Raw genomic sequence first — 52,899 nt, forward strand, 5'->3', positions numbered from 1 at the left:
AAATATTTAGTGGTACTACTACGTCGGCAATTATCGGTCCGAATGATCTTCAGGGATTTTAATGATATGCTTGTGTGGATACCAGAGTCGTCATTGCGAACGGCCGTAGGCTGCGTAGCAATCTCATGAAATAATAACAAGCTCCTGAGATTGCTTCGTCAATTACTGCGTAATTTTCTCGCAATGACGAGGAAAATGAATTTTGAGACAAATAAATGAAAAAAAAATTATATGAAGGTTCAAGTAAAATTTTATATTCTGCCGAAGAAGATTTTTTACTTATAATGGCTTTTTCCGATAAGGCTATTTTAGAAACAGGTGAGATTGTTGATATATCAGGTAAAGGAGTACTTAATAATAATATTTCTTCCTTTCTAATGGATAAACTGGAAATGATCGGCATTGAAAATCATTTTATCGAAAAAATAAATATGAGGGAGCAATTAATTCAATATGTTGAGGTTTTCCCGATACAAGTAATAATATCATCAGTAGCGTGTAGTAGATTTGTAAAAGAATTCGGAATTGATGAAGGGTATGTATTTGATAAACCTATCATTGATTTTAAGGTCCGAAGTCGTGAATTTAAATATCCGATAGTTAACGAATATCAAATATTAAATTTCGGCTGGTTAACTAGGGATGAAATTAAAGCGGTAAAAGAGCAGGCTTTGCGTATATATGATTTTCTAAGCGGCTTATTTATCGGTGTCGGGATTCGACTTGTTGAGTGTAAATTAGAATTTGGGCGTGTGTTTAACGCTGAAGAATCTATCATTATGTTAACTGATGAAATTAGTCCGGATAATTGTAGATTATGGCATATTAACAGTAATGAAAAATTGGGATTTGAATTGCTTGAAAAAGAACCAAATAAGGTTTTTGAATCATATCAGCTAATAGCTGATCGTTTAAAAGAAAAATAAATACTATTTTGGATTGTTTAAGGTTTTATTACAAAGTTCAGTTTTTCGTCATTGCGAGGAAAATTACAAAGTAATTGACGAAGCAATCTCAGGATATTTGACGAGATTGCCACGCAGCAGCTGCTCGCAATGACGATTAGGTGTCTACGCAGGAACAACATTTTTGATTTTTAATAATTTTTTACAGTAAAAAAGATGAAAATACGATTTATTATAATAAGCTTTATAGCTCTAATCCTAGTAGGGTGGGGATGGGGATATGCTGCCTATAAATTTGAACATCAAAGTAAAGAAAATATTATCTCTATTCTTGATAACTATGAAGAATATATAACTTATGATGCAATAAAAGTTAATAAATATGGATTTAGTATTACTTTAAATAAAGTAATGTTAAAACCTATAGATTTTTATTTTGATGAAATAGTTATTAGACATATACCGTTTTTGAATATTACAAAAATTGATTCTTACGGAAATAATGTAAAAATTACTACCGCTCAAGATGAAAAAAATATTTTTTACTCACCTGATCATCATACAACAATTTGGTTTAGAAAATCTTTGTTTAATAGAGAGCCTGATTATTGGAAATTAAGCTTGAGTGACAATAAATCCACTCTTTATAGTTCTCTAGATGCAGAAAAATTAGCAGAGAGTGATATTAGTAATTCTGTAATTACTAATACTAAGACATCGGATAACCTTAATTTGTTAATTTTGGATGGCAAAAATACTGTTTCTTTTATTTCTGAAAATTACAGAAGAAATTTATATGATAAAATTTTTGAATTTTTGAGAGATCAAATAGCTAATGACTCTGATACTGCTTTCTTTGAGTATGGTTTGACAAAGTTAGATATATTGAATTTACCTATTTCTTACAATTCCAAATTAAAACTAAAATATAGTGATGAGTTAGTAGCTCTTGGGAAATTATTAATTCAAAATTTTTCTCTAGATCAAAGGCAAGATGAGAATATGCATGCTGTTATTTTTATGCAGATGTTAGGAGAATTAGTAAAAGGTAAGCCGTTTTTATTTGCTTGTGATATTGAAAGAAAAGGAAAAGTAGAAAGTAATTTATATAAATTAAATATAGAAAAAGATAAAATTTTTAATTTTGCTTTAAATATTAAATCTACTATAGAACCTTCTGAAACATACCAAAAAACGGCAGCTGAAGCTTTAGGAAGCTACTTTAGTAATGGTTTAAACAAAAGAGCTGAGTTAGATAAAATTTTTAAACTAACTAGCCCTATTACTCAAAAAGATGGGGAAAGAGTAATGGGTGTTTTTGCAAAAATAAATAATTCCGAATTTAATTTAAAAGGTGAGTTTGATCCTGAAGCAAAAAAATTATCCGGTAAAACTAATCTTGTAATGGATGATTTTAATTTTGCTATTGATATTGATATGCCTACTATAGATAATCCTCTGAATCTAGAAAGCGTAATAAAATTATCGGATCCGAGTGCGGTTATAAATAATTTTGTGCATTATACTAATAATGCTATTGTACCGGTGCTTAATAAAATAGAAGATTCTAAGGAATTTGCTTTAAATCTAGGAAAACAAGCTTCAGTAATAAAGCAATACGGCTTTAGGGCAATAGAAGTTTTTAGTAAAAATTCTGAATTAAAAGACGGTGAATCTTTAGTAGTGGATGTAAAAAGTCAAGACGCCGGACTAACCTTTAACGATAAAGCTATTGATCAGATCCTTAGTGATGCAAGAGTATTAGAATTTATAAATGCCATGGCTATGATAGATCAAGAAAGCAAGTAGTCTAAGTGTCATTCCTGCTTTTGCAGGAATGAAATAAGAGCTACGAGATAAGGTCTACAAGTAAAAAATTTGAAGAAAAAATAAGTTATAAAAGAATGATTAATATTTCCTTTCCCGATGGGAGTATAAAACAATTTGCAAAAAACATTACCGCCTATGAAGTAGCAAATGCAATTTCAATGTCACTTGCTAAAGCAGCAATGGTTGCTGAAATAAACGGTGAGCTTCAAGACTTAAGTATCGTAATTGATAATGATTGCAAGCTTCGTATTTTAACTGCGAAAGATCCTGAATGTCTGGAGATAATAAGGCACGATGCGGCACATTTAACAGCAGAAGCAGTAAAGGAACTATTCCCTGAAACTCAGGTAACGATTGGTCCTGCAATTGAAAACGGTTATTATTACGATTTTGCTCGTGATAAACCTTTTACCACTGATGATTTAGCCGTTATAGAAGCTAAAATGCAAGAACTTTCACAAAAGAACGAGCAAGTAACAAGAGAGCTATGGGATAGGGATAAAGCCGTAGAGTTTTTTAAATCGATAGGAGAGTATTATAAAGCCGAAATTATTGCTTCAATTCCGGCAGGTGAGCCAATTACTTTATACAGGCAAGGTAATTTTATTGATCTATGCCGAGGTCCGCATGCTCCTTCTACAGGGGTTGTTAAGCATTTTAAGTTGATGAAAGTTGCAGGAGCGTATTGGCGAGGTGATAGTCGTAATGAGATGTTGCAGCGTATATACGGCACTGCTTGGGCCACGAAGGAGCAGTTAGATAGTTACCTCTTGATGCTTGAAGAAGCCGAAAAGCGTGATCATAGAAAGCTTGGGCGTGAGCTTGATTTATTCCACTTCCAAGAAGAAGCTCAAGGAATGGTATTTTGGCATGATAAAGGCTGGAGTATATATAATACCATTGAGCAGTATATTAGGAAAAAGATTCGTAAAAACGGTTATACCGAAGTTAAGACTCCTGTTTTGGTCGATAAAAGCCTTTGGGAGGCTTCAGGACATTGGGAAAAGTTTCGTGATGATATGTTTGCGTTAGAAACAGATGACAAGACATTAGCTTTGAAGCCGATGAACTGCCCTTGCCACGTGCAGATTTTCAAACAAGGTATCAAGAGTTATCGTGATTTACCTCTTCGTATGTCGGAGTTTGGTTTGTGCCATCGTAATGAGGCATCCGGTGCATTGCACGGTTTAATGAGAGTGCGGAGTTTAGTGCAAGACGATGCACATATATTTTGTGCTGTGGAACAAATTACCGATGAAACGGTTAGTTTTTGTAAATTACTGACTGAAGTTTATAAGGATTTCGGCTTTACTGATATAAAGGTAAAATTCTCTGATCGTCCTGAAATCAGAGCAGGGAGCAATGAAGTTTGGGATAAGGCTGAGAATGCTTTAAAAGAAGCAGTAGAACAAGCAGGGTTTACTTATACACTAAACCCGGGCGAGGGGGCATTTTACGGTCCGAAGCTTGAGTTTGTATTAACCGATGCGATAGGGCGACAATGGCAATGCGGTACGCTTCAGATGGATTTTGTTTTGCCGGAGCGGTTAGACGCTAGCTATGTTGCAGCAAGCGGAGAGAAAAAAAGACCCGTAATGCTACATAGAGCGATCCTTGGCTCACTTGAGCGTTTTATTGGTATATTGATCGAAGAATATGCAGGTAGGTTTCCGCTTTGGCTTGCACCAGTGCAGGTTGCTATTGCAACTATTACCAGCGATTTGAACGATTACGCTTTGGAAGTGCAGAAAGCTTTAATTGATAACGGGGTAAGAACGGATTGTAATATCTCACCTGATAAAATTAACTATAAGATTCGTGAGTTTTCTAATCAAAAAATACCGATGATTGCAGTAATCGGTAAACAAGAGCAAGAAAATAAACAAGTAGCGCTTAGAAGGCTCGGAACTACTGACCAAGAAGTATTATCGGTTGAGCAGTTAATAGCTGTGGTTAAAGAAGAGAATGAGAAATATTTGTAGATTTTAAATCTAAAGGATGATATAGTATAATAATACGTATCATAGGGATATGATATCCTAATTAGGAAAAAGCCTAAGGAGATTATGTGAGAACTATTATTAATATAGCTGATTCGCAAATTACAATTCTAGATAAACTATCCAAGAAAAAAATATCAAGAGATAAAATTATGGGGCTAGCTTTAACTAGTTACATTGCTAGTAATGATCACAATAATAAGGCATTTGAAAACGCTTTTGGACTCTGGAAAGATAAAAAATCTAGATAGTGTAGAATATCAGGCTAAATTATGTAATGAGTGGAACGAATGAAAGCTACCTTTGATACTAATATATTAATAGATTATCTACAATAATGTCATTCCGTTGATCGCACATGGGTGACAACTTAAGGATCGATGTCATTCCCGCGAAGGCGGGAATCCAGGGTAAAGCGAGATAAATCGAGCTTTCCAAAAAACTCTTTTAGACCAAGATTTTTTTATAAATTTTACTTTTCAAATAAAGCTTTAAGGTACTGGATTCCCGCTTTTGCGGGAATGACATAAGAGTCATGCAACAAGGGCACGCAGGTATGATATGAAATGGGCCATGTAATAAGGCCGCTTTTATCTAAGAATAACATACATTTCTTAACTTATGAAAATCAAAACTTATCCTGTTTCTTGTTTATGATCTGTTATAAAGCCGTATAAATATTGGTATTTTGTTATGATGCTTGGGCCTATTGCAAGCGGTTTTCATCCTATTATATATAATTATGCCGTAAAGCTTTTGCTTGATTTATTTACCCAAAATGAAAAGAGATTATATTTGCTCAAAGTTATAAACCAATAATATGGTTTGTAGCAGCACAAGCTATACTTGATGGTGCTTGGCGTGCTCATAACTTTGCACAACTTAAAGCAATGCCTCATATCTTTCAAGGCATGATGAATAAAATATGTAATCACTAGTTTAGTATATTGGGTATATAGGTGTATTTGTGTATGTAATTCATTTAACGTAATCTTGGTGAAATTAGTATCGGCGATATTGCTTTTATTATGTCCCTTACTTTTTTAGTTACTGAAAATTCGTGGCATGCCACTATAGAACTTAAAGACTTTTTAGAAGATATAGCAGCGTTTCGCTCCGCCTTTACAATCATGCAAATCCCACAAGATACTATAGATGAAAAATGCTGCTGAATTAAAAATCTTCAAAGGGGAGATTATATTTAGGGATATATAGTTTGCTTATAAAGAGGGGAGTAGTGTATTCCAGTCTCTTAATTTATATATTAAAGCCGGTGAGAAAGTGGGTATTGTCGGGCATTCAGGTAGCGGTAAATCCACTTTAATTGCATTATTATTGAAAAATTTTAAGCTGGAATTTGCGATATTATAATCGATAACCAAAGCCTTTACGATACTTCCTCTGACAGCCTGTGGGAGCAGATATCATTAATTCCTCAAGATATTATGCTTTTTCATCGCTCAGTAGGTAAGAATATCGGATATGCAAAAGAAAATGCTTTGCCTTGGGAAATAGAAAATGCCGCCAAAGCTGCAAATATCCATGAATTTATCGCAAGTTTACCGGCAAAATATAACACCATTGTCGGTGAGAGAGGAGTAAAGCTAAGTGGTGGACAGAGGCAATTGTCCGTGCTATTCTTAAAAACGCTCCGATTTTGGTTTTAGATGAAGCAACTTCAAGCCTTGATAGCCATACAGAGCAAAAAATCTATTAATACCATGCTTGATATTGAGAATGTCACAATAATTGCTATAGCCCACAGATTATCTACTATCAAGCATATGGATAGAATTATTGTTATGGATAAAGGTAAGATCGTAGAAGACGGCACTTTTAAGGAACTCTGGGAGCATCAAGTTAACGGATTTGTTTAAACCGGCGTTATATTAAGAATATGTAAGGTATCTCTAGGCAACAAAAAGCTAACTATGAAGTTCATAACCTAATAAAAGGCATTTATTACATTTATAATCACATGAAATGTTGTTTTGAATTGCTAATCTTTTTTACAAGATGGACAATTTGAATAATTAGAACGTGCATAGGAGTTTCCTGATACCGGTGCTGCTATAGGATAAAAAACTTTCTTTTTTAAACATTTTTGTATTCGCTTACTCATTTTTCTTCCTTTTATAGAAATATCACTATCTAATTCTGCTAATTGTTTTTCCATTAAAGGTTCTAATGTTTATAGCTTGAAAGCCATAAGCTGTAAGCCGCCGCATAATTATTTGGCCAAGAAGTAATTGTTCCTCCGAGATATAGGTCTTTATCATTTATTCTATATAAAGGTAGATATCTCCCCTCATCTGTACGTAATATAAGCTGCTCTTCATAAGCTTTTGATCATGAAATAGGATATAAATAGAGAAATTTTGCATTTTCAATATCAATAGGTGTTTCACTAACATAGTCTGCTGTTATTTTATAACTAATTATTACGCCCAATTGCTCTAATTCATCTTTATCTTGCAATGCATGATAGCTTAAATGTGAAGCATCTTTATTAGGAATTACTGCATAAAAAACCAATTTATTTTTTGTAAGACTAAAAATTCTCCATTATTTAATATATTACCGTTTTGGTATAAAGAACCGATCAAACTACAAAGTAAATGCCAATAATAAGAATTGCTTACTTTTATTAAACGATATAGTAACAAGATATATATTAGACATAGTTTAAATAAAATTTACCTATTTAGCTAAGAATGCTGCCTTTTATAATCTAACTTAATTGGAGTTTATTCCTAAAAAATTACTATTTAGGAATAAACTCCTAAATAGTTATATTAGTATATAAGTAAAGGATAAAAAACATAATTGATTTTAAACATGCTTTAAAGAAAAGTATAAAATACTACTTTTCAAAGAAAAGAGTTATACCCCTAAGGCTTTTTTTCCTTTAGATTGTTCTTGTTCAACTGTTTGAGTATGAGACTTAACTTGAGGAATTGCAAGATCGACTACATGTTCATATCTAACACCATTTTCAAATAAAACTTGACCGCATTTATTCACTTGAATAACATCTTCTTTAGAGAATTTATTTAAAATAACTTCCGTGATGTTATAAAGGAATTTCCAAGATAGTTCTATTCTTTCTTGTAATGTCAGCTTTTTATTTTCTGGTTTTTGACTATTAAGGGTCACATTTGGCGAATCATCAATATTACCTCTTTCAGCAGGTGATATATTTTTTTTACGTGCTGCTATTTTCTTATACATTAAAAATATTAATAATAATGATAATAAGCAACCTATGGCAATTAAAATATGAGTATTAGAATTAGACACTATTTTGCTCTTCCTTGTTGTTGAGTTAAGTTGTGTGTTTTAGAAAGTATAGTAACCACTGCTTTACCTATATTAACTAAGTTAGCTATATCAGGAGTTAGCTTTGCAATTGCTAAGACCGGAGGCGGTAATAAGTTAGTTTTTATTGTGAGACTTATAACATTTCCGAGTTCTTGACTTCCTGGGATTACTCCTACTATTTTTTTTATGTCGCTTGCAATTTTCGTAGCTTTTTCTGCTGCTTTACATAAGGATTCTATCTTTTCGCTACAAGAAGCTTCCGGATGTAATACTTTTAATAATTCTGTTTTAGCTTCATTTAGATTACCAGAAATAATATTCTTTACAGAGTTTAATTTGTCAATATTTGTATCTTGTGGAATTGCACTTTCAATATTACTTTTTAGTTCTGTTATTTTTTCTTCTCCTTCATCTTTGCTTTTTGGTATAGCTTTAGTAGCTTTTACAATATTCTCTAGTGAAGCTTGGTTATTAGGGTTTTTATTTGCTATTTCAATAATTTTTCGAGTCGGTTCTTTTGATATTTCTGAAATTGTAGCAACGTTTTTGGCTTTTTCATAGATGTTTTCAAGCTTCTCATAAGATTTAGCTTCTTCCCTTATTTCTTCTTTTATATCATTATGCAATTTTGTTATTTTTGGCAATAATTTTTTCAGAGTCAATAAAAGATTATTTACTTTTTCAAGTATTCCGCTTGTTTGTATAAATATTCCAAGCATCGGTATTTGAGTCGATATAACCCCGACTAATATATTGTCTAATGATTCTATAATTTTTTTAGAAGCTCCAGGATAGAGTTTATCTCATTCTTGCTGAAATTTTAAAATGTGTTCTAAAACATTTAAACATTTTTCTACAATAATCCTGTCAAATAAAAAGATATCTTTTGTTTTTTAACTGTTCTTGATATGCTTTCTCAAGCGCTTCAGATAAAGTAGTTATAGATTCTTGGATCGTCCTATTAAAAAGTTTTTCTATTTTCGCTATATCGATATTTTCAGTGTGAGATAATGCATTAAAGAATTTTGTAAAATATAAAATAAATGATCTTCTAAATCTTTTACATTCATTTTCAAAGATTTGGTAAAACCTTTTAATTTTATTAAAAGTCTTTGTTATGCTTTATTTAATCCGCTGAAACTAGAAAAATCAATTATAGACATAAAATTTTATTTTGTTATCAAAGATTAATTAATCTTAAAGCTTTATAACCGTAAAATAAAATGTAAAATAGTTATCATTGCCCTTGAGATTAATTTTTGTTATATTACGTGCTAACATTGCTACAATAGATTTATATTGTTTTATTAGGATATAGGTATATTCTTGAAAGATTAAACTAATCTCACTAACATATTATCAATTATTCAAGAAATTTATGCGTAAATTAACTACATTTATTGTTACATTATTACTAACTAGTTCGATTGCAGCAGTTGATTTGCAGGGAGCTTTAACTGAAGGATATAAGAATAATGAGGAGCTGAAAGCTGCTAGAATTAAGTTTTTAGACTCGATTGAGCAGTTTCCGCGAGCTTTTTCGGGGTTTATGCCTAGTGCCGGATTACAGATTAATAGACAACATAATAAGACTAAATATAATAAAAAATATGCTGATAGGCTTGGTCTTACTCCAAGGGAAACAGATAGTGATCAAGGTGCATTAATAATTCAACAGTCTCTATTTAATGGTGGTTCTAGCGTTGCGGCTCTTAAAGCTGCTCAAGCAGGATTTAGAGCTGCACGGGGTGCATATTATGCCGGTGAACAAAAAATATTATTAAATTTAATAACTGCGTATCTTGATTGTTTTGAGAGCAAAGCGAAATATGATATTTCCGAAAGTAGAGTTCGCACTAACATACAACAAGTGAACACCGTTGAGGAAAAATTAAGACTTGGAGAAGCAACGGAAGTAGATATAGCAACCGCAAGAGCGGGGCTTGCAGCAGCAGAAACGAATAAACTAGCTGCTTATGCCGATTTTCAAGGAAAAAAAGCAAATTTTATTAGAGTATTTGGAATAGAGCCGACTAATATAACTATGCCTGAGTTACCTAAAATGTTACCTGCTTCATTAGATGAGTTAACTGGAAGAGCTGCTAAACTCAATCCTGATATTGATTCGGCAAGGCATAATGTAACTGCGGCTAAAGCTTTAGAAATGGCAGAAAAAGGGAAATTATTACCGCAAGTAAGTGTGCAACTGCAATCCGGTAGAACATACTACAATCCACAAGGTGATATAAATGCTATAAATAATAGAAGCTATACTACTACTCTTTCGGTAAATATCCCTATTTATCCTGAGGGAGGAGCTCAATATTCAAGAATCAGATCAGCTAAAAATCAAACAAGAAATAGTGCAGTTCAGCTTGATAATGTGATAAAGCAGACCCAAGCAGGGGTTGTAAGCGTGTGGGAGGGATTTGAAGCAGCAAAATCTCGTATTGTTGCTGCTAATCAAGGAGTGGATGCTGCTCAAATATCATATGACGGCACTGTGCAAGAGGAAATAGTCGGATCTAAAACAATATTAGATGTTTTAACTGCCGAAGAAAAATTATACGAAGCAAAAATAACTCGTGTGGATGCGTATAAATCTTCAGTACTTGCGGCATATCAAATGAAATTGTTAACCGGCGAGCTAACGGCTCAAAGTTTAAAACTTAAAGTAAAATATTTTAGTCCTGAAGAAGAGTTTAAGACTATTAAAAAGAAAATGTTTATAGGTTTCTAACGTGAGTAAGGACAATAAAAAGAACCAAGATATGTCGATAGAAGACATATTAAAATCGATTAAAGGAGTAATAAACGAGCGTAAAAATCCTATTCATGAAAATGATAGCGAAGATGAAGATGTATTAGAGCTAACGGAAATAGTAAAGCAAGATGAAGAAGAAAAGTTAATATCAACTAAATCTGCTGAAGAGGTAGGTGATATTTTTAAAAGTTTTACCGATACTATTAAAGATAAAAAGCTGGATAATAATATCTCATCTAAAAATGCACTTGAAGAATTAGTCGTTGAGATGTTAAAACCAGAACTTAAAGCTTGGCTTGATAAAAATCTACCTGTACTTGTTAAAGAGTTAGTAGAGATTGAGATAAAGAAATTGGTGCAGAATAGTAAGAGGTAGGGGAGTGCATGTCATTGCTAGCTAAAAGCGGGGGAGGTGTAGGCTTATTTATGTCATTTCCGTGGAAGCGGGAATCCAGCAATTAAAAGGTATATACACAGTAAGTTTTAATATTAAAAGCTCGATTTATCTCGCTTTACCCTGGATTCCTGCTTTCGCAGGAATAACATCGAACAACCTCCTGCTATCAAATAAATTATTTAATAAGGACTTATATGTTAAATAAATTATGTAAGATATTATTTTTTATAAATCTATTATTAGTGATAGTTCAAAGTGATGCTTCACCTCCGCCCTTACCGCCATCATTACCGGCTGCCGAAGTAGATACTAAAGATAAGGATGTGCGCTCTAGTGCCGATATTTCTTTTTTTGATAAATTTAAGCAATTTTTTAGTAAACCAAAAAAGAAAGATATACCCCCTAAACAAGCAAATGAACAAACTAAAGCAGCCCATCAAGAAGAACCAAAGCTAGCTTCCCAAGAGCCTAATGACAATGAACAAGCTGAGCCGTTTATAGATGTCGGTAATACAGCATTGCCTAGTGCTACACGTGATAACGTTCATACAAATCCCAGTCATGAAAGTAGTGTAAATTTAGCTTCTCATGACATTCAGGAATCTAATGAAGCCGAGGCATCTGAACCTTTTATAGATATTGGTAGTGCAACGTTACCTAGTGTTACAAGTAATGAAATGCATGAAGCACAAGTTGCTTCTAATGAGCATAATGATACAAATTTAGCTTCTAATATTATAATTCCTAACGTACCGAGACCGATAGTATCTATGCCTCCGGCTCAAGCAGGAAGTTATGTAGTGCCTCCGCAGCGACCGGTGCAAATATATAAACCAACCAATTTGCCGCCTGTGCATAAGCCTATTCCGCTTAATTCCTCTCCTGATGCTAATAAAGAGGAAGAAAGCGTAGCACCGATAGCACCGCCCTCTATAACTAATATACCTGCTGTTTCTCCGCCTGTGGTTAGCCCGCCGGTAACCCAAGATACTACATCAAGTACTATGCCAACAGTACCTCCGGCAGTACCTAGTAATGTACCTGCACCTTCGGTAATGCCTACAAATCAACCTTCTACACAGCCTATAACACCGACTAGCCCAAATACACCCGTTACTACTCCGTCTAAAGTAATTCCTACAACCGATTCTTCAGCAGAACTCAATAACTCGCAAGAGACATTTGTAGCTGTTTCAGATGTCTCAAAAAAACAAGATTGGAATACGCCGCTTATACCCGTTGTTGTAGTGAAGCTGAATCAACTTCAGCCTTTACAAATTAATAATAATCAAACTACAAATAATCAAGAGAAATCACCTCCGGTAAGCTCTCCAAATGTCACAATTCAAAAACAAGATAATAACGTAAATAATGAAACATCGGAGTTGGTAACAAAATTTGTTAAAGATGAAACACAAATGTTACTTTTACCTGATGATGATATAGTTCTTGGTAAACTAACAGAGCAGGCGACTTTAGAGCAGATGGATATGTATGCATATATAGAGCTGTTCCAAAAGAAAGAAGCATGGATAGCAAGTGCCGAAAGAAGAAAAGTTGTAGAGAGTTTTATTAAATATGATAATGATATAAATAAAAAGAAAGATATTTATGCCAATCTATCTTATGGTAGTGCAGTAGAGAATGCTTTTAGAGCAGTGGATAGAAACAATCTTTTAGAGTTGCGTGCGTTACTTGACGTTTATCCTATATTGCAAGAAAAAGGTAGAAGCGGTGAGACATTACTAACTGCTGCTATTTATAACGATAATTACTATTTAGCAAAATTTTTGGTCATACGAGGTATTAAAATTTCTACTCTAAATGATGAGTGCCAATATCCATTAGATATTGCATTAGCTCAAGGAAGCGCTAACATAGCTTGTATGTTAATCAAAGCTAAGGGATATTGATAAGATTATTTTTATCGTCATTGCAAGCGACTGTAAGGAGCGTGGCAATCTCAAAAATAGTATAAAATCCTGAGATTGCTTCGTCAACACTTACAGTTTTGCCTCGCAATTACGTAGAATTTTCAAACAATTTCTTTAAAGCTTAATTGCTTTTCTATGTTAAATAGTTTAATTTAGGAGAGAAAATAATTAATTAAATCTCTAATATATGAGCGATTTATTCAGCTTTAACAAAGAAAAGAAAAATAAGCTAGTCGATAATAACTATAGTGCAAAAGATATTGAAGTATTAGAGGGGCTTGAGCCTGTTCGTAAAAGACCGGGGATGTATATCGGGGGTACTGATTCAAATGCTATGCATCATTTAGTATCTGAGGTGCTGGATAATGCTATGGATGAAGCAGTCGCCGGCTTTGCAAGTATCATCACGATAAAAATGCATCATGATCATAGTATTACTATATTTGATAACGGTCGCGGTATCCCTATTGATAATCATCCTAAATTTCCTGACAAATCAGCTTTAGAAGTAATTTTAACTACTCTTCATTCAGGAGGTAAATTCTCAAATAATGTTTATCATACTGCAGGCGGATTGCATGGTGTTGGAATATCGGTAGTAAATGCTTTATCTAAACATTTAGAAATAAAGGTTTATAAACAAGGTAAATTATATAGCCAAAGTTATTCTAAAGGAGAAAAATTAACTGATTTAATATGTGAAGAAGCATCTAAAAGGCTAAGAGGTACATCAATACATTTCACTCCCGATCCGGAAATTTTTAGTGAAAAATTACATTTTAATCCTAAAAGGATTTATGAGCTTGCGAGGTCAAAAGCTTATTTATATCGTGGTGTTACTATAGAATGGGCATGCGAAGTAGAAGTACAGTCAGATATACCTAAAAAGGCATTAATAAGTTTCCCGAACGGTTTAAAAGATTATTTAAGTTCAAAAATAACTTTAGATAATTTAGTTATTCCGGGAATTTTTGCAGGTAATATAGAGTCTACGCCGGACAGGATAAAACTTGAATGGGCGATTTGTTGGCAAAATAACGATAGCTCGGCATTTATTCAATCATATTGTAATACTGTTCCGACTCCTCAAGGAGGAACACATGAGCAAGGACTTAAGTCGGCTATTTTACGTGGGCTTAAAGCATATGGTGAAATGATAGGGAATAAAAAAGCTGCTAATCTAACTATTGAGGATATTTTAGAAACCGCAAGTGTCGTACTTTCTATTTTTATAGCTGAGCCGTCTTTTCAAGGACAAACTAAGGAAAAATTAGTATCAAACGGTGTAAGTAAACCGGTCGAGAATATAATAAAAGATCATTTTGACCATTTTCTTAGTAGCGATAAAGCTTTAGCTACTAATTTACTTGAGCATGTAATTAGCATTGCTGAGTTTAGAATCAGTAAGAAAAACGAAAAAAATATTTCCCGTAAAAATGCCACTCAAAAATTACGTTTACCCGGTAAACTGGCCGATTGCACACGCACTTCACCTGAAGGGACGGAATTATTTATTGTAGAAGGTGATTCGGCAGGAGGCTCTGCAAAACAAGCACGTAATAGAGAAACGCAAGCAGTATTACCGCTATGGGGTAAAGTTCTAAATGTTGCGAGTTCTACGCTTGAGAAAATCGTTAATAATCAAGCAATACAAGATTTAGAAATAGCTCTTGCCTGCGGTAGTTTAAAGAATTATAAAAAAGAAAATCTGCGTTACGAAAAAATAATTATTATGACTGATGCAGATGTTGACGGTGCTCATATAGCTTCGCTATTAATGACTTTCTTTTTTTTACGAATGCCGCAATTGGTAGAAGAGGGGCATTTATATCTAGCTAAGCCTCCGCTTTATCGTTTAACGCAGTCTAATAAAACTTATTATGCAGGCGATGAAGAGGAAAAAGCTAAGTTAACGGATAAATTATTAAAAGCTAGTAAAGCTAAAATTGAAGTAGGTAGGTTTAAAGGTCTCGGTGAAATGATGCCTGCACAATTAAAGGAAACTACTATGCATCCGGAAAAAAGATCGCTTTTAAAGGTAACTTTAGAAGATTTTCAAAATGTTGATAAAATAGTAGATGATTTAATGGGTAAAAAGCCGGAAAAAAGATTTCAATTTATTTATGAACAGGCTTTAGTTAAAATGGATAAAATTATTAGTGAGCTGGATATTTAATCGTTATTGCGAGGAGCCGTAGGCGACGCGGCAATCTCGTCAAATATCCTGAGATTGCTTCGTCAAATTACTTCGTAATTTTCCTTGCAATGACGCTTTGCTTAAAAACACACATATTTGGAGTATTATGTTATTACGTTTAATTATAACACTATTTTTTATTATAAATTCTATTTGTGCATTTGCAGAAGTAGAAAAAGAAACGGAAAATAAAATATCAAATCAGGAAGCTTATAAGCAATTTCAAGACGTATTTGAACGTATCGAAAAGGCTTATGTACAGGTACCCGATAAGCAAAAAATGATAGATGAAGCAATTAACGGTATGTTAAACTCACTTGATCCTCATTCAAGCTATTATACCGATGAGGATTTAGAAGATATTTTTACTTTTACAAAAGGTGAATTCGGCGGAATCGGTGTTGAAATAATGTATGATAGCGGAGCAATTAAGATAATATCGCCTATTGACGATTTGCCGGCTTTCAAAGCAGGGCTTAAAGGTGGGGATTATATAGTAGGCGTGAATGACGAGTTAGTCTCTACGCTTGGTCCTAATAAAGCTATAAAAGAGATGCGTGGTACGCCTGGTACTAAGGTTAAATTGTTGATAATTAAGGAAGAAGAGGCAAAACCGCAAGAGCTAGAGCTTACTCGCGAAATAGTAAAAATCAAGCCGATAAAAGCACATTTAGAAAAAAATAATATTGCATATATACGTATAACTACTTTTAATGAGTCAACAATTTCTGAGCTGAAGGCAGCAGTAAAGAAGTTAAAAACTGAGAGTAAAGATGACCTTAAAGGTATAATTCTAGATTTACGTAATAATGCCGGAGGTATACTCGATCAAGCTATTGCTGTTAGTGATTATTTTATTGATTCCGGTGTAATTGTAACAACCAAAGGTAGAACTACATCAAGTAATAGCGAAACTAAAGCAAATGAGTTTTCGTTAAAAGCTCCCAAAGTACCTATGATAGTTTTAATAAACGGTCATTCTGCCTCTGCCTCGGAAATAGTTGCCGGAGCTTTGCAAGATCATAAAAGAGCAATAATACTTGGCACTAAGTCTTTCGGTAAAGGATCAGTTCAGGCTTTAACGCAAATCAATTCTAGGGCTGCCGTAAAACTGACTATATCTAAATATTACACCCCAAGCGGTCGTTCTATTCAAGCAGAAGGAATAGAGCCTGATATTTTAATTGAGCCGGCAAAAGTTGAGTATCCAGAAGTGAAAAAAATAGATAATCGTTTTTCTGAGAGTTCTTTAAAAAATTATTTGAAGAATGATAATGAAAAAAACAAAGATAATTCATCTAAAAACAAAGATAGCCAAAAAGAAACAAAAGCCAAAAATAATAAACAAGAAGAGAATGAATTATCGGAATTATACAAAAAAGATTATCAATTTGCTCGTGCTTATGATGTAATTACAGGGTTGATTATTAATAAGAAGCTGGAAACAAAAGAGAGAGTTAAACAAGAAGATAAGTAGAGAGGATAATATCATTCTCGGTTTTGCTGTATGGATAGATTCTTCGTCATAAGCTACGGAAAAACTGTAAGTTTTGTACGTACGTGATCTCAGGAACCCTGGTTTATGAGATTGCCACACTCCTTTTAGTCACTCGCAATGACGATTTGGTATGCGAGCAAGCCTTCCGCAGGGATGACATCAGTTGAGTTAAAAATAACTACTAGGTCTTATAATGAACCATAATAAGTATATAGTAAGATTGTCATTCATTATATTGTTTCTTAATATTGTCATAAATATGATGTTTTATCGTTATTTTATGATAAAAGAAATGATAGTAAAACAAGTGGCTTTGGAACATACTAAAATTGTAGAACTTTACACTGATAATATTTGGAATACTCATCAGAACGTAGTCAGTAAATTACACAAATTCGATTATTTAAAACTATTACAAGATCAAGATTTTATTAATTTTGCAAAGATTACCGCTCAATGGTTCACCAATCTTAATATTAATATTTCTCTCTACGATCTCAAAGGTAATAAATTCATCACTAGTAATATGTTACATATGTATAGTGTAGACAATTATAAAGATGATAGTTTGGTTGAGATAGTTACCGCAAAAATCGATAAATTTTTTTTAAAATCCTTTACTTCAAAAGCTCCGCTTCGAGATGCTTTTGAAGGTATTACAAGTCATATATTATTACCAAGGGTAGTAATAGAAAATGAAAGTGATTTAACAGTGGAAGAGGCTTCTTTTGTTACTAGCTATATCCCTGTTATAAATAATAATTTAGATTTTCCCGTAGATGCAGTATTTGAGATTAACACTAATATTACCAGCCAGTGGCAAAATATAACCTCTCTTGAGCAAAAGGTTTTTATAACTTTTATCATTATTTTTATAATATTCTGCACTATAATTATTAGTAATACTAACTATGCTAGACAAATCATTGAGGAGCAGCTTGAAACAAATAGAAATTTAAAAGCTCAAATAGTAAAAGTAGAAAAAACCAGCTCTTCAAATACAAAGTTTTTTGCTAATATTAGTCATGAATTGCGTACACCGCTTAATGCTATAATAGGCTTTTCGGAAATTCTTATGTCGGAAAGAGATGCAGAAAAAAGTAAAAATTATATTAAAGATATAAATGATGCCGGTAAGCATTTGCTTAGTATGATTAATGATATTTTAGATCTTTCTAAAGCTTCTGCCGATAAATTAAAAGTAGATAGTATAGATCTTGATTTAAATAAATTAATTCGTTCTTCGCTGATACTTGTTAAGCCTCGTGCCGATCAAGCCGAAGTGGCTTTAATTAGTAGATTACCAAAAGAGCATGTGGTTATAAAGGCTGATCCAAAAAGGCTAAAACAAGTATTCTTAAATCTTTTATCAAATGCCGTGAAATTTACACATTCCGGAGGAAGTGTTACTATTGCACTTGAAAAAGATGAGTTAGCAAAATTAGTATATATAAAAGTTATAGATACCGGTATCGGTATTGAGGAAAAAGATATCCCAAAAACTTTATCGGCGTTCGGTCAAATTGATAGTGAGCTTAGTAGAAAATATGAAGGTACCGGTCTTGGGTTACCGCTTACTAAAAAGCTGGTTGAACTTATGAACGGTAAATTTGATTTGCACAGTAAGATAAATGAAGGTACCACCATAACAATAGCGTTTACATATGACGGTAGTATTGAAATATAAAAAATTGTGTGGAATATTAAAAAAATTTCGGTATTATAAAAAAATTATAAATTTTTAAAAAATATATGAAACTGATTGTCTTGTTATTTACTTTTTTATTTTCTATGTTTTCTTTCGGAGAAAGCGGAACTATTAAAGGAAAGCCTTTAAAATATGCAGCAAATAATGATTTTGAAAATAGACTAGATGAACAGGAACAAGAAATCAGAAGGCTAATCGGTAAAGTTGAGGTTTTACAGCATAAAATTGATATGCTAACGCAGAACTCAAATGTTTCAAATCAAGAAGACAATACTGAAGTTTTAGAAGCCGGTGATTCAAAAAAACAAGATGTTTTTGATATAGCTTTGCTTAAAGATATGCCGGGTAATGCGCCTAAAAAACCTATTGCGGTTAATAAGGATATAGCTCCTGATAAGCAAGCCTACGATTTGGCTCTTGCTGCTTATAAAGATAATAAACTTACTGAAGCAAAAGATAAGTTTAAAAATTTTATCCAAAAATATCCTAACAGTTCGCTAATTAGTAATGCTTATTTCTGGTATGGGGAATGCTTTTTTAAACAAAAAGACTATAACGGGGCAGCGGTTAACTATTTAAAAGGCTATAAAGAGTTACCGAAAGGGGCAAAATCTTCCGATGGGTTATTGAAGTTAGCACTTTCCTTAGGCGAACTAAAAAAAACTCAGGAAGCATGTAATATGCTTGCTAAGTTTGATAAGGAATTTCCAACTAATAGAACTGCTGCATCCAAGAAAATGGCAGAAGATGCTAAGATTAAATTTGGCTGTAAAAATAAATAAAAATAATAAAATATGACTGATATTTTGGATGAAGTACTGAGTGATCAAAATGAAGAAAAAAGGTTAATTTTTTTCAAAAAGCTTTTACCTATAATAATAATCATTTCTATAATAGCTATTACTATAATGGTTGTTATTAATAATAATAAAGATAAAAGAATTAAAAATAACCAAAAAAACGGAGATATTCTTGTTAAGACTGTTGGTTTGGAAACAACAAAAGATAATGAAGAATTAGCTTTTAATACTTTAGAGCATTTAGTTACTACTAGTAATACTAAAATCAAAGAAATAGCTGCATTAGAACAAGTAGCCATAAAGATTTCAAAAAAAAAATATTCAGAAGCGAAAGACCTGCTTAATAAAATTATTGAAAATAAAGAATATTCCGAAATTTCTACTTCTTATGCACGTATTTCATGGTGTAGTCTTGTTATTGATGATGACAATCTAGATATTCAAGATAAAGAGAAATTGACCAAATATTTAAACTATTTTGATGACGAGAAAAAGCCTTTTTGGGCTACAGCAACTATTATAAAAGCTATGTGGGATATTAAGAATAATATGAAACCGCAAGCAGAAAAAAATCTAAAAAATTTATTAATTTCAAATAACGTATCTGATCTAATAAAAGATCAGGCTAAAGCATTGCTTGTAAATTTAAATAAATAATAATTCGTACTTAAGGAAAAATATGACAAAAAAAATAGCACTTCTGTTATTACCGTTTATTTTAATTTCATGTAACGGGCTTGGACCAAAAAGGGTAAAAAATATTGTTGAGTTGACTCCTAAATTAGCAATTCAGACTCATGAGCCTATATATTTAGATTCTAATGCAAATATATATGCATTTAATGCAAATATGCTTAAGAATAAACAGTATAGTTTTGCTAGAAGTAAAACGATTACCGAGCCAGTTTTTATAGGCGATATGATTTATGTATTGGATATTAGATCGAATATTTCTGCATTTTCTATAGAGAAAAATAAGATTATTTGGTCTTATAATTTAAGTAGACATAAAAAAGATAATTATATAGGCGGCGGAATTTTACACCATAACGGAAAATTATACGTAACATACGGTTCAAGGTTGTTAGTAGTGCTAGATGCAAAATCAGGTTATGAAATAATTAGAAAAGAACTTCCGGATATTATTAGAATTAAGCCTATTGTGCTCAATGATAATACTGTCTTAGTGCAAACTATCAGTAATCAAACTATTGCTTTAAATGCAGAAACTTTAAAAACCGTATGGGAACATGAAAGCCTAGCGGAAGTTTTGTCGGCTAGTTATTTTATGACGCCGATAGTACAGTATGACAATGTAATAGTAACTTATAATTCCGGGCAAATACTTGCCTTAAATATAACAAACGGTGAAGTAAAATGGAATTTTGAGTTTACAAATCTTAATGATCGTACAGCTATACCGAATTTTGACGAATCAAGTATTTTATGTGCTCCCGTTCATGATAATATGAATCTGTATATAGCAACCGGTCTTGGTAAGCTTATTAAGCTTAATATAGCAACCGGCAGTGTGATTTGGCAGGTAAATGCCGAGGATATTCAATCAATGTCTTTAATCGGTAATAGCCTATTTGTAACAAATAATGCTAGACAAATAGCAGCATTTAATCCTGAAACAGGGAAAGTAAAGTTTGTAGCTGATTTAAATGATGGACAAGATCCTAAGAAATTAAAATCTGCTGCTTTTTTAGTACCTTTTGTTGGAGTTAATAATAACAATAAGCGCAGTTTAAATGTTATTTCCGTTAACGGTGTTTTATATAGTTTTGATGTTGATAATAATGGATTAAACATGATACCTCATGTTGTCAAAATTATAAAAAATATTCGTTATTATGGGCTAAGAGCAAATAATAATTTATATTTTTCTACCGATAGAAAAATAATATTCGGAAGTAAATAAATTATATTTAGCTTGACAGGTAGCGGGTATTAATGCTATTAAATGTGTTGCTTGATTCTTTAATTTTAAATTCTAATTAAAAAGATACTATTGTGAAAACTTACTCGGCAAAGCCATCGGAAATTGAAAAGAAATGGTGGGTCATAGACGCAAAAAATATTGTACTAGGACGACTCGCTAGCAGAGTTGCTAATATGCTACGCGGTAAGCATAAGCCTAGCTTTACACCTCATTTAGATTGTGGTGATAATATAATCATAATAAATGCGGAGCATGTAAAATTAACAGGTAAAAAAGCAAATCCCAAAGACGGAAAAATATATTACAGATATACAGGATTTCCAGGTGGGATAAAAGATACTACGGCAGGTAAAATCTTAAGTGGTAAACACCCTGAGAGGGTTATTAAAATGGCCGTAAAAAGAATGATTACAAGAAATGCTTTAGGTGCTAAGCAAATGAGTAATTTGTATGTTTATGCAAATGGTGATCATCCTCATATGGCACAGCAACCTAATGTTTATGATTTTGCAAGCCAAAATCCAAAAAATAAAAAGTAATAGAATATGCCCGAGTTAAAAATTAAAACAGAAAAAGTAGAAAAGCAGTTAACTAAAGAACCTTTAGTATTAAAAACTCCTAAAGAAAAAATAGATAATTTAGGCAAGTTTTATGCTACAGGTAAAAGAAAAAATGCTATAGCACGAGTATGGCTTAAAGTAGGAAAAGGAAAAATAGTTGTTAATAAAAAAACCATAGCCCAGTATTTTCCTTCTGAAACTTATGTGAAAACTATCTTACAGCCGTTTGTCTTAACAAAAACTATTGATCAGTATGATATAATTTGTACTGTTAGGGGTGGAGGAATTTCAGGACAAAAAGGTGCTATTTTACATGGAATTTCTAAAGCTTTAGATAAAGCTGCTCCGGATTTTCATGCTATTTTGCGTAAAGGTGGTCTTTTAACACGTGATTCTAGGGTAGTAGAGCGTAAGAAATACGGACAACGTAAAGCACGTAAGAAAACACAATTCTCTAAACGTTAAGATAAAATTTGAGAAGTTGCTAGTCAATTGTTGCATGGATCAATTTTTTATTGTCATCCAGCGACTTGATCGTGGGATCCAGCTTAAAATATTTAAATTAATTAGTATGTTAAGTTATTTTTTTGGGGTACCGTGGTCAAGCCACGGTATGACTAAGTACATTTTCCAAGCCATGCAACCGCTTTTATCTAGAATGACACTTCTTAACAAATTATATAAACACTTTTCCCCTGGCGGGGTAGCTCAGCTGGTTAGAGCGACGGAATCATAATCCGTGTGTCGGGGGTTCAAATCCCTCCCTCGCTACCATTCATCTGTCTTTTTGACAGTTCTATAGTAAACTGATTTGAACTTTGTGCTTCGTTGTTCATCCTCTCGTCTATTATATATATAGGCTCTACCTTCGTGCCTGTCACAAAATGGGGGTGAGTTTATTATAGTACTGTTAACAGTCCCATAGTTTTTAATAAAATTTTGTATAAGATAAATATTAGACTTCTTGCATAACCTATTTTATAAAGAGGAATTTGAAGGAAGCACGGAACATAGAACCGGGGCGTAGCCAAATCTATGTAAGGATTCGAGTACCAGATCCAAATTACCTTTAGAAAGAGATTATGCCAAGGAGTCTATTTTATATTAGGTTCTGTGAAGATCTAAAACGATTTGATTTGCACTAAAAAATATCTCAAAATAAAATCAATTAGAAATCTTTATAAAGCCTAGCATTTTATGAAATTGATTTTAACAAGTTTAATTTTTATATTTATGAGCTTTCTTCCAATATATGTTAAATCCTTACTTAAAGGGTTCGTGTATCTGAAAGATATCGACCCTACAATTATTCAAAATATGCATTATTATTCAGATGAAAATTTTGTTGGTAAAAAGGTAGATGCTTATAAAGCATCGGAAGCAATTTTAACCATAGAAGCTGTTAAGGCTCTTAAAGCAGTACAAGCTGAGATACAAAAAGATGGTTATTCACTGATTATATGCATATAGACCACAAAAAGCTGTACAACATTTTTAAGATGGAGCAAAGATAATATTGATCAAAAAAATAAGGAAAGCTTTTACCCATATATATAGATAAGTCTAAATGTTTTATATTAGGTTATATAGCTGAAAGATCTAGTCATAGTAGGAGTACTGTAGATTGATCAATAATAAAGCTTCAGAAGGAAGTTAATAATAATCCTGAAGTCATTATTAAGAGAAAGCTGAAAGACGCGCGTGTTATAATCCTCTTTAGATGACAATACGGTAGACATGTATACTTCTTTTGACTTATTTGATAAAGCTTTACCTCATGATAGTAAATTAATTGATAAGCAATATTAAACGTAATTATTTATGTTCTAAGATGCAAAAACATAATTTTAAAGCATGTAAAATTGAGTGGTGGCATTATACAAACTTGCAGATGAGCCTTATAAAGATCAATATTTTAACTTTGATATAGAAAAAAAACTATGACAGTATTAAGTGAGAAAAGATGCATACCATGTGAGGGTGGAGTTCCGCCACTTGAGAAAAAAGAAATTGATAAGTTATTAGTTCAATTACAAAGTGAGTGGCAAGTGAATGCATTAGGGCCTCTTTATAAAAAATATAAATTTTCTAATTTTATAAAAGCTATGGAATTTGCAAATAAGATAACTGAAATTGCAGAGCAGGAAGCACATCATCCCGATTTAACTATATCTTGGGGCGCATGTAGTGTGGAAATATGGACTCATAAAATAGACGGTCTTATGGAAAACAACTTTATATTGGCTGCAAAGATAGAAAGTATAATCTAATTATTTTCAGGTTGAATTACTTAAGTGAAAAGAATAATAGCAAAAATCACACAAGTATCAACAGCTAAACGGTGGTTTCTTATTAAATTAATTGAATTATAACAATAATCTTAATAATAAGACATGTTATAATAAACATAAAGTAACGTTATGCCAAATTATCATATTAAATTTTTACCAAATATAGTTAAGTTAATCGGTTATTTTTGTAGACTTATTTTATTACCATATTTAATACCAGCTGATTCTAGTGAAAATAGTTATGACCAAAGCCTTGATAGAAATAAGGTATATTCTGTACATTTAAAACCTTTTTCTAATACCTCTACATATTTTTTAGATGAGCATCCTGATCGATCATACCTTTGTACATATTGCTGATAAAAAATATATTTTATGTGGATTGGTTAGAGAGCTAAAATTTGCGTTTGAAGATATAAATTCATGATTTTTAATGCCGGAAACTCAAATTGATACGGTTAATTGGGAAACTGAAACAACAAATTACTGTCTAAGTAATTTCATTATAAACTTATTTCATATAAGAGAAGTAAAAGATTTTATTGCTAATATAACTATATCTAATCTAGCAAATGCATTTACTGCACATATAATCGGTGATAATAATTATAACCTAATAAAGAATGATAGTACGTACATATTAAGTGCTGCTCTACAAGTACTATATATAATTTTTACTGAATTAATGATTCAAATTCTTTTACGATGGCTTGGTAAAGTTTACGTTTAAACGGTATTATAATAGATAAGAGTTCATCAAGTGATGCCCAACGCCATTGGTCAAATTCCGGATTAGAGGTATTTATATTAATATCTTCGTTATTTCCGGTAAACCTAATTAAAAACCAGCGTTGTTTTTGTCCACGAAAATTACCGTTCCACAGTTTAGGTATTAAAAAGCTTGGTACATCATAACTATACCAGAATTTGCTTTCGGCAATAATATATCCTTTATCGCTGCCTATTTCTTCTAACATCTCACGCATTGCTGCGATACTTGGTGTTTCGCCGGGAACTATCCCACCTTGCGGCATTTGCCATGCAGATATTTTTGTATCTATTCTTTTACCGACGAATATATGGTTATCGGCATTTAATATCATCATGCCGACCCCTGGTCTATATGGTAAATCAAGATGTTTTTTGGAAGAATTGCTCATTATTTTTTTACTTTAAAAAATCAATTATAATTTTACTACTTTATTTTTACCCGTTGTTTTAGCTTCATACATAGCTTTGTCAGCACGTTCAATGAAAGATTCTATTGATTCTTCTTTTTTATATTTCGTAACTCCGATTGAAATAGTTGTTTTTAAAGGTTTAATTTGATCTTCAATGTGAAAATTCATATATTCTATTTTAACTCTAACTCTCTCCGCAGTTTCAATTGCTTTAGAAATATCTATATCCGTTAAGAGTATAGTAAATTCTTCACCGCCGAATCTTGCTATTAAGTCTGTTACTCTGAGAGTATTCTTCAAAATACGGGATACAATTGTTAAAACCTTATCGCCTGCTTGATGACCGTAAGTATCGTTTACATGTTTAAAATTGTCGATATCGCACATAAGTAAATATAATTTAATACTTTCTTTATTAGTTTTCTCAATAATTTGTTTGAGATGTATATCGAAATAGCGACGATTAAATAAGCCGGTTAGACCGTCTTTAACTGCTAAATTGACACTTTGTTCAAGATCATTACGTAAATTATCTTGATATTGCTTACGTCTTAATTGTGTTTTAATTCTAGCAAGCAATTCACTTTCCTCTATAGGATAAACGAAATAATCATTAATACCGAGTTCAATACCTTTCACAACCAAAGGTATACCGTCTTCATCAATTTGTAAAATTATTACTACGCCGCTTATTTCTGCTTTACCTCTTAAAATAACACTGATCCTCAAAGGATCGTCATTTTCGAGCGTACTACTGATAATTACTAAATCGGGGGTATATTCATTTATAATATCTAATTCATCGGAATTACTTATTACCTTTACGTTTTGGGTAAGCTTAAGTAACATTTGTTTTATATTTTTAGCTTGTACCACATCATCATTAATTAGTAATATTTTTTTATCTGCACAAGTGTCATGCATTTCGATATTTGTTACGCCTAATAATGCATTAGTGCTATTACGAAGCTTTAACTCATCAATTAAGCTTTTCATTCTAGATAGTGATTTAAGTCTTACAAATAGAGCAGTATCGTTAATCGGCTTTGTTAAAAACTCATCAGCTCCTGCCTCAAGACCTTTAACTCGATCATCAATATCGGAAAGTGCAGTTACCATTACAACCGGTATATGAGTAGTTTCCGGATCGGTTTTTATCGTGTGACATACCTCACATCCATCCATTTCCGGCATCATAACATCAAGTAGTATAATATCAATTTTTTCTTTTTTAAGAATTGCTAGTGCTTCTTTACCGCTATTTGCAGTAAGAACCGTATAATACTCTTTTAAAAGTTTGGCTGTTAGTAACTTAATATTGGGTTCTATATCATCTACTACTAATATTGTGGTCATAAGATTAAATTCTTGTTTTTAAAGGAAATAATTTGTATATTTATACTTTAATTTTAAGTATTAAATGTATGATATATGAAAATTTCAGCAAATTCAATTAGAACAGGTAACATATTAGTGTATAATAATGATTTATGGGTTGTCAGCAAAACACCGGAACATACTCAACCCGGGAAAGGTGGAGCTTATGTACAAGTTGAAATGAAAAATTTAAAAACAGGGACAAAGCGTAACGAAAGATTCAGTTCTGCCGATTATTTAGAAAAAGCTGAACTTGAACAAAAAGATTATCAATTTTTATATTTTGAAGGTGATGATTTGGTATTAATGGATACCAATCATTTTGATCAAATAAATATTTCCAAGGAAATGTTAGAAGAAAAATTATCTTTCTTAACTGAAAATATGATTGTTAAAGTCGAATTTTATAATGACAAGCCTTTAAATATTGAGCTTCCTCCAACTGTTATACTTGAAATTAGTGAAACTGATCCGGTAATAAAAGGAGCAACCGCTACCGCTTCTTATAAACCAGCAATTTTAGAAAACGGTATTAAAGTTAAAGTCCCGCAATATTTAGAAATAGGAGAAAAAATTGTTGTTAAAACTGATGATATGACATATGTTGGGCGAGCGAAGTAAGCTGTTTTATTGAACTATGGATACCATCCCGTCATTGCGAGCAGCCGTAGGCTGCGTGGCAATCTCGTCAAATATTCTGAGATTGCTTAGTCAAAACTTACAGTTTTACCTCGCAATGATGAATTTCAGCATCCACTCAGGCAATGCTTTTAGCTAGGAATGGTATCAATTTTTTAAAGCCATACGACATAATTTCTAAAACTAATATCTTAAATTAAAAATATCAAATGCAGCCTATAACTAATGTATTAATTAATGCCCTGCGTAAAGCTGTTAAGTTTTTGCATAGAGATTTTTTAGAACTCGAAATGCTACAAAAAAATTCTGTAAGAAATGAAGAATTTTGTAAGCGATCTTATTTAAAATTAAAAACTTTATTATGTGAAGAATTACAAAAACATACACAATATTTATTTTTTCCGGAGGATAAATTCGATTTAAATAATAATTATGAGAGTGTTTTTTTAATTAATCCTATAGATAGCCCAAATAATTTCGCCAGAAGCATACCTTTTTTTGCGATATCCGTAACTTATTTAAAAAGGAATCAAGAAGTTTTAACGCCTACTTCTACAGTAATATATTTTCCTGCTCTTAATGAAATTTATTATGCTGAAAAAGGTAAGGGAGCTTGGATAGAAAAAAATAATTTAAACTCTAATTATCAAGGATTAAGACTTAGAGTTTCCGATAATGCCGATTTAAAAAACTGTTTAGCAATTATTGAAGATGTAACTCATAATGATTTGGAGGAGATAGAGGTAGATAATATTAGATCTTTTGGTTCTCTTTGCTATGGGGCTACGCTTGTAGCGTCAGGTAAAGCGGATTTAATATGTTTATCATTATTAAATTTTACATTATATTATGCATTTGAGCTTTTTATTAAGGAAGCAGGCGGGATAATTATAGATTCTAGCGATAAATTTCTATATTCAAATCGTTATATTGCTAAAAAACTTAAAAAATATTAGACAAGAAATTATTTTAGATTTGCATTTTTATTGTTATAATAATATTAATATAATTATTAATTCATAAAGTTATGGCACATTATAAAGAGTTTGAATTTGACTGCGATTTTAGTGGACAAAGAGCCAAGTTTAAGTTTTATATAGGTACGCCTCAAGAAGGGCATCATCCGCTACAATTTCAAGCAAAATGGTTATCTGACGAAAGAGGCGGTACTATTCCTGATGATGTTATGAAAGCAATATCACAGCTAAATGATCTTGCCAAAAAAAACGGCGTTCCACTCCCGGATTTATGTGTATATGCTCTTGGTGCTGCGCAAGAAGTCCAAACTACCCCTCAAGACGAAGATGAAAACGAGAGTGAGAACCAACAGGCATAGTTAAAAATAATAAGGAGATTCATAGAGATTAAAATGAAACAATATAATGATTTATTTAAAATTATTCACCGCGAAGGATATATATTTATTGCTAGCTTTGCATTAGTAAGTTTTTTATTAGCATCATTTAATGAAAAACTTGGCTGTATTGGATGTATTGCTACTGCTTGGTGTATTTATTTTTTCCGTAATCCTGATCGCTTTGTGCCTATAAGTGATGATCTGGTAATAAGTCCTGCAGATGGAATAATTCAAGAAATTAAGGAAGCATTGCCGCCTCCGGAATTAGGGCTTGGTGATGTGGAAATGATTAGAGTTAGTATTTTTCTAAATATTTTTAATGTCCATGTTAATAGAATCCCGGCAAACGGAAAAATTTTAGCACTTCATTATAATCCAGGAAAATTTTTTAATGCTTCACTCGATAAAGCTAGTATTTATAATGAGCGTCAATCAGTATTAATGGAAACTGCTCAAGGTCAGAAAATTGTTTTTGTTCAAATAGCCGGACTTATAGCAAGGCGTATAGTGTGTGATTTAGAAGAGGCTAATGAAGTTAAAACGGGCGAGCGATATGGTATAATTCGTTTCGGTAGCAGAGTAGATGTTTATCTACCGTTGAAAACAGCTTTATTAGTGAGTAAAGGGCAGACTGCTATAGGCGGTGAAACTATCATTGCTGATTTTGGACGTAAAAAGACAACAGAATTTAAGTTTGAGAGGAAGTAGCCTCATAACTTTAAAACCATCATTGCGAGCAGCCGTAGGCATGGTTTGTTTATGTTATTCCCGCGTAGGCGGGAGGGAATCCAGTGAAACGTATAAAAAACAAGTTTTTTATCTGTTTATTTTATCAAATTAAGATTATTTTTTTCTGGATTCCTGCTTTTGCAGGAATGAGACATTGACAGCCATGCAACCACACTGTTTTTTCCTTGCAATGACGTGATAAATACATTTTGAGTATAAAAATTGTTAAAAATTCGTAAATCTATAATAACTAAGCCTGTACCTCTAATAAAATTAATTCCCAACTTTATTACGTTGCTTGGTTTAGTAACCGGTATGAGTTCTATAAAATTTGCTTTGGATAGCAGATGGGAACTTGCGGTATATTGCATTATAGTAGCGGCAATTATTGACGGTATCGACGGTAGAATAGCAAGGATGCTAAATGCAGTTAGTCCATTTGGTGCAGAGCTTGATTCATTATGCGATTTTGCTAATTTCGGTATAGCTCCTGCATATCTGATATATTTATGGTCTTTTCAACAATATGAGTATAAGGTATTTTCATCAGCGGTAATGTTATTATTTATAGTGTGTATGGCACTACGTTTAGCTCGCTTTAACGTTGGTATTTATCAACCGAAACAAGATAAAACTGACTATTTTTTTACCGGTGTACCTGCCCCATGCGGTGCTTTACTTGCTTTAATGCCTGTAATGATAGATTTTGAAATCGGTACGTTATTAAATATCAATACCCGTACTCATACTATAACAATTAATATATATTTGGCTATTATAGCTTTTCTACTTGCTAGTAGGCTTCCTACAATCTCAACAAAAAATTTGAGTATTAAACCTGAATATTTATCGCTTGCAATGATTTTAGTTGCTATTGTTATTATAAATCTTATCATATATCCATGGTATTCACTACCGGTAATTGCAGTTATATATATTCTTTCTATACCAATTTGTTATTTTTTGAAACATAGAGGGTATTGGTAAAGTTAATTATGCCGAGTGTGTTACAACAAGCTATCGACAAATATAAACATCATCCATTTACTAAATATGTAATTATTATAGCCTTAATCATATTTATTTATTTGGGATATAGAATTTATGTTTGGGCAAATACACAATCTACGGATAATGCTTACATAGATGCAGATATTTCAAATGTTAGTGCTGAAGTTAGCGGTGTTTTAACAAAGTTATTTGTTACCAATAATACTAAAGTTAATAAAGGCGATCTGATAGGTGAAATTGACGATAGAGATTATAAGGCAAAGCTTGCAGCACTTGAAGCATCTATTGAAGCTTGCATAAAAAATATAGAAATTATAGAGCAAAAAATCTCAATAGGGCAGATTAGCCTAGAGCAAGCAGCTGAAAAATTAAAGCTTAATAAAATAAGCTTTGATATTGTTGCAACAGATTTTATGAGAGTGCAGGAGTTAAATAAGGCAAAATTTGCTAGCTCTAAAACGTTAGATGATTCTAAAAACGCATATCAAAAAGCCAAAACGGATTATAAACAAGCACAGTTAGATTTAGATATATCTAAGCAACATTTACAGCTTCTTGAGCTTGAAAAAGCAGCAGAACAGGAAAAACTTAAAGAGCTAACAGCAAATAAAAAAGTAACCTTAAGGAGCTTACAAAATACTAAACTTATTGCTATGGTACCCGGTATATTCGGTAATAGTAGTTTAGAAGTCGGAAATTACATAGTACCGGGTAGAGCGTTGTTTTCTATAGTTCAAGATAATACTATGTATATTCAGGCTAATTTTAAAGAAACACAAATTCAGAAATTTAAGTCCGGCATGAAAGTCAAAATTGAATTTGATGCTTTGCCTAAAAAGGTAATTTACGGGAAGATTCGTAATATTGCTCCTGCGACCGGCTCTAAATTTAGCTTAATCCCACCAGATCATGCTACCGGTAATTTTACTAAAAGTGTACAACGTGTACCTGTTTTAATAGATTTTGAATCCCCAAATGCTAATCTAGTTCCTGGCATGTCAGCAATCGTATCCATTAGAACGGATCAAAGTACGTAATTTTTGTTAAAAAATAGCAATAATTATTCTATTAAAAGTACATATTCTAGTATTATTTACTGATTACTTAAAAAGCTATATAATAATACCAAAAGTAATAATTAATATGCAAAGATATTTAGATCCCACTAATTGATAGTGTATTTAAAAAAATCTTTCGTGATTTAGAGAGGTTCAAGGAATTTATCAATGCAGTTCTTGAACTACCTGAGGGGCTTAGAATTAAAGCAATAGAATTTATACCTGTAGAGCAAGTACCTATGCTCGATAAAGGGAACAAAAAGCATATTTGATTTAAAGGTTAAAGATGAAGCCGGTAGCTGGTATATAATCGAGATGCAAAAAAGAAATGAAAGCGATTACTTAAAAAGAGTGCAATATTATTCTGCTCATTCTTACGTACAGCAACTTACACAAGGAATAAAGCATAAAGATTTATTACTGGTAATAGTTATACTTATTAATACTAAAATGCTTGAAACTAAAACAAATAAGCAATATTTATTTGATTTTTCCTATGTATTTATAGAGCTTAAAATTTTGATAAAGATAAGCTTGAAACTACTATAGATGAGTGGCTACATTTATTTAAGTGTGCAGAAACAGAAAACAGCCCACCTGCAAATATAAAGAGCGAGAAGGTATTAGATGCATACAATATAATAGAAATGCATAACCTCACCGCCGAAGAATATGATGCCTATATAAGAGCGAAATTAATGGAAGATGCCGAGGAAATAGCTTTAGGAAGAACAGTGTGAAAAAGGGAAAGAAAGAAGCATAGAAATAGCAAAGAACTTGTGACTTAAAGATATAGATGTCAATATAATAGCAGATTCAACAGGGCTAACTATAGAAGAAATAGAAGAGCTAAAAGCAAAAATAGAAAATTCTGAAACTAGTTGATTAATTATTTGCTCTTTAACTCTGCTAATTCTTTCTTGAGTTTTATTACTAAAGTTTGTAATTTTTCAAATTCTTCGCGAGTGACGTAATTACCTTTAAGTATTTTATCCTCAATTATGCCACAGCTTTTATCCGTTATACTATTTAAGGCTTTTTGTGCTACGCTGCTAGCGCCAACGGCTACTTTTAAAATATTATTTGTTTTCATAGTACCTCTATCGATAAAGCATGCAAGCCGCTATTAAATTCATCGGCAAGTAAGTTATTAATAGTGCGATGATTGGCAATTAGGCTTGTCCCCTGTAATGTTTCTGCAGAAATTCTTATTTTTATATGGCTGTGAATTCCGTTATAATGACTAGCATGTTTATAGCTTTCATCTATTATTTCTTGAAAATGTGGTTTTAACACACTTAATTTTTCTTGTATCCTTTCTATGCGGTTCATATTTTTATTTCATTTACAGTAAAAATGTCCTAATATTCTTAAGTATATAATTTTATGATACACATGGCAATGTCGGAATTAATAACGGATTATAAAGATTTACAAGATGCGATAGATAAATTGGAAAAAGGCGTATGTTTTGCTTGTAGATTAGTTAATTATGATGAAATAGAATTTATAGAGCAGGGTAAGCATTGTATAATTGAAGATTTAGATCAAATCATTGAAGATGTAAGCAAAGAACTTAATATTTTTTCAAAGTTTAAGAAAATAAAGAAAGATAGAATATTATTTATCCTAAATACTACTGATTCTGACTTAATTAAAAATTTTGCTAGAAAATTATATTTATTTTTGCAGCTTTATATTAATGAACAGCAGCCGGCAATTTATATGAATTGTTATATTGCGAGTATTAAATTTCCAAAAAAAGTAAGTAATAATGCTAAAGAAATTGAAAAAACATTAAATATGTTACTTTCACAAAATAATAATTATTATTACCGTGAATATAGCAGTACAGAACATGATTTGGAAAATATAAGAAAATCTAATCTTCAGCTTAACTTACTAAGACAAGCCTTAGCAAAAAAGACTATGCGATTTGCTTATCAGCCTATAATAGATCGTAATACTATGAAGATTCATTATTATGAATGTCTGCTTCGTATACCTGACGAGAACGGTGTTTATATTTCCGTAGGTCCTATAATCCCTATTGCTGAAAATAAAGGATTAATTTTTATAATTGATCAAATTGTTTTAGCAATGACTGTTAATGAACTTGCCCGCAACCCTAACTTAATGTTAGCCGTTAATATTTCAAATATAGGAATAGGCGATGAAGCTTTATGGGACATAGCAGAAAACTTATTAAAAGCTCATAATGTTCGGGATCGTTTAATTATTGAAATTACGGAAACTTCTTTCAATCAGCATTACGATAAAATAACTTTATTTATTAATAAACTACGTAAGTACGGATGTAAATTTGCATTAGACGATTTTGGTGCGGGTTTTACTTCTTTTAAACAACTTCAAAGCTTACCAATTGATATTATCAAAATTGACGGTGAATATGTGCGTAGTATTACAAGTGATGTACAAAGTAGGTATTTCGTAGAAAGATTAATTAAAATTTCAGAAGATTTAGGTATTGAAACGGTAGCTGAATTCGTAGAAAACGGAGAAATAGCTAAATTTTTAATTGATCTAAAAGTCGGTGGGCTACAAGGAAACTTCTATTCCGAAGCAACATTTGATAGGGTGGATGAGGTTTAATGATTGTCATACTGAACCGGTTTTGTTGCATGGCTCTTGAAAAAGATTCCGATGTCATGCCGTGATTTGAGCATGGTATCCATAAAAATAACTTTTAATATCAATGATTTTAATATTTTAAACTGGATATCGCGATCAAGTCGCGGTATGACACAGTTAGTGCTTGACAATGTTACTTAAAACCTATATGCAAAACTCAATTTTAAATGATTAAACTTAAATGCTGTTACTTGAATTAAAAAAAACTAATCAAACCTTAGAAACTATACATTTTATAGGTATCGGCGGCGTTGGCATGAGCGGTATTGCCGAGATATTATATAATCTAGGTTATAAAGTACAAGGTTCCGATTTAGTAGAAAATTATAATACTAAAAGGCTTGAGTCATACGGCATTAAAATATTTTTAGGACACGCCGAGCAGAACATTACCAATGTGTCGTATGTTGTTATTTCATCGGCAATTAATCCAAAGAATCCTGAAATAAAAGAAGCTTTGGAGCGTAAAATTCCAATTATTAGACGTGCGGACATGCTTGCTGAACTTATGAGATTAAAATGTTCAGTAGCAGTTTCGGGATCGCACGGTAAAACCACTACTACTTCTTTAGTTGCTTGTTTATTTGAGGCAGCTGGTTTATGTCCTACGGTTATTAACGGTGGGATCATCAATAATAAATCGACTAATGCATATCTTGGTTCAAGTAATTATTTAATTGCGGAGGCCGATGAATCGGATGCAACGTTTATTCATATTCCATCAACTATTGCGATAATAACTAACATTGATCCTGAACATTTAGATTATTATAGAGATTTTGAAACATTAATTGGTGCTTTTAGAAGCTTTATTACTAATTTGCCGTTTTACGGTTTTGCCGTTTGTTGTATCGATCATAAAATAGTTCGTAAGTTAGTAGACGATATTACTGAAAGGAAGATTGTTACTTATGGCATCGATTCGGAAGATGCTCATATTATAGCGTTTAATATTAACACTGATATTGCCTCTTCTACTTTTGACGTAAAAATTAGTCTACCAAATGTACTAGGTACAACGATTATTGAAAAAATTACTATTCCAACGCCCGGAAGACATAATATTTTAAATAGTCTTGCTGCAATTGGCGTTGGGATAGAATTAGATTTCGGTATTAAAGCTATTAAAAACGGTTTTAATAATTTTAAAGGAGTGAAGAGGAGATTTACTAAAGTAGCTGAATATAATAACGCTTCAATTATCGATGATTACGCTCATCACCCTGAGGAAATCAAAGCAACGCTTGCGACGGCTAAAAATATAGCAAATAAACAAAACGGTAAAGTTATTGCTATTTTTCAGCCTCACAGATATTCAAGAATGCAGTATTTATTTGATGATTTTATGCTTTGCTTTGCTGATGCCGATATACTCTATATTACCGATATATATGCTGCAGGTGAAAGCCCTATAGAAGGAATTACAGGACGAAGTTTAGTTGATAAGATTACTAAGCATAAATATCACGATAAAGCAAATTTTCTAGCAGAGCTAGATGATGCGGTTGGAGTTATTATAGATAATGCAGCTTCTGGTGATATGATAATTATGATGGGAGCAGGTAATATTTCAAGTTTTGCTAATGAATTAGATGGGAGATTGTCATCCCGTGGCTTTAGCTGTCATACCGTGGTTTGACTGGTATTGTTGCATAGCTCTTATGTCATTCCCGCTTTCGCGGGAATGACATCTGTTCGTATAACATAGGGTCAAGCGAACTAGGGGACAAAAGAGTGAAGATAACAGTAAAGCGAATAGCAGGACTAAATATGTTAATTTTACCGATAGTAAAAGGCGAGTATAAAAAAGATTATAATTTAAAACACTTAACATGGTTTAAAGTAGGCGGTAATGCTGAAATTTTCTTTAAACCTTTAGATAGCGAAGATTTAAAAAGTTTCTTAATACAAAATAAGCAAAATTTACCTATAAAGACCTTTGGAGCAGGCTCAAATATTATTATAAGAGACGGCGGCATAGAAGGGGTTGTTATAAAACTTGGTCAGAATTTTAGCAATATTGAGTTTATAGATAATCATTTAATAGTAGGTAGCAGCTGCCTTAATTATAATTTAGCAAAATTTTGTCAAGCAAATGCTATTTCCGGTTTTGAGTTTTTAGTAGGTATTCCAGGGACTATCGGCGGCGGTGTTGCTATGAATGCCGGTGCTTACGGCTCTGAATTTAAAGATATTGTAGTGCAGATTGAAGCGATTGACTTTGCAGGAAACTTTTTAACATTCACAAATGAAGAAATCGGTTTTAAATATCGCAGTAATAATTTACCAAAGAATTTAATTATTCTCAAAGCTGTTTTTAAAATAAATAAAGGCGATAGTGAAAATATATTATTACGGATGAATGAAATAAATAACGCAAGATCATCTACACAGCCTATTAAAGAGCGTACGGGCGGTAGTACTTTTGCAAATCCTGAAGGGCGTAAATCGTGGGAACTTATTGACAAAGCGGGGCTTAGAGGCTATAGAATAGGCGGTGCTTCGATGTCAGAACTTCATTGTAATTTTATGATAAATAATGGTGATGCTACCGCTAAGGATTTAGAAGATTTAGGTGATTTCGTCCGGCAGAAAGTATGTGAAGATAGTGGGGTTAAGTTAGAGTGGGAGATTAAGAGAATCGGACGTCATCCCTAATTAAAAATGGCGTTGTTGCAGCTAGTTCTATGTCATGCCCGCGAAGGCGGGCATCCAGTAAAACATATAAAAAACAAGTTTTTTATATGTTTATTTTATAATGTGTAACTTCTATATCAATATTGAAGTTATTTTTCTGGATCCCTGCCTACGCGGGGATGACATCGAGTAGGTTTTTCGAGCTATGCAACAAGGCCGCTTTTAGTTAGGAATTACAATGGATTTAATAAGAAAGGAAAAAACGTGCATAAATATCAAACACATTGGGTAGAACACTCTATAGTTAAAATATTAAGTAGTACCGGTAAAAAGCATATAGCATTAATGGCAGGCGGTATGTCTGCTGAGCGTGAAGTATCGTTAGTGTCAAGCGAAGTAGTGAGTAAAGCTTTAATTGAATTAGGATATAGAGTTACCTTTATTGATATGGGAGCGGATATTGCAGTTAGATTACAAGAAATAAAACCTGATATCGTTTTTAATTGCCTGCACGGTACATATGGTGAAGACGGTTGTTTACCAGGATTACTTAATATAATGCGGATTCCTTATACTCATAGCGGCGTGTTATCTTCAGCTTTAGCATTCGATAAAATACATTCTAGGATCTGGTTTTTAACGCATAATATTAATATGGCAGAAAGCATTGTTGTAAATAAAAGCGATAATATAAAAAATCATCCTATGAAACGACCGTACGTTATTAAGCCTCTTACGCAAGGTTCAAGTATTGGTGTTGAGGTGATATTTGCAGAAGACGATTTTAACTTTGTCGATTATGATTTTCCTTACGGTGATCAGGTAATAATAGAACAATATATAAAAGGGCGAGAATTGCAAGTAGCGGTATTAAACGGCAAAGCTCTTGGAGCTTTAGAGATTAAATTACTAAAGAATCGTTTCTATGATTATGAAACTAAATATACCGAAGGATTTGCTGATCATCTTTGTCCTGCTCCGCTACCTGCTAATTTATATGAGAAATTACTTATAGAATCAGAAAAAATTTATAAAACAATGAATTGTAAAGGTCCTGCTAGAGCAGAGTTTATTTTAGAAGAGCAGACAAACAAGTTATATGCTTTGGAGATAAATACTCACCCAGGTATGATGCCTTTATCAATAGTGCCGGAAATTGCAGCTTATGCAGGGATAAATTTTACTAACTTAATTGAAGAAATTATAAAGACGGCAAGCTTTGAATCATGAGAAAAAAAACAAGCTCCAATAAAAAAAAACAAACAAAAAAAACTAATAATATCTCATTACGCCGAAAATTAGGACTAATTTACAAAAAAGCAATATTAGGGCTTAAGATTGCTTTAATTATCTTTGTATGTCTATTTGTTTTTACAAAATATTTTGCTGGCATAAAAACCTACTTAACAACAAATATATACCAAACAACAACAAAACTTGGGTTTAAACTTGAGAATGTTATCATTGAAGGACAGCAAAATGTCGATGAGCCTACAATATTAAAGGTTTTAAATGCAAATAAGGGCAGTCCTATTTTTGCTCTTAAATTAGACGAAATTAGAAATAATTTAAAGAAAAATAAATGGATCAAGGAAGTATATGTCAGTAGAAGATTACCAAATACGGTATATATAAAATTATTTGAAAGAGAACCTATTGCTATTTGGCAACTTAATAATCAGCTTTTCTTAGTCGATGAAGAAGGTTACGAAATCAGTAAAAATATTCAACCTTTTCCTCATTTATTACATGTTGTAGGGGAAGGGGCGAATATCTATGCAGGTACATTAGTATTAGAGCTGCAGAAATATCCGGCATTAATGAATAAAACTTCAGCTGCTGTAAGACTCGGAGATAGAAGGTGGGATTTAAATCTTAAAGGTAATATAAGTATTAAGTTACCTGAAAAAGAGTTTGAAGAAGCATTAAAATATGTCGATGCACTAAATAAAGCTAATAAGCTATTTAACCAAAATTATAAGGTTTTGGATTTAAGGGATAAGAATAAGTATTATATAGAGAAGTACTGAGAATCGTCATTGCGAAGAGAAACGTAGTTTTGTAATTCTTCGCGCAATGACGTTTTTGGAATAACAAGCATAAAAAAATGAAAGAGAAAATATCAAATTTTGTTACACTTGATTTCGGTAGTAGTAAGATTGCCGTAATTGCTGCCTATATTAGTAAAAAAGGTGAAATTAAAGTAGCTAGCCAAAATTTGCATCATTCTAAAGGTATTAAATCAGGAGTTATATCAGATTTAAAAAATGCTGAAACTAGCATTGTTTCAGCAATTTACGCACTTGAAAAAGATTGCGGTAAAAATATAAAAAAAGTTATATTATCGTTATCAGGTGCCGACACTAAATCTTATTATATTAATTATACCATTAAAGTTAACGGGCAAACCGTAACGCAGCAGGATATTAAAAAGTTACTACAAAAAGCATTACTTGAATTTAAAGTTAAAAACCAAGAAATTATTCATTATTTTCCTCTTGAATTTACCCTTGATAATAATTCAGTCGAGAATCCTATAGGTATGTACGGTAGAGAACTTAGTTGTGAATTACATATTATTGCTGCTAGTTCAAATATGTTATCAAATATTGTACAATGCTTCGCTAAATGTCATGTTGAAGTCACAAATATTACTCTAGCAATTTATGCTTCTGCTATTAGCTGTCTTACGAATGATGAAAAAAATCTAGGTTCGCTTATCATCGACATGGGGGATAAAACTACCTCTTTCGGCATTTTTTTTGCTGGTAAATTAATATATACGGGGCATGTAAATATAGGTAGTTTTCATATTAGCTCGGATATTGCTAAAGTCTTTGGTATTGATCTTGTTACGGCAGAGAAATTAAAAATTTTATACGGTAATGTAATGATACCTTTATTTGAGAAAGATAGTATTATAAATATGGAGGATTTTCAGGTTGATACTCATCATACTTTAAATACTTCCGTAACAATTTATAAATTGGCTGAGGTAATAAGAGCAAGAGCCGAAGAAATATTATCAATGGTAAAAGCCGAATATGATAAAGCAACAAAAGGGCAGGTTGAAGTGTTTAGAGTTGTAATTACCGGCGGTGGGTCTCAGCTTAGAGGACTTAAAGAGCTTTCAAATAAAATTTTTGAAAAACAGAGTAGAATCGGTAAACCGGAGATTATTGCCGGTTTTATAGAAGACTATAATCCGGCTATGTATTCAGCAACTATAGGAATGCTAAAAATTCATGCTCTAAAACAGCAAAAAGAATTTGCTCATATTAGACTTGATGCAAATAGTAGCTTCTTGAAAAAAGCTTTTGATTGGTTTAAAGAGAATATTTAGAGAGGCTGCCCGCGTTGGACTGGAAAATGCATTTAGTGTCATTCCCGCTTCCGTGGGCATGACATAAAATGATCCACGTAACAATACCTACTTGCAATGAGGACTTGTATTTACGCGGGCAATGTCATTTAGAAATATTTTGCTAAGAATTATTATTAGGTTTTTCTCTAGAACAAATTAGTACATTCCCTGTAACTTCGATAATAAAAAGTCGGTCGCCTGTTTTTGCATCGATTTCATTTGGAACAAGGTAAGCATTCATAATAGCACCGGACCATCTTACTTGTCCTATAGTATCAGAAGAAACTGTAGCACTATAAACCTCTACCGTTTTGCCTATCATATCCGAGTAATTTTTTGTTTTATCAGTTTTATTATAAACATATTTTTTAAGAGGATAATATAATATGCAAAACCAAATAAGTGATAATATACCAAAAAATGTTATTTGATTTGTTAAGCTAACTAGAGGGTAGTTATATACCACAAGAGTGTTTGATAACGCTCCAAGCCCAAAGAATAAGAATCCAATACTTGGAACTGTAAAGAATTCAACAACTATGCAAATTATACCTATTATTAACCATATTTCGGTGAGATAATTATTTATCATGAACATAAGTTTTTAAAAATAATATTACGTCAGCTATGTCTTGTGGTTTTGAGATACCGGCAAAGGACATTTTAGTTCCTGGTGCATAGCTACTTGGTTTATGTAAGAAAGCAAATAAACTATCATCATCCCATATGCCGCCAAGTTTTGATAGGGCAGGGGAATATTTATAGTCTGCTATGTTTGCTTTTGGTCTGCCTGCTACATCCCAAAGATGCGGTCCTAGTTTATTTGGACCGTCTTTATCAAGAGAATGACACATTAAACATTTCTTGGCTATTGCACGACCGTTATCGGTGTTAGCAGTCTTCATTAATTCCGGTATATTTACCGGTGCTTGCTCTAGTGCGGTAGTATTTTGATTTTCTGATGATTCTTGAACTGCAACGCTGTAGCCGCGATGTGGTAACTCTAGAGTGGGCTTGTATAATATATTTGCAACAAATCCAACCATCATAGCAATTAAACTAGCAAATAAGATGGCTGCAACAATTTTATTTAATTCTTTTCCAGACATTTATTTTGTTTTTTTTATTAGAATTTATAATATAATTTAAGTTGTAAGAGAAGTTATTTAAATAAATAAAAGAAAAATTTATAAAAATATTTGTTCTTTGGAGAGAAAAATAAATGTCAAAAAAATCAAGGGTTAGAAAAATATTTAATAAGTTAAAATCTTGTTGGACTAGTTTTAGACAAAGTAAAATCGGTAAAATATTATTTAGCAATAGTTTAAGTTATGCAGTTTCCATAGCTTCTATAGCAATTACAGTTTCTGGACTTTTTACTCCTATATCACCGATAATTATAGCTGTAGCTGTTGTTTCAGGAGTTAGCGTAGGCATTCAAGCTGTAAATGAGACTTTGAAAGTGCATAATTTGCGTAAACTTCATAAAGAGAATAATTTATTAGTACATAACAGAAATGCTAAAAGTCAGCAAGATTATATATTATCATTAGAACCGAGCTTAAAAGATATTTTGAAAAATGAATTATATACGCCGCAAACGGCAGGTAAGGATGCTACTCAAGATAAGTATGAGTTAAATGTAAATAAATTGAAAAGTACAGGACGAATATTTGGCAATAATTTAGGTGGAGCCGCAAATTTGGCCGCTTCTATTATTAAAGGTGCGAGTGGTAATGTGCTTGATATATTAAAAGCTACGGGTTACGGTGTAGTTACGACCGCATCATTAATTATCGACGGTCTTACTGAAAAGGAAAAAATAGAAATAAAAGCAATATTTAAATTAAATATAAATGAAGAATATAAAAAACAAGATACTCCTATATATAAAAATTTAGAACAATTAGAGAATTATACTAAGAATCAAGTATTGCAAACATTAGCTTTAAAAAAATTAATAACGGATAAGAATTATTGGAGTATGAATAAAGACCAAAAAATACAAAAATTTCGAGAAATAATAGGCAGTTTTAATTTTGAAATAAAAAGAAACGGTTTAGAAGAATTTTTTAGAGAAAATAAAATAACAATGGATAATAGCAAAGAGAGCTATGTTAAAGATATTAAAAATGTAATGAATCCATTTTATGAAAATCCTAGTAAAGCCGAAGGATATAATCCTTTAACTAAAGCTATGGATAAAGATAAAGTTAATAATGAAATAAAAAGGACAAAAAGTGAAAATTTAAAAAGGATGCAAAAAAGAAAGCGAAATTTAACAATATGAAATGATTATTATAACTCACTGCTAGTTACAAATTTGTAAGAGGTAGTATCGCTAAATATTCTATGCAATAGTTCATTATTAAGAGCATGACTGGTTTTGTAGCCTTTAATTGCACTTACAATGCTAGTGCCGTTGGTATATAAATCACCGAATAAATCTAATAGTTTATGGCGAACAAATTCATCTTCATAACGTAAGCCGTTTGGGTTTAAGATTTTATCCTGCTCATCTATTCCTATAGCATTCTCAAATGAGGCACCTTGGGCAAGCCCTTTGCTTTTCAAATAATCAACATCTCTTATAAAGCCAAAAGTTCTAGCATCCGCAATATTTTTAGTAAAAGATTCTTGATCCCTAAAACTTAGATTTTGTCTGCCTATAGCTTTACTACTGAAATCAATGGTTAAATCTACAGTCATGTGATTGTAAGGAGTACAATATAATTCACAATCTTTATGCACTACTTTTATATCTTTTAAAATTTTTAGATATTTTTTAGGAGCATTTTGTAATTTTTTTCCTGCACACTCAATCATAAACACAAAAGGTTTACTACTGCCGTCCATAATTGGTACTTCAGGACCATCAATTTTAATAATTGCATTATCAATGCTGCATCCCCAAAGTGCTGCCATTAAATGTTCAATTGTTGAAATTTGAACTTTATGATCATTACTGATAGTGGTAGATAACAAGGTATCGGAAACATTGAAATAGCTAGCTTCAATATAATTATTTTCAGAAGATATATCGGTTCTAATGAATATAATTCCGGTATTTTCTTTAGCGGGTTCTATAGTTAACTGGGTACGTTTTCCTGAGTGGACCCCGATTCCGTAACAACTAACCGGTTTTAATAATGTACTTTGCTGCATTTTAGGCATTGTAAAAATATATTTAAATATTAATATTTAATGCCAAATTATACAAGTTATATTATATTACGGAATATTACACATATACTCGATGAACTTCAAAAATTGGCTGTGTCATCCTACAAGAGTTGCGATACTCACGTATTAAGTATACGCGATACGTGCCGCTCCTCACCTTGTGGATTCCTTGCTCTTTTTGAAGTTGATCTTCGTCTATGTTAGTATAAGACTTCTTGCATAACTTGCTAATAAGGAGAAATTTGAAGGAGACACGGAACGCAGAACCGCAGCGTACACGCAAGTAACGTGAGGATTCGAGTACCGGATCGACGTACAAATTACCCTTATTAAAATCTATATAATGTATACTTAATAAAATACCAAAAATGATAAGCTACAAAACTACCGACTACGGCAAAAACAGAAAATAAGAAATCACTGCCGTTAATAGTGCCGTAAGGTACATGAGATGATAAAGCTCCGGCATATGTACCGATGCTGCACATTGAAAAATACGAAAATAAAGCTGTTCTAAGTTCGTAATCCCTAAATTTATCAATTAGTATTAAAATATTGCAAATATAAATGGATCCTAAACAACTACCGATTAGTATTATATATAATATATTAAGGTTTTTATTAGTTCCATGAAGCGGTAGTAAAATAAAGCAGACGAGCAGAATTATAGTTAGTGATAAATTAGCCAAATATTTATTTACTTTGCTTAATATATAGCATATAGGAATTATAGAAAAACATATTGCTAGAAAAATATATTTTAGTATAAGTCTTAAATTAATTAATGCTAATTCTTTCTTTAATGCAAAAGCTTCATAATACCATAATATATCCAAGGTGACATAAGCAACTACGAAGCCTGTCAATAATTGTAATTCGACATTTTTTATTAAGGATGAAAATTTGGAATTTAAATTTAATTTATGAGATGTAGGATTATAATGCAGAAATTCGGTGAGTATATTGATACAATATAACAATGCACAAATTACTATAGTATTATTTGTCGGTGTTATAAATGGATTTAATAAATCTACCATTAAGTTTCCACCCGCCCATAACAACATTATACAAGCTAAAAAAAAATATTTCTTTTCTTTGCTACTCTCAATAATGTCTAATGTTATAGCAGTGAAATATGAAAATGTTCCAAAATTAATTACAATAAAATTAATTTTAATTAGAGTATAATTATTTAATAAAATTAGGTTTATTGTACAAATAATTAATAAAGATAAGCTAATTAAAATAATTTTTTGATTACTTAACTTATTAATTAGCTGTGTTAAGGCAAAGGCTGCGATTATCGAACCTATAAATTTAGTTTGATTGATATGATTTATTTGTTCTCCGCCTAGATTTTTATTTAGCAGTAAAAAGATTTTAAAATTATAAAAATTTATAGCATTGATACAGGAAAAAATAAATATTCCCAAAAGTGAGCAAAAAATAGTTTTGTAATCGTTTTTTAAAGTCATAAATTAAGTGTTTGCTAAACATAAATACATGGTATATAACTCATAATTATAATAATTAAGATTATTATCTTAAAAATTAAAGAGATTCGTAAGTCCATTATTTAAGTATATATGGATAGTTATTAGATTATCAGCTTTTAAGCAAGTATGGTAGTCTTATTTGTAATTTGTATATAATTATTGTTGAATTTTAAAAAAAATTAATGAATTAAATAATATGAAAATATTTTAATGTAAGAAAAATAATAATATATTTTTTAGTATTTTAAAGAGGTGTTATTTGAAGTTTATCTAGAATTTCATTTTTGCTCTTTACTCATGGATAAATTATCTATTTAAATAAATTAATACAAGATAAACAATGATTTTTCTTAAGATACAAGCATTATATTAATTATTTGTTCTTCAAGTTAGTGAGCAAGATAAATGAATAAAAAGATTATAATTGATGCTAATTTTCCAAGCGAAACAAGAGTAGTTTTATTAGGACAAAGCAACAATATAGAAGATATTGAATTTCAAACAACCGTAAGACAACAAAATAAAGGTAACATTTATTTAGCAAAAGTTACAAGAATAGAACCGTCGCTACAAGCTGTTTTTATAGAGTACGGAATGGATAAAAGCGGTTTTTTACCGTTTAGTGAAATCCATCCTAACTATTACAATTTGCCTACCTCGGAGAGAAATTTTCCGGTTAATGCTTTTCCTGAAATAGCTCTTTCAAATATTACGGTTGAGGATGATGAAGAGAAACCGGCTGCTATATATGATTCTTTGGTTGATAGTGAAGAAATTGACCTAAAAACCATAGAAGATTTAGTAGAGAGTAAATTCCAGTCAGAACTTAATTTAGAAGCGGCTGATGATATTGAAATGATTCAAAGCGGTACCCCTGAGTCAAATATTCCGCAATATAAACAATATAAAGTTCAAGAAGTAATAAGAAAAAACCAAATATTATTAGTGCAGGTGACTAAGGAAGAACGAGGAAATAAGTGCGCCGCTTTTACTACTTATATATCCTTGGCTGGTAAATATTGTGTTTTAATGCCTAATAAAGGTTCGCAAAACGGTATATCGCGTAAAATATCAAACGGGGAAGAAAGAAAAAGACTAAAAGATATTTTAAATAAAATAGTAAGCGGTGATAAAAATGCTTATAGCGTCATTGTTAGAACCGCAGGTAGAGGAAGTAGCACCTTAGATTTAAAGAAAGACTATAATTATTTAGCAAGGTTATGGAATAAAATTCGTAAAAGTACTATTAAATTTCCGGCTCCGTGTTTTATTCATGAGGAAGATAGTATAATACGTAAAACCATACGTGATATGTGTGATCACAATGTTAAAGAGGTGGTAATTCAAGGACAAGAGGGTTATGAAGACGCTTCAAAATTTATGCAGGATTTATTACCTTCAGAACTTGTAAAGCTGAAAGAGCATAAAAGTAAAACTCCTATATTTACTAAGTTTCAAGTAGAAGAGCAATTAGTTAAATTATATCAGCCTGTAGTGACGTTACCTTCAGGAGGATATATCGTTATTAATCCTACGGAAGCTCTTATTGCAGTTGATGTAAATTCCGGTAAATCAACTTCTGAACAAAATATTGAAGAAACGGCACTAAAAACTAATTTAGAAGCAGCCAAAGAAGTAGCAAAGCAAGTAAAGCTTAGAGATCTATCAGGTTTGATAGTTGTTGATTTTATAGATATGAGCGAAGCTAAGAATCGTAAAATTATTGAACGATCCTTTAAAGAGTTTTTAAGTCGTGATCGTGCTCGTATACAAACCGGTAATATTAGTCAGTTTGGACTACTTGAATTCTCAAGGCAGAGATTACGTTCTTCTTTCTTAGAAACTAATTCGGCAATTTGTTCTCATTGTAACGGTAAGGGAGTCATTAGAGCAAGTGACGCTAATGCTATGTTAATTTTACGTACTATAGAGAATGAAATTGTTGAAGAAAGAATTGATGTAATAAATGTTTTTACCAATATCGTTTCAGTTATTTATCTACTTAATAATAAACGTGCTGAGATAAAATTTATTGAAGAAAAATATAATATAAAGCTTAATTTTTATTCCGATCCTAATGCTACATCAGATAGTTATTCGATTGAAAAAGTGAAGCTGTTCAAGAAAAATAACAATAATTTTAATTCTGTTAAGCCGGTAATTCAGAATCATAATGCTGATTATACTGAAGAAGAGCTGAAAAAAGAACAGTTACGCAAAAATAAACATAAATGGAAAACAGCTAATAATAGTAATAATGTTGCTAATGAAGTAAAAGATAAGAGTTTAGAGGCCAAAGAATCGGTGGAGCAAACCGTAAGCGTTGTGGAAGAGGTGAAAGTTGTAGACAGTAATGCCGGCTTAGAAGAAGCACAAGCTGCTCCAAAAAAGACAAAACGTAGATATCGTAATAAAACATCAAATAAGAAATGTCCTGCTAATACCGTCGAAGATACGGAAAAGAATGCAGAGTCTTGATTTGAGGGCTTAATATGTCATTCCTGCGAAAGCAGGAATCCAGTAATCCTTAATGTCACCCCGTGGGCTTGACCACGGGGTCCATAAAAATAATAAAAAATACTAATATTATTAGTATTTTTAGCTGGATCCCCGCGATCAAGTCGCGGGATGATAAATGATAAACCTATCCACGCCACAAGGCCTACGCGGGGATGACATAGCAATGCTGTAATGACACGATAAAAAACATAAACTTAAAATAAAAGTGCAGAAAAGTTTAATTACAAAATGGTTGTGTATAAGTTGTATAATGGTCATAGCGACGATTGTTATAGGGGGGATAACAAGGCTTACCGGTTCTGGTTTATCTATAGTTGAGTGGCGTCCGGTAACCGGTATTTTGCCGCCTTTTAGTTTTGAAAGCTGGCAATCGGAATTTGCTAAATATAAAGCTTTCCCTGAATATAACTCCGTTAATTACGGAATTACTTTATCACAGTTTAAGTTTATTTATCTGTTAGAGTTTATACATCGATTACTCGGTAGAATTACAGCTTTAATATATATTGTACCTTTAATATATTTTTATTTTAAAGATGTTATAAAAAATCGTGACATGCTACCTTATATAATTGCTTTGTTGTTATTTTGCGTACAAGGCTTTATGGGGTGGTATATGGTTAAAAGCGGCTTGTTGAATAGCTCGTATGTTAGTCATTTTCGACTTGCTTTTCATTTAATTATCGCCGTAATTATTTATCACATACTTTTTTATCAACTAATAAAAAATCGTTGTGATATTTTGTTAATCCCGTCACAAACAGATTTTAAATTACCATTAATATTTTCCGGTATTGCTATTACTGTAGTATATGTGCAAATTTTTTTAGGTGCTTTAGTTGCAGGGCTTGATGCAGGGCTGATATATAATAGTTTTCCGCTAATGGATGATAGATTTATCCCGATGGAGATAAAAGATAATTTCTGTGATCTTAAAAATTGGTATGATCCGGTTTTTATACAATTCATACATCGTTTAGGCGGCTATAGCGTATTTTTGGTTGTTGTAGTTTTGATAATTTGCTTGTTAAAAATAGAGCATCCGAAATTAAATAAGATAGCGTATTTTTTAATGATTGCATTATTTATGCAGGTATCTACCGGAATAATTACTCTTTTATACTCTGTACCTATAATAATTGCCTCTATACATCAGCTTTTTGCTATAATCCTTTTATCTATAATAATTTGGTGCTATTTTTTAATAAAAAGTTCCTAATTTATTAAAAATATGATCATCGATGTCAATACTCCTATTTCTTCTAGATTAGATAAATATTTAAAACGTCTATATCCCTTATTGACTCAAGGAGTAATAGAGAAAGCATTACGTCAAAAACAAATTACCGTTAATTCTCAGAAAGCAGAAGCGAGTTTAAGAATAAAGGGTGGCGATAAAATTTTTATTAACGATAAGTTTAATTTATCTGTTAAGCAACCTGAAAAATTAGTTTTTACCGACGCTGAAATTAAGCTAGCGAAGAAAATTACTACCGATTATTTGATATATGCAGATGATAATTTAATAGCTATAAATAAACCTGCAGGTCTTGCTACTCAAGGCGGCAGTAAAATAAATTTATCTATTGACTCTGCATTAAAATATTTGAATTATAAAGGTGCTGATTTTAAGCTAGTACATAGATTAGATAAAAAAACAAGCGGTTTGCTCTTAATAGCCAAAAATTATTTAAGTAGTGTAAAACTTCATGATGCTTTTAAAGAAAAATTGGTTGTAAAAACATATTTTGCCATAACCTATGGGAAGCCAATTAAAAATGTAGGCGAAGTTAGAAGTAATATAGAAAAGTGTAAAGGAAGTACACCTAAAATTACTGATATTGATAGTGAAAATGGTAAACTTGCCATTACTTATTATAAAGTACTTAAATCACTTGATAATAACTTATTGTTAATTGAATTTACGCCGGTTACAGGTAGAATGCATCAATTAAGGTTGCATGCTAAATTATTAGGTTGTCCGATACTTGGAGATGATAAATATGGTAATAAAGAAATAATGCCGTATAGTAAATATATGTTCTTGCATGCTAATAATATATGTTTATCTGAAAAAATTTTTGGTCAAGAGATTAAGTTAGAAGCAAAATTACCGTTTTATTTTACTAGACGTCTTACATAACTTGCTTCTAAAGTTAATTTGTACGTCGATCCGGTACTCAAATCCTCATGTCAAGTGTATGCTGTGGTTCTGCGTTCTGTGTCTCCTTCAAATTTCTTTTTATTAGCTGCGTTATGTAAGATGTCTATTGATAAGTTTGTGGAGTGTTGCAGTTATGATGAGTAGATATTTTTTATTGTTGCTTTTTTTTATTACTAATTGTATTGATTGTTTTGCAGATATACAGCAAAGAATCAATGCAGCAGAAAAAGAATATATAAGTAATAGATTTTTAAATGCCGTTTTTATGTTTGCCGATGATTATAAACCTTTATTAACCGGTGCTAAAGGAATTTTTGCTTTAAATGGTGAGCAATTAAAAGCAAATGAAATGATGCCTATTGCTTCTGCTACCAAGCCTTTTACAGCAGCGGGAATCTTAAAGTTACAAGAACAGGCATTATTAAATATTAACGATAAAATTTATAAATATCTTGATCCGGAAATGTGGGGTGGAAAAGTGCCGGATTGGGCATATAAAATATCTATCCATAATTTATTAACGCATAGTAGCGGTATTGCTGAATATTTTAGTTTTGTTAAACTTGATTTAAATATGCCTAAGAAAGAGATTCACAAGAAAATATTACAATTTGTTTCTTCTAAGCCTTTAGAAATATCTATAGGGAAAAAATTTAAATATAGTAATACTAATTTTGTTATACTCGGTATGATTATAGAAAAGGTGGCTAAAAAAGATTTAGCTAACTTTTTTTATGATGAATTTTTTAAACCGCTTAATATGAAATCTACTAGTTTTGCTTCATATAGTGAAGCCGCTAGAATCCAAAAAAACGTTATTAGTTCTAATTATCCGGTAAGATATTTTTTAACGCCTAATAATAGTAATAAACCTATATTTACTCCTGTAACTGCTGATTTTTTAGCAGTTCCTTGTGCTGACGGTGGTATAATATCAACACCGGTTGATCTTATTAGATGGTATAGGGCATTAAATGAGGAGAAAATTCTTTCTAAGAAGTCGTATAAACTTATGACTACTAAATATTTTTTAGCACAAGATATAGAAGGGCGTAAGTCTTATATGGGTTACGGTATTTTTCTTACTGATCTTGATTCTAAGCGTTTAATGATTCATTATACGGGAAAAGCCCTTGGAATACAAAGTGAAGCAGGATATGTTTTGCCTGATAATCTTTATTTTGCTATACTCAGTAATACTATGATAAAAATTCCTGAAGAAGAAAAAGATAAAATTGACATGAAAAATCCTTTAAATCAACTTGGAATAATTTATTTTAGAGATGCAATAATAGGGGCAGCTATAAAAAATTAAATAGACTTGTTGTGTAACCTATCTTATAAAGAGGAATTTGAAAGAAACACGGAACGCAGCACCGCAGCATACACTTAGTACGTGAGGATGCGAGTACCGGATTGACATACAAATTACCTTTAAAAGGAGGTTATACAACAAGTCTAATGAAGATAGTTACTTGGAATATTAATTCATTGCGTCTACGGATCGATTTATTAAGAAAATTAGCATATGAACATCAGCCGGATATTATTTTACTTCAAGAAACAAAGGTAGCTGACTCATTATTTCCTCTTGAAGTTATTAAAAATATAGGCTATGAACATGTAATATATTCAGGGCAGAAATCATATAATGGTGTTGCTATTATTTCAAAATTTCCTTTGAATAATGTTTTTTCATTGGAGTTATATAATAGTGATAAAAGGCATATAGCAGCTATAGTTAATGATATAGAAATACATAATTTTTATGTTCCTGCCGGCGGTGATATACCTGATATCGAGGTAAATACAAAATTTAAGCATAAGCTCGAATATGTAAGGTTAATGCAGGAATGGTTAACGACTAACCGTACTAAAAACGATAAAATGATTATTGTTGGGGACTTGAACATTGCTCCGCATGAACATGATGTATGGTCTAGTAAGCAGTTGCGGAATGTTATCAGCCATACCGATATTGAACGCTCGTTATTGGTAGAGCTACAAAATGCGTTAGGTTTTATTGATAGTAGCAGACATTTCGTATCGCTTGACGAAAAATTTTATACTTGGTGGAGTTATAGAAATATAGATTGGAAAAAATCTAACAGAGGTAGAAGACTTGATCATATTTGGGTTAGCGATAATTTAAAAGGTGCATTATTTTCTATGCATTTACTATCAGAAGCACGTGATTGGTCTTCACCTTCGGATCATGTACCATATTTTGTGACTTTTAATTTACAGATGTCATCCCGTGGTCAAGCCACAGGATGACAATAGTCTTAAGGAGTAATTAGTGGATATTAAGTTAGGGAAATATAAGCCGACAAAGAAAGAATATATAAAAAGCTTTAAAGATATGCTCCTACTGCGTCGTTTTGAAGAAAAATGCGGTCAGTTATACGGAATGGGAGAAATCGGTGGTTTTTGTCATTTATATATAGGGCAAGAAGCAGTAATTTCTGCAGTAGATATGGTTAAACAAAAAGGTGATAGCACTATTACTAGCTATCGTGACCATGCTCATATTATTTTAGCAGGAACTGAGCCTAAGTATGTTCTTGCCGAGCTTATGGGGCGTGCTACAGGTTGCTCGAAAGGTAAGGGTGGCTCGATGCATTTATTTAATGTACCAAACAAATTTTACGGTGGACACGGTATAGTAGGGGCGCAAGTACCGATAGGCACAGGGCTTGCGTTTGCTGAAAAATATAACGATACGCATAATATCTGTTTTACTTTTTTAGGTGACGGTGCCGTTAATCAAGGTCAGGTATATGAAGCTTTTAATATGGCTGCTTTATGGGGTTTGCCGGTAGTTTATATTATTGAAAATAACGAATATTCAATGGGGACGTCTGTAGCACGTTCTACCTTTATGCGTGATTTATATAAGAAAGGGGCATCGTTTGGGATTAAAGGATTGCAGCTCGACGGTATGGATTTTGAAGAAATGTATGACGGCTCTAAGCAAGCAGCCGAGTATGTTAGAGAAAATAGCTTTCCTCTGATATTAGAGGTAAAAACTTATCGTTATCGTGGGCATTCGATGTCCGACCCGGCAAAATATCGTAGTAAAGAAGAAGTTGAGCAATATAAAGAGCGTGATCCGTTGGTAATAATAAGAAAAACGATACTCGACAATAAATATGTAACCGAAGCGGATTTAAAAGCAATAGAACAATCGGTAAAAGAAATTGTGAAAGAAGCAGTAGAATTCTCAGAAAATTCACCGCTACCTGATGAAGGGGAGTTGTATACACAGGTGTACTGTTAAGGCGTCATTGTGAGGAAAAACTGTAAGTTTTGACTAAGCAATCTCAGGAATTTGTTATTATTTCATGAGATTGTCACGCAGCCTACGGCTGCTCGCAA

The 52,899-nt window shown here is 32.0% G+C and carries 51 protein-coding genes, 1 tRNA gene and 10 pseudogenes; 49 read left to right on the forward strand and 13 right to left on the reverse strand.

Going from position 1 to position 52,899, the window contains the following annotated elements; genetic code table 11:
- Window positions 1–215 precede the first annotated feature (215 nt).
- The 8 genes and pseudogenes from TENJIKU01_RS05165 to TENJIKU01_RS05195 all read left to right on the forward strand — a co-directional run bounded on the left by TENJIKU01_RS05165 (window position 216) and on the right by TENJIKU01_RS05195 (window position 6,612).
- Window positions 216–926 carry a phosphoribosylaminoimidazolesuccinocarboxamide synthase gene (locus TENJIKU01_RS05165; protein ID WP_064429457.1) on the forward strand — a complete coding sequence of 237 codons (711 nt, stop codon included), beginning with the start codon at window positions 216–218 and terminating at the stop codon, window positions 924–926.
- Between the two features lie 195 nt (window positions 927–1,121).
- Window positions 1,122–2,714, forward strand: a complete 1,593-nt coding sequence (locus tag TENJIKU01_RS05170) for a hypothetical protein (protein ID WP_064429458.1) — start codon at window positions 1,122–1,124, stop codon at window positions 2,712–2,714.
- A 95-nt stretch (window positions 2,715–2,809) separates the two neighbouring features.
- On the forward strand, window positions 2,810–4,717 hold the full coding sequence (thrS, locus tag TENJIKU01_RS05175; protein WP_064429459.1) for a threonine--tRNA ligase: 1,908 nt from the start codon (window positions 2,810–2,812) through the stop codon (window positions 4,715–4,717).
- 86 nt (window positions 4,718–4,803) lie between these two features.
- Window positions 4,804–5,029, forward strand: a pseudogene (locus tag TENJIKU01_RS05180) (hypothetical protein).
- A 399-nt stretch (window positions 5,030–5,428) separates the two neighbouring features.
- Window positions 5,429–5,554 carry a hypothetical protein gene (locus TENJIKU01_RS10245; protein WP_255374209.1) on the forward strand — a complete coding sequence of 42 codons (126 nt, stop codon included), beginning with the start codon at window positions 5,429–5,431 and terminating at the stop codon, window positions 5,552–5,554.
- A 462-nt stretch (window positions 5,555–6,016) separates the two neighbouring features.
- Entirely contained in the window at window positions 6,017–6,106 is a 90-nt protein-coding gene (locus TENJIKU01_RS10250) for an ATP-binding cassette domain-containing protein (protein ID WP_172795049.1), read from the forward strand.
- A gap of 50 nt (window positions 6,107–6,156) precedes the next feature.
- Window positions 6,157–6,402, forward strand: coding sequence for a multidrug ABC transporter permease (locus TENJIKU01_RS10255; RefSeq protein WP_255374211.1), 246 nt, complete (start codon window positions 6,157–6,159; stop codon window positions 6,400–6,402).
- Window positions 6,403–6,612, forward strand: a complete 210-nt coding sequence (locus TENJIKU01_RS05195) for a multidrug ABC transporter permease (protein WP_227780015.1) — start codon at window positions 6,403–6,405, stop codon at window positions 6,610–6,612.
- Window positions 6,613–6,734: 122 nt separating this feature from the next.
- Here the strand turns inward: TENJIKU01_RS05195 and TENJIKU01_RS09835 are convergent, their stop codons facing one another.
- The 4 genes and pseudogenes from TENJIKU01_RS09835 to TENJIKU01_RS08970 form a co-directional block, all read right to left on the reverse strand.
- Window positions 6,735–6,911, reverse strand: a complete 177-nt coding sequence (locus TENJIKU01_RS09835) for a hypothetical protein (RefSeq protein WP_227780017.1) — start codon at window positions 6,909–6,911, stop codon at window positions 6,735–6,737.
- A 173-nt stretch (window positions 6,912–7,084) separates the two neighbouring features.
- Window positions 7,085–7,270, reverse strand: a complete 186-nt coding sequence (locus TENJIKU01_RS05205) for a hypothetical protein (protein WP_064429460.1) — start codon at window positions 7,268–7,270, stop codon at window positions 7,085–7,087.
- 348 nt (window positions 7,271–7,618) lie between these two features.
- Window positions 7,619–8,035: a DUF2660 domain-containing protein gene (locus TENJIKU01_RS05210; protein WP_064429461.1), complete on the reverse strand. Its 417-nt coding sequence runs from the start codon at window positions 8,033–8,035 to the stop codon at window positions 7,619–7,621.
- Window positions 8,035–9,159 (reverse strand): annotated as a pseudogene (locus TENJIKU01_RS08970) (hypothetical protein). The gene TENJIKU01_RS05210 and the pseudogene TENJIKU01_RS08970 overlap by 1 nt, the downstream one beginning before the upstream one ends.
- A 275-nt stretch (window positions 9,160–9,434) precedes the next feature.
- Between TENJIKU01_RS08970 and TENJIKU01_RS05220 the strand changes: the two are divergent.
- The 18 genes and pseudogenes from TENJIKU01_RS05220 to TENJIKU01_RS10735 all read left to right on the forward strand — a co-directional run.
- Window positions 9,435–10,796 (forward strand): TolC family protein, encoded by a 1,362-nt coding sequence (locus TENJIKU01_RS05220; protein ID WP_064429462.1) that lies wholly within the window; start codon window positions 9,435–9,437, stop codon window positions 10,794–10,796.
- A 1-nt stretch (window position 10,797) separates the two neighbouring features.
- A complete protein-coding gene (locus tag TENJIKU01_RS05225; protein WP_064429463.1) occupies window positions 10,798–11,196 on the forward strand; it encodes a DUF2497 domain-containing protein in 399 nt (132 codons plus the stop codon).
- Window positions 11,197–11,204: 8 nt separating this feature from the next.
- Window positions 11,205–11,422: pseudogene (locus TENJIKU01_RS09840) on the forward strand (hypothetical protein).
- Complete coding sequence (locus TENJIKU01_RS05235; protein ID WP_064429464.1) at window positions 11,412–13,130, forward strand: ankyrin repeat domain-containing protein; 1,719 nt, start codon at window positions 11,412–11,414, stop codon at window positions 13,128–13,130. The pseudogene TENJIKU01_RS09840 and the gene TENJIKU01_RS05235 overlap by 11 nt, the downstream one beginning before the upstream one ends.
- A gap of 208 nt (window positions 13,131–13,338) precedes the next feature.
- Complete coding sequence (gene parE, locus TENJIKU01_RS05240) at window positions 13,339–15,327, forward strand: DNA topoisomerase IV subunit B (protein WP_064429465.1); 1,989 nt, start codon at window positions 13,339–13,341, stop codon at window positions 15,325–15,327.
- Between the two features lie 127 nt (window positions 15,328–15,454).
- Window positions 15,455–16,825: a S41 family peptidase gene (locus TENJIKU01_RS05245; protein WP_064429466.1), complete on the forward strand. Its 1,371-nt coding sequence runs from the start codon at window positions 15,455–15,457 to the stop codon at window positions 16,823–16,825.
- Window positions 16,826–17,039: 214 nt separating this feature from the next.
- Window positions 17,040–18,533, forward strand: coding sequence for a sensor histidine kinase (locus TENJIKU01_RS05250; protein WP_064429467.1), 1,494 nt, complete (start codon window positions 17,040–17,042; stop codon window positions 18,531–18,533).
- A 65-nt stretch (window positions 18,534–18,598) separates the two neighbouring features.
- Window positions 18,599–19,336 (forward strand): tol-pal system protein YbgF, encoded by a 738-nt coding sequence (ybgF, locus tag TENJIKU01_RS05255; RefSeq protein ID WP_064429468.1) that lies wholly within the window; start codon window positions 18,599–18,601, stop codon window positions 19,334–19,336.
- Window positions 19,337–19,348: 12 nt separating this feature from the next.
- On the forward strand, window positions 19,349–20,011 hold the full coding sequence (locus TENJIKU01_RS05260) for a DUF2659 family protein (RefSeq protein WP_064429469.1): 663 nt from the start codon (window positions 19,349–19,351) through the stop codon (window positions 20,009–20,011).
- Between the two features lie 22 nt (window positions 20,012–20,033).
- On the forward strand, window positions 20,034–21,278 hold the full coding sequence (locus tag TENJIKU01_RS05265; RefSeq protein WP_064429470.1) for an outer membrane protein assembly factor BamB: 1,245 nt from the start codon (window positions 20,034–20,036) through the stop codon (window positions 21,276–21,278).
- A 92-nt stretch (window positions 21,279–21,370) separates the two neighbouring features.
- Window positions 21,371–21,838 (forward strand): 50S ribosomal protein L13, encoded by a 468-nt coding sequence (gene rplM, locus TENJIKU01_RS05270; RefSeq protein ID WP_064429471.1) that lies wholly within the window; start codon window positions 21,371–21,373, stop codon window positions 21,836–21,838.
- Window positions 21,839–21,844: 6 nt separating this feature from the next.
- On the forward strand, window positions 21,845–22,324 hold the full coding sequence (rpsI, locus tag TENJIKU01_RS05275; protein ID WP_064429472.1) for a 30S ribosomal protein S9: 480 nt from the start codon (window positions 21,845–21,847) through the stop codon (window positions 22,322–22,324).
- Between the two features lie 232 nt (window positions 22,325–22,556).
- Window positions 22,557–22,633: transfer RNA gene (locus tag TENJIKU01_RS05280), tRNA-Met, on the forward strand.
- A 459-nt stretch (window positions 22,634–23,092) separates the two neighbouring features.
- Window positions 23,093–23,329, forward strand: coding sequence for a D-alanyl-D-alanine dipeptidase (locus TENJIKU01_RS05285; protein ID WP_227780021.1), 237 nt, complete (start codon window positions 23,093–23,095; stop codon window positions 23,327–23,329).
- A gap of 267 nt (window positions 23,330–23,596) precedes the next feature.
- Window positions 23,597–23,741: pseudogene (locus TENJIKU01_RS09845) on the forward strand (peptidase M15); the annotation flags it as partial.
- Between the two features lie 58 nt (window positions 23,742–23,799).
- Window positions 23,800–24,129, forward strand: coding sequence for a 4a-hydroxytetrahydrobiopterin dehydratase (locus TENJIKU01_RS05290; RefSeq protein WP_064429474.1), 330 nt, complete (start codon window positions 23,800–23,802; stop codon window positions 24,127–24,129).
- A 150-nt stretch (window positions 24,130–24,279) separates the two neighbouring features.
- Window positions 24,280–24,577: pseudogene (locus TENJIKU01_RS07805) on the forward strand (hypothetical protein).
- Window positions 24,578–24,583: 6 nt separating this feature from the next.
- A pseudogene (locus tag TENJIKU01_RS10735) lies at window positions 24,584–24,793 on the forward strand (hypothetical protein); the annotation flags it as partial.
- Window positions 24,794–24,824: 31 nt separating this feature from the next.
- Here TENJIKU01_RS10735 and TENJIKU01_RS05300 read toward each other — a convergent pair.
- Both TENJIKU01_RS05300 and TENJIKU01_RS05305 read right to left on the reverse strand, forming a co-directional pair.
- Window positions 24,825–25,310 carry an RNA pyrophosphohydrolase gene (locus TENJIKU01_RS05300; RefSeq protein WP_064429475.1) on the reverse strand — a complete coding sequence of 162 codons (486 nt, stop codon included), beginning with the start codon at window positions 25,308–25,310 and terminating at the stop codon, window positions 24,825–24,827.
- Between the two features lie 24 nt (window positions 25,311–25,334).
- A complete protein-coding gene (locus tag TENJIKU01_RS05305) occupies window positions 25,335–26,687 on the reverse strand; it encodes a PleD family two-component system response regulator (RefSeq protein ID WP_064429476.1) in 1,353 nt (450 codons plus the stop codon).
- Between the two features lie 75 nt (window positions 26,688–26,762).
- Here TENJIKU01_RS05305 and efp point away from each other — a divergent pair, with 75 nt between their 5' ends.
- From efp to TENJIKU01_RS05340, 8 genes and pseudogenes are all read left to right on the forward strand, one after another.
- On the forward strand, window positions 26,763–27,329 hold the full coding sequence (gene efp / locus TENJIKU01_RS05310) for an elongation factor P (RefSeq protein ID WP_064429477.1): 567 nt from the start codon (window positions 26,763–26,765) through the stop codon (window positions 27,327–27,329).
- Between the two features lie 227 nt (window positions 27,330–27,556).
- A complete protein-coding gene (locus TENJIKU01_RS05315; RefSeq protein ID WP_064429478.1) occupies window positions 27,557–28,303 on the forward strand; it encodes an inositol monophosphatase family protein in 747 nt (248 codons plus the stop codon).
- Between the two features lie 71 nt (window positions 28,304–28,374).
- Window positions 28,375–28,683 (forward strand): DUF2610 domain-containing protein, encoded by a 309-nt coding sequence (locus tag TENJIKU01_RS05320; protein ID WP_064429479.1) that lies wholly within the window; start codon window positions 28,375–28,377, stop codon window positions 28,681–28,683.
- 33 nt (window positions 28,684–28,716) lie between these two features.
- Window positions 28,717–29,412 (forward strand): phosphatidylserine decarboxylase, encoded by a 696-nt coding sequence (locus tag TENJIKU01_RS05325; protein WP_064429480.1) that lies wholly within the window; start codon window positions 28,717–28,719, stop codon window positions 29,410–29,412.
- Between the two features lie 243 nt (window positions 29,413–29,655).
- The gene (gene pssA, locus TENJIKU01_RS05330; RefSeq protein WP_064429481.1) at window positions 29,656–30,420 is read left to right on the forward strand and encodes a CDP-diacylglycerol--serine O-phosphatidyltransferase; all 765 of its coding nucleotides are present in this window, start codon (window positions 29,656–29,658) and stop codon (window positions 30,418–30,420) included.
- Between the two features lie 8 nt (window positions 30,421–30,428).
- Window positions 30,429–31,481: an HlyD family secretion protein gene (locus tag TENJIKU01_RS05335; protein WP_064429482.1), complete on the forward strand. Its 1,053-nt coding sequence runs from the start codon at window positions 30,429–30,431 to the stop codon at window positions 31,479–31,481.
- 106 nt (window positions 31,482–31,587) lie between these two features.
- Window positions 31,588–31,774: pseudogene (locus TENJIKU01_RS10740) on the forward strand (hypothetical protein).
- A gap of 37 nt (window positions 31,775–31,811) precedes the next feature.
- Window positions 31,812–32,051 (forward strand): Rpn family recombination-promoting nuclease/putative transposase, encoded by a 240-nt coding sequence (locus TENJIKU01_RS05340; protein WP_255374212.1) that lies wholly within the window; start codon window positions 31,812–31,814, stop codon window positions 32,049–32,051.
- Between the two features lie 340 nt (window positions 32,052–32,391).
- On the opposite strand, the gene TENJIKU01_RS05345 is transcribed toward TENJIKU01_RS05340, so the two are convergent.
- The gene (locus TENJIKU01_RS05345) at window positions 32,392–32,595 is read right to left on the reverse strand and encodes a hypothetical protein (protein WP_004996338.1); all 204 of its coding nucleotides are present in this window, start codon (window positions 32,593–32,595) and stop codon (window positions 32,392–32,394) included.
- Complete coding sequence (locus TENJIKU01_RS05350) at window positions 32,592–32,834, reverse strand: BolA family protein (RefSeq protein ID WP_064429484.1); 243 nt, start codon at window positions 32,832–32,834, stop codon at window positions 32,592–32,594. Before TENJIKU01_RS05350 ends, TENJIKU01_RS05345 begins: the two co-directional genes overlap by 4 nt.
- 54 nt (window positions 32,835–32,888) lie before the next feature.
- On the opposite strand from TENJIKU01_RS05350, the gene TENJIKU01_RS05355 reads away from it, so the two are divergent.
- The 6 genes from TENJIKU01_RS05355 to ftsA all read left to right on the forward strand — a co-directional run bounded on the left by TENJIKU01_RS05355 (window position 32,889) and on the right by ftsA (window position 40,134).
- Entirely contained in the window at window positions 32,889–34,115 is a 1,227-nt protein-coding gene (locus tag TENJIKU01_RS05355; RefSeq protein WP_064429485.1) for an EAL domain-containing protein, read from the forward strand.
- A gap of 220 nt (window positions 34,116–34,335) precedes the next feature.
- Window positions 34,336–35,793: a UDP-N-acetylmuramate--L-alanine ligase gene (murC, locus tag TENJIKU01_RS05360; protein ID WP_064429486.1), complete on the forward strand. Its 1,458-nt coding sequence runs from the start codon at window positions 34,336–34,338 to the stop codon at window positions 35,791–35,793.
- Window positions 35,794–35,924: 131 nt separating this feature from the next.
- Entirely contained in the window at window positions 35,925–36,812 is an 888-nt protein-coding gene (gene murB / locus TENJIKU01_RS05365; protein WP_064429487.1) for a UDP-N-acetylmuramate dehydrogenase, read from the forward strand.
- A gap of 243 nt (window positions 36,813–37,055) precedes the next feature.
- Entirely contained in the window at window positions 37,056–38,021 is a 966-nt protein-coding gene (locus TENJIKU01_RS05370) for a D-alanine--D-alanine ligase (RefSeq protein WP_064429488.1), read from the forward strand.
- The gene (locus TENJIKU01_RS05375; protein WP_064429489.1) at window positions 38,018–38,821 is read left to right on the forward strand and encodes a cell division protein FtsQ/DivIB; all 804 of its coding nucleotides are present in this window, start codon (window positions 38,018–38,020) and stop codon (window positions 38,819–38,821) included. The genes TENJIKU01_RS05370 and TENJIKU01_RS05375 overlap by 4 nt, the downstream gene beginning before the upstream one ends.
- A 77-nt stretch (window positions 38,822–38,898) precedes the next feature.
- Entirely contained in the window at window positions 38,899–40,134 is a 1,236-nt protein-coding gene (ftsA, locus tag TENJIKU01_RS05380) for a cell division protein FtsA (protein WP_064429490.1), read from the forward strand.
- Between the two features lie 142 nt (window positions 40,135–40,276).
- Here ftsA and TENJIKU01_RS05385 read toward each other — a convergent pair whose 3' ends face one another.
- A complete protein-coding gene (locus tag TENJIKU01_RS05385; RefSeq protein WP_064429491.1) occupies window positions 40,277–40,753 on the reverse strand; it encodes an NfeD family protein in 477 nt (158 codons plus the stop codon).
- Window positions 40,737–41,264 (reverse strand): c-type cytochrome, encoded by a 528-nt coding sequence (locus TENJIKU01_RS05390; protein ID WP_064429492.1) that lies wholly within the window; start codon window positions 41,262–41,264, stop codon window positions 40,737–40,739. The genes TENJIKU01_RS05385 and TENJIKU01_RS05390 overlap by 17 nt, the downstream gene beginning before the upstream one ends.
- 113 nt (window positions 41,265–41,377) lie before the next feature.
- Between TENJIKU01_RS05390 and TENJIKU01_RS05395 the strand changes: the two genes are divergently transcribed.
- Window positions 41,378–42,445, forward strand: a complete 1,068-nt coding sequence (locus TENJIKU01_RS05395) for a hypothetical protein (RefSeq protein ID WP_064429493.1) — start codon at window positions 41,378–41,380, stop codon at window positions 42,443–42,445.
- An 8-nt stretch (window positions 42,446–42,453) separates the two neighbouring features.
- On the opposite strand, the gene lpxC is transcribed toward TENJIKU01_RS05395, so the two are convergent.
- Entirely contained in the window at window positions 42,454–43,320 is an 867-nt protein-coding gene (gene lpxC / locus TENJIKU01_RS05400; protein ID WP_064429501.1) for a UDP-3-O-acyl-N-acetylglucosamine deacetylase, read from the reverse strand.
- Window positions 43,321–43,564: 244 nt separating this feature from the next.
- Between lpxC and TENJIKU01_RS08590 the strand changes: the two are divergent.
- Window positions 43,565–43,667, forward strand: a pseudogene (locus TENJIKU01_RS08590) (palindromic element RPE1 domain-containing protein); the annotation flags it as partial.
- On the opposite strand, the gene TENJIKU01_RS05405 reads toward TENJIKU01_RS08590, so the two are convergent.
- Complete coding sequence (locus TENJIKU01_RS05405; protein WP_064429494.1) at window positions 43,668–44,816, reverse strand: MFS transporter; 1,149 nt, start codon at window positions 44,814–44,816, stop codon at window positions 43,668–43,670. It lies immediately after the preceding pseudogene.
- 426 nt (window positions 44,817–45,242) lie between these two features.
- On the opposite strand from TENJIKU01_RS05405, the gene TENJIKU01_RS05410 reads away from it, so the two are divergent.
- The 3 genes from TENJIKU01_RS05410 (at window position 45,243) to TENJIKU01_RS05420 (ending at window position 49,500) form a co-directional block, all read left to right on the forward strand.
- Complete coding sequence (locus tag TENJIKU01_RS05410; protein WP_064429495.1) at window positions 45,243–47,315, forward strand: Rne/Rng family ribonuclease; 2,073 nt, start codon at window positions 45,243–45,245, stop codon at window positions 47,313–47,315.
- 247 nt (window positions 47,316–47,562) lie between these two features.
- Window positions 47,563–48,576, forward strand: coding sequence for a COX15/CtaA family protein (locus tag TENJIKU01_RS05415; protein WP_064429496.1), 1,014 nt, complete (start codon window positions 47,563–47,565; stop codon window positions 48,574–48,576).
- 12 nt (window positions 48,577–48,588) lie between these two features.
- Window positions 48,589–49,500 carry an RluA family pseudouridine synthase gene (locus tag TENJIKU01_RS05420; RefSeq protein ID WP_064429497.1) on the forward strand — a complete coding sequence of 304 codons (912 nt, stop codon included), beginning with the start codon at window positions 48,589–48,591 and terminating at the stop codon, window positions 49,498–49,500.
- Here TENJIKU01_RS05420 and TENJIKU01_RS10745 read toward each other — a convergent pair.
- A pseudogene (locus TENJIKU01_RS10745) lies at window positions 49,482–49,652 on the reverse strand (palindromic element RPE1 domain-containing protein); the annotation flags it as partial. The gene TENJIKU01_RS05420 and the pseudogene TENJIKU01_RS10745 sit on opposite strands and share 19 nt — an antisense overlap.
- Window positions 49,653–49,654: 2 nt before the next feature.
- Here TENJIKU01_RS10745 and TENJIKU01_RS05425 point away from each other — a divergent pair.
- From TENJIKU01_RS05425 to pdhA, 4 genes and pseudogenes are all read left to right on the forward strand, one after another.
- Window positions 49,655–50,836, forward strand: coding sequence for a serine hydrolase domain-containing protein (locus tag TENJIKU01_RS05425; RefSeq protein WP_064429498.1), 1,182 nt, complete (start codon window positions 49,655–49,657; stop codon window positions 50,834–50,836).
- Window positions 50,837–50,970 (forward strand): annotated as a pseudogene (locus TENJIKU01_RS10855) (palindromic element RPE1 domain-containing protein); the annotation flags it as partial. It abuts the gene before it with no gap.
- Window positions 50,971–50,982: 12 nt separating this feature from the next.
- A complete protein-coding gene (gene xth / locus TENJIKU01_RS05430) occupies window positions 50,983–51,798 on the forward strand; it encodes an exodeoxyribonuclease III (protein WP_014273305.1) in 816 nt (271 codons plus the stop codon).
- A gap of 22 nt (window positions 51,799–51,820) precedes the next feature.
- Window positions 51,821–52,801 carry a pyruvate dehydrogenase (acetyl-transferring) E1 component subunit alpha gene (gene pdhA / locus TENJIKU01_RS05435; protein ID WP_064429499.1) on the forward strand — a complete coding sequence of 327 codons (981 nt, stop codon included), beginning with the start codon at window positions 51,821–51,823 and terminating at the stop codon, window positions 52,799–52,801.
- Window positions 52,802–52,899 lie beyond the last annotated feature (98 nt).

The sequence above is a fragment of the Rickettsia sp. Tenjiku01 genome (genome assembly GCF_001653015.1).
GTDB lineage: Bacteria > Pseudomonadota > Alphaproteobacteria > Rickettsiales > Rickettsiaceae > Rickettsia > Rickettsia rickettsii.

Bases quoted from the DNA above. Each gene is read 5' to 3' on its own strand.
- TENJIKU01_RS05165 (WP_064429457.1), top strand. From the start codon at position 216: ATGAAAAAAAAATTATATGAAGGTTCAAGTAAAATTTTATATTCTGCC.
- TENJIKU01_RS05170 (WP_064429458.1), top strand. From the start codon at position 1,122: ATGAAAATACGATTTATTATAATAAGCTTTATAGCTCTAATCCTAGTA.
- thrS (WP_064429459.1), top strand. From the start codon at position 2,810: ATGATTAATATTTCCTTTCCCGATGGGAGTATAAAACAATTTGCAAAA.
- TENJIKU01_RS10245 (WP_255374209.1), top strand. From the start codon at position 5,429: ATGATGCTTGGGCCTATTGCAAGCGGTTTTCATCCTATTATATATAAT.
- TENJIKU01_RS05195 (WP_227780015.1), top strand. From the start codon at position 6,403: ATGAAGCAACTTCAAGCCTTGATAGCCATACAGAGCAAAAAATCTATT.
- TENJIKU01_RS09835 (WP_227780017.1), bottom strand. From the start codon at position 6,911: ATGGAAAAACAATTAGCAGAATTAGATAGTGATATTTCTATAAAAGGA.
- TENJIKU01_RS05220 (WP_064429462.1), top strand. From the start codon at position 9,435: ATGCGTAAATTAACTACATTTATTGTTACATTATTACTAACTAGTTCG.
- TENJIKU01_RS05235 (WP_064429464.1), top strand. From the start codon at position 11,412: ATGTTAAATAAATTATGTAAGATATTATTTTTTATAAATCTATTATTA.
- parE (WP_064429465.1), top strand. From the start codon at position 13,339: ATGAGCGATTTATTCAGCTTTAACAAAGAAAAGAAAAATAAGCTAGTC.
- TENJIKU01_RS05245 (WP_064429466.1), top strand. From the start codon at position 15,455: ATGTTATTACGTTTAATTATAACACTATTTTTTATTATAAATTCTATT.
- TENJIKU01_RS05250 (WP_064429467.1), top strand. From the start codon at position 17,040: ATGAACCATAATAAGTATATAGTAAGATTGTCATTCATTATATTGTTT.
- ybgF (WP_064429468.1), top strand. From the start codon at position 18,599: ATGAAACTGATTGTCTTGTTATTTACTTTTTTATTTTCTATGTTTTCT.
- TENJIKU01_RS05260 (WP_064429469.1), top strand. From the start codon at position 19,349: ATGACTGATATTTTGGATGAAGTACTGAGTGATCAAAATGAAGAAAAA.
- TENJIKU01_RS05265 (WP_064429470.1), top strand. From the start codon at position 20,034: ATGACAAAAAAAATAGCACTTCTGTTATTACCGTTTATTTTAATTTCA.
- rpsI (WP_064429472.1), top strand. From the start codon at position 21,845: ATGCCCGAGTTAAAAATTAAAACAGAAAAAGTAGAAAAGCAGTTAACT.
- TENJIKU01_RS05285 (WP_227780021.1), top strand. From the start codon at position 23,093: ATGAGCTTTCTTCCAATATATGTTAAATCCTTACTTAAAGGGTTCGTG.
- TENJIKU01_RS05290 (WP_064429474.1), top strand. From the start codon at position 23,800: ATGACAGTATTAAGTGAGAAAAGATGCATACCATGTGAGGGTGGAGTT.
- TENJIKU01_RS05300 (WP_064429475.1), bottom strand. From the start codon at position 25,310: ATGAGCAATTCTTCCAAAAAACATCTTGATTTACCATATAGACCAGGG.
- TENJIKU01_RS05305 (WP_064429476.1), bottom strand. From the start codon at position 26,687: ATGACCACAATATTAGTAGTAGATGATATAGAACCCAATATTAAGTTA.
- efp (WP_064429477.1), top strand. From the start codon at position 26,763: ATGAAAATTTCAGCAAATTCAATTAGAACAGGTAACATATTAGTGTAT.
- TENJIKU01_RS05315 (WP_064429478.1), top strand. From the start codon at position 27,557: ATGCAGCCTATAACTAATGTATTAATTAATGCCCTGCGTAAAGCTGTT.
- TENJIKU01_RS05320 (WP_064429479.1), top strand. From the start codon at position 28,375: ATGGCACATTATAAAGAGTTTGAATTTGACTGCGATTTTAGTGGACAA.
- TENJIKU01_RS05325 (WP_064429480.1), top strand. From the start codon at position 28,717: ATGAAACAATATAATGATTTATTTAAAATTATTCACCGCGAAGGATAT.
- TENJIKU01_RS05335 (WP_064429482.1), top strand. From the start codon at position 30,429: ATGCCGAGTGTGTTACAACAAGCTATCGACAAATATAAACATCATCCA.
- TENJIKU01_RS05345 (WP_004996338.1), bottom strand. From the start codon at position 32,595: ATGAAAACAAATAATATTTTAAAAGTAGCCGTTGGCGCTAGCAGCGTA.
- TENJIKU01_RS05350 (WP_064429484.1), bottom strand. From the start codon at position 32,834: ATGAACCGCATAGAAAGGATACAAGAAAAATTAAGTGTGTTAAAACCA.
- TENJIKU01_RS05355 (WP_064429485.1), top strand. From the start codon at position 32,889: ATGATACACATGGCAATGTCGGAATTAATAACGGATTATAAAGATTTA.
- murC (WP_064429486.1), top strand. From the start codon at position 34,336: ATGCTGTTACTTGAATTAAAAAAAACTAATCAAACCTTAGAAACTATA.
- murB (WP_064429487.1), top strand. From the start codon at position 35,925: ATGTTAATTTTACCGATAGTAAAAGGCGAGTATAAAAAAGATTATAAT.
- TENJIKU01_RS05375 (WP_064429489.1), top strand. From the start codon at position 38,018: ATGAGAAAAAAAACAAGCTCCAATAAAAAAAAACAAACAAAAAAAACT.
- ftsA (WP_064429490.1), top strand. From the start codon at position 38,899: ATGAAAGAGAAAATATCAAATTTTGTTACACTTGATTTCGGTAGTAGT.
- TENJIKU01_RS05385 (WP_064429491.1), bottom strand. From the start codon at position 40,753: ATGTTCATGATAAATAATTATCTCACCGAAATATGGTTAATAATAGGT.
- TENJIKU01_RS05390 (WP_064429492.1), bottom strand. From the start codon at position 41,264: ATGTCTGGAAAAGAATTAAATAAAATTGTTGCAGCCATCTTATTTGCT.
- TENJIKU01_RS05395 (WP_064429493.1), top strand. From the start codon at position 41,378: ATGTCAAAAAAATCAAGGGTTAGAAAAATATTTAATAAGTTAAAATCT.
- lpxC (WP_064429501.1), bottom strand. From the start codon at position 43,320: ATGCAGCAAAGTACATTATTAAAACCGGTTAGTTGTTACGGAATCGGG.
- TENJIKU01_RS05405 (WP_064429494.1), bottom strand. From the start codon at position 44,816: ATGACTTTAAAAAACGATTACAAAACTATTTTTTGCTCACTTTTGGGA.
- TENJIKU01_RS05410 (WP_064429495.1), top strand. From the start codon at position 45,243: ATGAATAAAAAGATTATAATTGATGCTAATTTTCCAAGCGAAACAAGA.
- TENJIKU01_RS05420 (WP_064429497.1), top strand. From the start codon at position 48,589: ATGATCATCGATGTCAATACTCCTATTTCTTCTAGATTAGATAAATAT.
- TENJIKU01_RS05425 (WP_064429498.1), top strand. From the start codon at position 49,655: ATGATGAGTAGATATTTTTTATTGTTGCTTTTTTTTATTACTAATTGT.
- xth (WP_014273305.1), top strand. From the start codon at position 50,983: ATGAAGATAGTTACTTGGAATATTAATTCATTGCGTCTACGGATCGAT.